The 55,983-nt window shown below is 73.9% G+C and carries 50 protein-coding genes and 1 pseudogene (2 of these 51 running past the window's edge); 28 read left to right on the top strand and 23 right to left on the bottom strand.

From position 1 onward, the window contains the following. On the bottom strand, nucleotides 1–100 hold the 5' end (the start) of the coding sequence (locus ACY0MR_RS34660) for a DUF3040 domain-containing protein (protein ID WP_404084712.1). It extends 209 nt beyond the left edge of the window; the window shows 100 of its 309 coding nt (coding positions 1–100); the start codon lies at nucleotides 98–100; the stop codon falls past the left edge of the window. A gap of 17 nt (nucleotides 101–117) precedes the next feature. Then, entirely contained in the window at nucleotides 118–381 is a 264-nt protein-coding gene (locus ACY0MR_RS34655) for a DUF6296 family protein (protein ID WP_388797899.1), read from the bottom strand. 236 nt (nucleotides 382–617) lie between these two features. Between ACY0MR_RS34655 and ACY0MR_RS34650 the strand changes: the two genes are divergently transcribed. The 4 genes from ACY0MR_RS34650 (at nucleotide 618) to ACY0MR_RS34635 (ending at nucleotide 5,136) form a co-directional block, all read left to right on the top strand. Continuing rightward, nucleotides 618–1,190, top strand: a complete 573-nt coding sequence (locus ACY0MR_RS34650) for an HPP family protein (RefSeq protein ID WP_473557526.1) — start codon at nucleotides 618–620, stop codon at nucleotides 1,188–1,190. A gap of 277 nt (nucleotides 1,191–1,467) precedes the next feature. Next, on the top strand, nucleotides 1,468–3,261 hold the full coding sequence (locus ACY0MR_RS34645; protein WP_473561974.1) for a bifunctional phosphatase PAP2/diacylglycerol kinase family protein: 1,794 nt from the start codon (nucleotides 1,468–1,470) through the stop codon (nucleotides 3,259–3,261). After that, nucleotides 3,261–4,214 carry a YihY/virulence factor BrkB family protein gene (locus ACY0MR_RS34640; protein WP_388797890.1) on the top strand — a complete coding sequence of 318 codons (954 nt, stop codon included), beginning with the start codon at nucleotides 3,261–3,263 and terminating at the stop codon, nucleotides 4,212–4,214. Before ACY0MR_RS34645 ends, ACY0MR_RS34640 begins: the two co-directional genes overlap by 1 nt. Before the next feature lie 64 nt (nucleotides 4,215–4,278). Next, on the top strand, nucleotides 4,279–5,136 hold the full coding sequence (locus ACY0MR_RS34635; RefSeq protein ID WP_473557523.1) for a phosphatase PAP2 family protein: 858 nt from the start codon (nucleotides 4,279–4,281) through the stop codon (nucleotides 5,134–5,136). 51 nt (nucleotides 5,137–5,187) lie between these two features. Here ACY0MR_RS34635 and ACY0MR_RS34630 read toward each other — a convergent pair whose 3' ends face one another. Next, complete coding sequence (locus ACY0MR_RS34630; RefSeq protein WP_473557521.1) at nucleotides 5,188–7,017, bottom strand: alkyl/aryl-sulfatase; 1,830 nt, start codon at nucleotides 7,015–7,017, stop codon at nucleotides 5,188–5,190. 315 nt (nucleotides 7,018–7,332) lie between these two features. Between ACY0MR_RS34630 and ACY0MR_RS34625 the strand changes: the two genes are divergently transcribed. Beyond that, nucleotides 7,333–8,742, top strand: coding sequence for a hypothetical protein (locus ACY0MR_RS34625; protein WP_473557519.1), 1,410 nt, complete (start codon nucleotides 7,333–7,335; stop codon nucleotides 8,740–8,742). 12 nt (nucleotides 8,743–8,754) lie between these two features. Here the strand turns inward: ACY0MR_RS34625 and ACY0MR_RS34620 are convergent, their stop codons facing one another. Then, nucleotides 8,755–9,408: a CatB-related O-acetyltransferase gene (locus tag ACY0MR_RS34620; RefSeq protein WP_392865636.1), complete on the bottom strand. Its 654-nt coding sequence runs from the start codon at nucleotides 9,406–9,408 to the stop codon at nucleotides 8,755–8,757. Nucleotides 9,409–9,601: 193 nt separating this feature from the next. Here ACY0MR_RS34620 and ACY0MR_RS34615 point away from each other — a divergent pair, with 193 nt between their 5' ends. After that, on the top strand, nucleotides 9,602–10,810 hold the full coding sequence (locus tag ACY0MR_RS34615) for a hypothetical protein (protein WP_404084722.1): 1,209 nt from the start codon (nucleotides 9,602–9,604) through the stop codon (nucleotides 10,808–10,810). 60 nt (nucleotides 10,811–10,870) lie between these two features. After that, entirely contained in the window at nucleotides 10,871–11,611 is a 741-nt protein-coding gene (locus ACY0MR_RS34610; RefSeq protein WP_473557515.1) for a class I SAM-dependent methyltransferase, read from the top strand. A gap of 98 nt (nucleotides 11,612–11,709) precedes the next feature. Here the strand turns inward: ACY0MR_RS34610 and ACY0MR_RS34605 are convergent, their stop codons facing one another. From ACY0MR_RS34605 to ACY0MR_RS34595, 3 genes are all read right to left on the bottom strand, one after another. After that, a complete protein-coding gene (locus ACY0MR_RS34605) occupies nucleotides 11,710–11,901 on the bottom strand; it encodes a ferredoxin (RefSeq protein ID WP_388797869.1) in 192 nt (63 codons plus the stop codon). A gap of 13 nt (nucleotides 11,902–11,914) precedes the next feature. Then, nucleotides 11,915–13,105, bottom strand: coding sequence for a cytochrome P450 (locus ACY0MR_RS34600; protein ID WP_473557513.1), 1,191 nt, complete (start codon nucleotides 13,103–13,105; stop codon nucleotides 11,915–11,917). A 280-nt stretch (nucleotides 13,106–13,385) separates the two neighbouring features. Further along, nucleotides 13,386–13,814 carry a VOC family protein gene (locus ACY0MR_RS34595; protein WP_392865644.1) on the bottom strand — a complete coding sequence of 143 codons (429 nt, stop codon included), beginning with the start codon at nucleotides 13,812–13,814 and terminating at the stop codon, nucleotides 13,386–13,388. Between the two features lie 489 nt (nucleotides 13,815–14,303). Between ACY0MR_RS34595 and ACY0MR_RS34590 the strand changes: the two genes are divergently transcribed. From ACY0MR_RS34590 to ACY0MR_RS34560, 7 genes are all read left to right on the top strand, one after another. After that, nucleotides 14,304–14,861, top strand: a complete 558-nt coding sequence (locus ACY0MR_RS34590) for a hypothetical protein (RefSeq protein ID WP_473557510.1) — start codon at nucleotides 14,304–14,306, stop codon at nucleotides 14,859–14,861. Between the two features lie 91 nt (nucleotides 14,862–14,952). Continuing rightward, complete coding sequence (locus ACY0MR_RS34585; RefSeq protein ID WP_473557508.1) at nucleotides 14,953–16,287, top strand: HEAT repeat domain-containing protein; 1,335 nt, start codon at nucleotides 14,953–14,955, stop codon at nucleotides 16,285–16,287. A gap of 270 nt (nucleotides 16,288–16,557) precedes the next feature. Then, nucleotides 16,558–18,162, top strand: coding sequence for a M4 family metallopeptidase (locus ACY0MR_RS34580; protein ID WP_388797855.1), 1,605 nt, complete (start codon nucleotides 16,558–16,560; stop codon nucleotides 18,160–18,162). A 299-nt stretch (nucleotides 18,163–18,461) separates the two neighbouring features. Next, nucleotides 18,462–19,415, top strand: coding sequence for an alpha/beta hydrolase (locus tag ACY0MR_RS34575; protein WP_473557505.1), 954 nt, complete (start codon nucleotides 18,462–18,464; stop codon nucleotides 19,413–19,415). Continuing rightward, nucleotides 19,408–20,574, top strand: coding sequence for an acyltransferase family protein (locus tag ACY0MR_RS34570; RefSeq protein ID WP_473557503.1), 1,167 nt, complete (start codon nucleotides 19,408–19,410; stop codon nucleotides 20,572–20,574). The genes ACY0MR_RS34575 and ACY0MR_RS34570 overlap by 8 nt, the downstream gene beginning before the upstream one ends. Nucleotide 20,575: 1 nt before the next feature. Then, nucleotides 20,576–21,898, top strand: coding sequence for a sensor histidine kinase (locus tag ACY0MR_RS34565; protein WP_473557500.1), 1,323 nt, complete (start codon nucleotides 20,576–20,578; stop codon nucleotides 21,896–21,898). After that, nucleotides 21,895–22,572: a response regulator transcription factor gene (locus tag ACY0MR_RS34560; RefSeq protein WP_361851094.1), complete on the top strand. Its 678-nt coding sequence runs from the start codon at nucleotides 21,895–21,897 to the stop codon at nucleotides 22,570–22,572. Before ACY0MR_RS34565 ends, ACY0MR_RS34560 begins: the two co-directional genes overlap by 4 nt. Before the next feature lie 82 nt (nucleotides 22,573–22,654). Here ACY0MR_RS34560 and ACY0MR_RS34555 read toward each other — a convergent pair whose 3' ends face one another. The 5 genes from ACY0MR_RS34555 to ACY0MR_RS34535 all read right to left on the bottom strand — a co-directional run bounded on the left by ACY0MR_RS34555 (nucleotide 22,655) and on the right by ACY0MR_RS34535 (nucleotide 26,689). Then, nucleotides 22,655–22,966 (bottom strand): hypothetical protein, encoded by a 312-nt coding sequence (locus tag ACY0MR_RS34555; protein WP_388797843.1) that lies wholly within the window; start codon nucleotides 22,964–22,966, stop codon nucleotides 22,655–22,657. A gap of 118 nt (nucleotides 22,967–23,084) precedes the next feature. Further along, nucleotides 23,085–23,603 carry a hypothetical protein gene (locus ACY0MR_RS34550; RefSeq protein ID WP_473557497.1) on the bottom strand — a complete coding sequence of 173 codons (519 nt, stop codon included), beginning with the start codon at nucleotides 23,601–23,603 and terminating at the stop codon, nucleotides 23,085–23,087. Next, complete coding sequence (locus ACY0MR_RS34545) at nucleotides 23,600–25,663, bottom strand: hypothetical protein (RefSeq protein ID WP_473557495.1); 2,064 nt, start codon at nucleotides 25,661–25,663, stop codon at nucleotides 23,600–23,602. Before ACY0MR_RS34545 ends, ACY0MR_RS34550 begins: the two co-directional genes overlap by 4 nt. Further along, nucleotides 25,663–26,106, bottom strand: coding sequence for a hypothetical protein (locus ACY0MR_RS34540; protein ID WP_473557492.1), 444 nt, complete (start codon nucleotides 26,104–26,106; stop codon nucleotides 25,663–25,665). The genes ACY0MR_RS34545 and ACY0MR_RS34540 overlap by 1 nt, the downstream gene beginning before the upstream one ends. 187 nt (nucleotides 26,107–26,293) lie before the next feature. Beyond that, a complete protein-coding gene (locus ACY0MR_RS34535; RefSeq protein WP_473557490.1) occupies nucleotides 26,294–26,689 on the bottom strand; it encodes a hypothetical protein in 396 nt (131 codons plus the stop codon). A gap of 261 nt (nucleotides 26,690–26,950) precedes the next feature. On the opposite strand from ACY0MR_RS34535, the pseudogene ACY0MR_RS34530 reads away from it, so the two are divergent. The 3 genes and pseudogenes from ACY0MR_RS34530 to ACY0MR_RS34520 all read left to right on the top strand — a co-directional run bounded on the left by ACY0MR_RS34530 (nucleotide 26,951) and on the right by ACY0MR_RS34520 (nucleotide 29,511). After that, nucleotides 26,951–27,475, top strand: a pseudogene (locus ACY0MR_RS34530) (AAA family ATPase). A gap of 149 nt (nucleotides 27,476–27,624) precedes the next feature. After that, entirely contained in the window at nucleotides 27,625–28,632 is a 1,008-nt protein-coding gene (locus tag ACY0MR_RS34525) for an ArsR/SmtB family transcription factor (protein WP_473557488.1), read from the top strand. 309 nt (nucleotides 28,633–28,941) lie between these two features. Next, nucleotides 28,942–29,511 carry an RICIN domain-containing protein gene (locus ACY0MR_RS34520; RefSeq protein WP_473557486.1) on the top strand — a complete coding sequence of 190 codons (570 nt, stop codon included), beginning with the start codon at nucleotides 28,942–28,944 and terminating at the stop codon, nucleotides 29,509–29,511. A 186-nt stretch (nucleotides 29,512–29,697) separates the two neighbouring features. Here the strand turns inward: ACY0MR_RS34520 and ACY0MR_RS34515 are convergent, their stop codons facing one another. Then, nucleotides 29,698–31,305: a S8 family peptidase gene (locus tag ACY0MR_RS34515; RefSeq protein WP_473557484.1), complete on the bottom strand. Its 1,608-nt coding sequence runs from the start codon at nucleotides 31,303–31,305 to the stop codon at nucleotides 29,698–29,700. A 673-nt stretch (nucleotides 31,306–31,978) separates the two neighbouring features. On the opposite strand from ACY0MR_RS34515, the gene ACY0MR_RS34510 reads away from it, so the two are divergent. Further along, nucleotides 31,979–34,942, top strand: a complete 2,964-nt coding sequence (locus ACY0MR_RS34510; RefSeq protein ID WP_473557482.1) for an AAA family ATPase — start codon at nucleotides 31,979–31,981, stop codon at nucleotides 34,940–34,942. Nucleotides 34,943–35,147: 205 nt separating this feature from the next. Then, nucleotides 35,148–37,583: a bifunctional serine/threonine-protein kinase/ABC transporter substrate-binding protein gene (locus tag ACY0MR_RS34505; RefSeq protein ID WP_473557479.1), complete on the top strand. Its 2,436-nt coding sequence runs from the start codon at nucleotides 35,148–35,150 to the stop codon at nucleotides 37,581–37,583. A 181-nt stretch (nucleotides 37,584–37,764) separates the two neighbouring features. Here the strand turns inward: ACY0MR_RS34505 and ACY0MR_RS34500 are convergent, their stop codons facing one another. The 4 genes from ACY0MR_RS34500 to ACY0MR_RS34485 all read right to left on the bottom strand — a co-directional run bounded on the left by ACY0MR_RS34500 (nucleotide 37,765) and on the right by ACY0MR_RS34485 (nucleotide 40,569). Then, entirely contained in the window at nucleotides 37,765–37,980 is a 216-nt protein-coding gene (locus ACY0MR_RS34500) for a DUF6243 family protein (RefSeq protein ID WP_361848221.1), read from the bottom strand. 402 nt (nucleotides 37,981–38,382) lie between these two features. Then, the gene (locus tag ACY0MR_RS34495) at nucleotides 38,383–38,577 is read right to left on the bottom strand and encodes a hypothetical protein (protein WP_388797813.1); all 195 of its coding nucleotides are present in this window, start codon (nucleotides 38,575–38,577) and stop codon (nucleotides 38,383–38,385) included. A 362-nt stretch (nucleotides 38,578–38,939) separates the two neighbouring features. After that, complete coding sequence (locus ACY0MR_RS34490) at nucleotides 38,940–39,875, bottom strand: virginiamycin B lyase family protein (RefSeq protein ID WP_451059644.1); 936 nt, start codon at nucleotides 39,873–39,875, stop codon at nucleotides 38,940–38,942. 163 nt (nucleotides 39,876–40,038) lie between these two features. Then, complete coding sequence (locus tag ACY0MR_RS34485; protein ID WP_473557476.1) at nucleotides 40,039–40,569, bottom strand: cytochrome b; 531 nt, start codon at nucleotides 40,567–40,569, stop codon at nucleotides 40,039–40,041. A 127-nt stretch (nucleotides 40,570–40,696) separates the two neighbouring features. Here ACY0MR_RS34485 and ACY0MR_RS34480 point away from each other — a divergent pair, with 127 nt between their 5' ends. Further along, nucleotides 40,697–42,661: an acyl-CoA dehydrogenase family protein gene (locus tag ACY0MR_RS34480; protein ID WP_403311180.1), complete on the top strand. Its 1,965-nt coding sequence runs from the start codon at nucleotides 40,697–40,699 to the stop codon at nucleotides 42,659–42,661. Nucleotides 42,662–42,706: 45 nt separating this feature from the next. Here ACY0MR_RS34480 and ACY0MR_RS34475 read toward each other — a convergent pair whose 3' ends face one another. Then, on the bottom strand, nucleotides 42,707–43,651 hold the full coding sequence (locus ACY0MR_RS34475) for a nucleoside hydrolase (RefSeq protein WP_473557473.1): 945 nt from the start codon (nucleotides 43,649–43,651) through the stop codon (nucleotides 42,707–42,709). A 229-nt stretch (nucleotides 43,652–43,880) separates the two neighbouring features. On the opposite strand from ACY0MR_RS34475, the gene ACY0MR_RS34470 reads away from it, so the two are divergent. The 3 genes from ACY0MR_RS34470 (at nucleotide 43,881) to ACY0MR_RS34460 (ending at nucleotide 48,177) form a co-directional block, all read left to right on the top strand. Next, nucleotides 43,881–45,575: an alkaline phosphatase D family protein gene (locus tag ACY0MR_RS34470; protein ID WP_404084753.1), complete on the top strand. Its 1,695-nt coding sequence runs from the start codon at nucleotides 43,881–43,883 to the stop codon at nucleotides 45,573–45,575. 374 nt (nucleotides 45,576–45,949) lie between these two features. Further along, nucleotides 45,950–47,338, top strand: coding sequence for a globin domain-containing protein (locus ACY0MR_RS34465; RefSeq protein ID WP_473557471.1), 1,389 nt, complete (start codon nucleotides 45,950–45,952; stop codon nucleotides 47,336–47,338). Between the two features lie 89 nt (nucleotides 47,339–47,427). After that, a complete protein-coding gene (locus tag ACY0MR_RS34460) occupies nucleotides 47,428–48,177 on the top strand; it encodes a pyridoxamine 5'-phosphate oxidase family protein (protein ID WP_392866024.1) in 750 nt (249 codons plus the stop codon). Between the two features lie 94 nt (nucleotides 48,178–48,271). Here the strand turns inward: ACY0MR_RS34460 and ACY0MR_RS34455 are convergent, their stop codons facing one another. Then, nucleotides 48,272–49,081 (bottom strand): hypothetical protein, encoded by an 810-nt coding sequence (locus ACY0MR_RS34455; RefSeq protein WP_473557468.1) that lies wholly within the window; start codon nucleotides 49,079–49,081, stop codon nucleotides 48,272–48,274. A gap of 200 nt (nucleotides 49,082–49,281) precedes the next feature. Between ACY0MR_RS34455 and ACY0MR_RS34450 the strand changes: the two genes are divergently transcribed. From ACY0MR_RS34450 to ACY0MR_RS34440, 3 genes are all read left to right on the top strand, one after another. Further along, nucleotides 49,282–50,154: an SUKH-3 domain-containing protein gene (locus tag ACY0MR_RS34450; protein ID WP_473557466.1), complete on the top strand. Its 873-nt coding sequence runs from the start codon at nucleotides 49,282–49,284 to the stop codon at nucleotides 50,152–50,154. A 484-nt stretch (nucleotides 50,155–50,638) separates the two neighbouring features. Then, a complete protein-coding gene (locus ACY0MR_RS34445) occupies nucleotides 50,639–51,913 on the top strand; it encodes an MFS transporter (RefSeq protein WP_473557464.1) in 1,275 nt (424 codons plus the stop codon). 242 nt (nucleotides 51,914–52,155) lie between these two features. Further along, nucleotides 52,156–52,461: a WhiB family transcriptional regulator gene (locus ACY0MR_RS34440; RefSeq protein WP_361848186.1), complete on the top strand. Its 306-nt coding sequence runs from the start codon at nucleotides 52,156–52,158 to the stop codon at nucleotides 52,459–52,461. Nucleotides 52,462–52,548: 87 nt separating this feature from the next. Here the strand turns inward: ACY0MR_RS34440 and ACY0MR_RS34435 are convergent, their stop codons facing one another. Further along, nucleotides 52,549–53,439 carry an oxygenase MpaB family protein gene (locus ACY0MR_RS34435; protein ID WP_473557460.1) on the bottom strand — a complete coding sequence of 297 codons (891 nt, stop codon included), beginning with the start codon at nucleotides 53,437–53,439 and terminating at the stop codon, nucleotides 52,549–52,551. Between the two features lie 301 nt (nucleotides 53,440–53,740). Between ACY0MR_RS34435 and ACY0MR_RS34430 the strand changes: the two genes are divergently transcribed. Then, nucleotides 53,741–54,025, top strand: coding sequence for an antibiotic biosynthesis monooxygenase family protein (locus tag ACY0MR_RS34430; RefSeq protein ID WP_473557458.1), 285 nt, complete (start codon nucleotides 53,741–53,743; stop codon nucleotides 54,023–54,025). 94 nt (nucleotides 54,026–54,119) lie between these two features. On the opposite strand, the gene ACY0MR_RS34425 is transcribed toward ACY0MR_RS34430, so the two are convergent. Beyond that, a complete protein-coding gene (locus ACY0MR_RS34425; RefSeq protein ID WP_473557455.1) occupies nucleotides 54,120–54,713 on the bottom strand; it encodes a TetR/AcrR family transcriptional regulator in 594 nt (197 codons plus the stop codon). Nucleotides 54,714–54,781: 68 nt separating this feature from the next. Between ACY0MR_RS34425 and ACY0MR_RS34420 the strand changes: the two genes are divergently transcribed. Further along, nucleotides 54,782–55,315, top strand: coding sequence for a GNAT family N-acetyltransferase (locus tag ACY0MR_RS34420; RefSeq protein ID WP_404084762.1), 534 nt, complete (start codon nucleotides 54,782–54,784; stop codon nucleotides 55,313–55,315). Nucleotides 55,316–55,346: 31 nt separating this feature from the next. On the opposite strand, the gene ACY0MR_RS34415 is transcribed toward ACY0MR_RS34420, so the two are convergent. Beyond that, nucleotides 55,347–55,838: a hypothetical protein gene (locus tag ACY0MR_RS34415; RefSeq protein ID WP_392865687.1), complete on the bottom strand. Its 492-nt coding sequence runs from the start codon at nucleotides 55,836–55,838 to the stop codon at nucleotides 55,347–55,349. A 90-nt stretch (nucleotides 55,839–55,928) separates the two neighbouring features. After that, a protein-coding gene (locus ACY0MR_RS34410; RefSeq protein WP_403311160.1) for a hypothetical protein crosses the window boundary here: on the bottom strand, nucleotides 55,929–55,983 show its final stretch. The gene runs 116 nt beyond the window's last position; only the last 55 of its 171 coding nucleotides appear in the window; its start codon lies beyond the right edge, outside the window — the gene reads right to left on this strand; it ends in the stop codon at nucleotides 55,929–55,931.

The following is a 55,983-nucleotide window of genomic DNA, read 5'->3' as shown; positions in this document are numbered from 1 at the left end:
TGGTCCGCAGTCGGCGCTCCAGGCGCCGGTCGTCGGAGAGGCCGCGCTCGATGGCGGCGAGGAGACTCCGCTCGCCGGGGGAGAGGTGGGGGCCGTCCATGGCTGCTCCCGTCCGCGTCAGGCCGGGGAAGGGGAGGGATCATCGGGATCCGGGTCCGGGACACGGCGGGCCAGGACGTTCTGCGCGGGCATCTGGTGCCCGCCCGAGGCGAGGACGCGGACCTCGTCCCGGTCGCTGATCTCCGCGCGGATGATGCCGCTGGGATCGGCGTAGACGGGATGGCCGCCGGGCCCCTTCACAGGGGTGCGCTCGACGAGGACGACGTCCTCGGCCGACGCCGTGTCGTCGGAGAACACCAGCTCGTACCGGAGTGGGCTCATTCAGCCTATTTTACGCGGTATGGCCTGATTCGCTTCTGCCGGGCGGGGTCCCCGCCGGACCCCACCCCCGGCCGAGCGGCCGAGAAGCCGCTGGTTAGAGTGGTGCGAGGGCTCCCAGCCGCACCAGGTCGGGCGCGGAACCGGGCCGACTGTCGACCACAGAGCCCGTGTGACCGACCGCCCCACGCCGTCTCGTACGGCGCTCCTGCCGCCTGCCCCGGAAACTTCCGCCTCGCATGAGTACCGACACCGCGCCGCCCGCCGATCCCGCCCTGGCCGACTCCCCCACCGTCCCGTCTGCCCGCCGCGCACCGCTGGCCCGGATGGCGGGCCGTGCGCCGGCCCGACCGACGCCCGCGGCCGCCGCCCACAACGTGAGCGCCGCCACGGCCGCCCTCCTCGCGCTCGTCGGGATCGGCGCCGTCCTCCACGAGCCCGTGCTCATCCCCCCGCTCGCCGCCAGCGCGGCGCTGGTGCACTGCGCCCCCGCGCTGCCGCTGGCACAGCCGCGGAGCGTGGTCGTCGGCCACATGCTCGGCGCCGCCGCGGGGTACGCCGTGGCCGTCGCGGGACACGGGAACGCGTGGGCCGCCGCCCTCGCCGCGGGGGTCACCCTGGCCCTGACGACGCTGGCCCGGACCCCGCACTCCCCCGCCTGCGCCACGGCGGTCATCATCGTGCTCCAGAGTCCCGCGCCGGGCCGGTTCGTCCCCCTGCTGTTCGGCGCCACCGTCCTGCTCGTCCTGACCGCGTACGCCGCGTCCCGGGTGCGACGCGGCGCCGCGAGGTATCCCGCCTACTGGTGGTGAGCGGGCCCCGGCCCGCCCGGGTGCGGTCCCTTCGGGCGTGGTGGGCCGTGGCCGGCCGGGGCGTGGACCGCGCGGGGCGCGCCCGTCCGTCGCCGTGGGGAGCGCGGCACGGGTGACCAGGCTCCCCGGGCTCTGCTCGGCTGCGACACGGGCGCTGCTCGGAATGCGCGGCATCATCCGGCCGCGACGGGCAAAGCGGTCTGGCATGACGACACAGACGGACGGGGCCGCGAGACCCTCGCGGCTTCTCATACTGGTCCCCGCACAGGTGAGCCTGATGGTGGGGCTGGGGCTGCTGCTGACCCGGACCTCCGTGGCCGATCTGGTCACTCCCGCCGAGGACCGGGTCAACCGCGCTCTCGCCGCCGGTCGGACGGCCCTCGGCGACACCCTGACGGGCGGGCTGTCGATGCTGGCGGGGACCCAGGCGATCATCGCCGTGGCCCTGCTCTGCGTCCTCGCGCTGCTCCTCCTGCCGTCCGGGCCCCGCTGGGCGGAGGCCCTGTTCCTGGGCGCCTCGGTGGCCCTGCAGTCGGCGATCTTCGTGGTCGTGACCCTCTTCGTCCAGCGGGACCGCCCGGATGTGCCGCACCTCGACGCGGCGCCGCCGACGTCGAGCTTCCCGTCCGGCCACGTCGGGGCCTCGACCGCCCTGTTCGGAGGCCTCGCCGTGCTGGCGCTGCGGCGCCTGCGGGGCCCGTGGCGGTACGTCGTCGTGACGTCGCTGGTGCTCGTACCTCCGCTGGTCGGTCTGTCGCGGCTCTACCGGGGCATGCACCATCCCACCGACGTCGCCGGCGGCCTGCTCAACGGCTCGCTGACGCTGCTCGTGGTCGGGTCGGTGCTCCTCGCCGGGCGCCGGTCCGAAACCGCGGACGACGGCGGCCGGCCCTCCTCCCCGGGCGCCTCCCCCTCGCTTCCCCCGGACGCTCCCGCGGCGGGCCTGGTCGTCGTCGTCCGCCATCCGCACGCCTGCGACCAGCCGCTCGCCGACCGCGTCCGCGCGGTCCTGGAATCCCACGGCCACCGCCGGCAGCAGTGGATCGACACCACCGCCGAGGGGCCGAGCGGCGACCTCGCCGAGGTCTGCGCCGCGCACCCCGCGTCCGGGCCCGCGCCGGACCGCGTCGACCTGGTCGTCGTCTGCGGCGGCGACGGCACCGTCCGGGCCTGCGCCGACGTGCTGGCCGGAACCGGGATCGCGCTCGCCGTCGTGCCCTGCGGCACCGGCAACCTGCTCGCCCGCAACCTGGGGCTCCCGCTGGATCCGGCGACGGCCCTGGCCGAGGCGCTGGACGGTGACTGCTTCGGCATCGACGTGGGACGCGTGAGCGGCGACGGAATCGAACCCGCGCGGTTCACGGTCATGGCGGGGGCCGGCTTCGACGCCGCCATGGTCCGCGACGCCTCGCCCGCCCTCAAGGCCCGGCTGGGCTGGCTCGCGTACCTCCTCGCGGCGGTCCGGCACCTCGGCGACCCCCGAACCCGGGTGACCCTCCGGGTGGACGGCGGTCCGCGCCGCCGCCACCGCGCCCGCATGGTCGTCGTCGGCAACGTCGGCACGCTGCAGGGAGGACTCGAACTGCTGCCGGGGGCCCGCGCCGACAGCGGACGCGTCGACGTCGTGCTGTTCGACCCGGAAGGCGCGGCCGGCTGGCTCGCCGCGACCGGACACCTCGTGTCCCGGGCCCTGCGCCCCCGCTCCGCAGCGTCCCGGCAGCGGACCGGACCGGCGGCCGACCCGGCCGTCTCCGGCCGCCGCACCGTGGCCGGTGGGGCCCTGACGTACTACAGCGGCCGGCACGTCGACATCCGGTTCGCCACGGCGCAGCCCCGTGAGATCGACGGGGACACCGTGGCCGACGGACGCCGGCTGGTCGTGGAGACGGAGCCGGACGCGCTGCGCGTACGGCTGCCGCGCGCTCCGGGTGCCACCGCGCGCCGGCCCGAAGCCGCCGCCCCGCGCCGCGTCGGCGGTGCCGTGCCCGCCCCCGCCGGGGCCCCGGACCGTCCCGTCCCGTCCGACGTCCTCGCGCCGCTCGCACCGCGGCAGACCCAGGCAGGTGCGTGATGGGCACCGCCACCCGCGTACCGCAGAGACGCGACGTCCGCGGCGAGGAGCTGTCCGGCGACGAGGCGTGGGCCGCGCTGCGCCGCTACGGGGGCTGGCGGCTGGCCCGGGACTCCTTCGTACGCTTCCGCTACGCCGACGGCTTCAGCCACTCCCGCGCCCTGGCCCTGCAGACCGTGCTGTCCATAGTGCCGCTGGCCATCGCCGCCATCGGTCTGTCGAGCGTCCTGCACACCGAGGACATCGGCCGTGTCGCCGAGCTGACGATCAGCCGGATCACCAGTGGTCCGAGCCGGCAGTTGGTCGGCGACGCGCTGCGCGAGAGCCGCCGGCACGCCGACGACGGCGGTCAGGCGGCCCTCTGGCTGGGGCTGCTGTTCTCCCTGATGAACGTGACGACCAGCCTGTGCCAGGTGGAGCGCGGTGCCAACCGGATCTACGGGAACGAGCGGGACCGGCCGTTCCTCCACAAGTACGTGCGGGGGCTGGTGATGGCGGCGCTCGCCGGGCTCCCCCTGGGGCTCAGCTTCGTCGTCACCGTCCTCGGCAGCGACCTCACCCACTCGTTCGCGGAGGTCTACCGTTTCGGGCCCGACACCGTGCGGGCCTGGGAGATCCTGCGCTGGCCCATCGGGATCATCCTGGCCATCCTGGCGACCAGCGCGATCTTCCGGCTGGCACCCCGCCGCGCCCAACCGGGCTACACCTGGCTGGCCTTCGGCGCCGTCGTCTATCTGATCCTGTGGCTCACGGCGACCTGGGCGCTGAGCCTGTACGTCGGTGCCAGCGGCTCGTTCACCACCGTCTACGGCCCTCTCAGCGCGATCGTCTCCCTGCTCCTGTGGTCCTACCTGACCTCGCTCGCCCTCTTCCTCGGCCTCTCCTTCGCCGCGCAGCTGGAGGCGACGCGCGCCGGCGTGAAGGAGCCGGTGGGCCGGGATCCCGGCGTCTGAGCACACCTCCCCCGGGAGCCGCTTCCGGCCGCTCCCCACGACACGTAAGGAAGTCTGCTTCCCCATGGCACAGCGCACCACGCGAGCCCCGAGGCCCGGCGTCCGGGCCCTGAACCCCCGTCACCTCGGTGCCGACGCGACCTTCGGGACGCGGCTCGTCCTGGCGGCGGTCGCCACCGCCGTGGTGGCCGTCCCGTTCGCGCTCGCCCTGGTGCTGGTCGAGTCGCAGTGGGCGCCGCTGCACCGGCTCGACCGGACCACCGCCGAGCGGCTGCACCAGACCGCCCTCGAACACCCGGGCTGGGTGCGGGTCCTGGAGTTCTTCTCCAGCTACGTGTGGGATCCGGTCACGATGCGTCTGCTCGTCGCCGCCGTGGTGGTGTGGCTGCTGACCCGCCGGGCGTGGCGACTCGCGGCCTGGGCGTCCGTCACGGCGGTGGGCGGCGGACTGATCGGGCTGCTGACGAAGCTCATGGTCGAACGGGCCCGCCCGCACCTGCCCGATCCGGTGTCCCACGCTCCCGGCTTCTCCTTCCCCTCCGGGCACGCGATGACCGCGACCACCTCCTGTGCCGTGCTCCTGCTGATCCTGATCCCCCTGGTGCCCCGGGCCTGGCGGCCTCTGCCGTGGGCTCTCGCGGTCGTCGCCGTCCTGGGCGTCGGCTACACGAGGATCGCGCTCGGCGTGCACTGGGTGAGCGACGTCTTCGGGGGCTGGCTGCTCGGCATCACCGTCGTCACGGCGACCACCCTGGTCTTCGAGGCCTGGCGGCTCGACACCGGACGCCGGCGCACGACGCCCGCGCAGGGCCTGGAACCGGAACTGTCGTCGGCCACGCCGGAACCGCCCCTGGACCTGCACCCCGTGCCGGCCCCGTCGGACGAGCCGCACGACCCGCCCCGGACCTCCCACTCCGGCTGAGACGCGGGCCCGGCGCCCGCGCCACCGTCCGGGCGGGTGCGCCCCGACGCCTCAGGGGGTGACGACGGGGAAGTTCGGATCGGGCGTCGTCACGTACGAGAGGAGGCGGTCCAGCAGTCCCGCGTCTCCCTCGGTCTCCACTCCCTCCAGCCCTCCGCCCGCGAGGACGTCGAGGAGCTGCCGCTTGGTCAGCGTCAGGACGAGACCGGCCGGCGTGCGCGGTGCGGTGGTCACCCGGTGGGTCAGCGCGCCGTGGCGGAGGGTGAGGCGGTGCCTGTGCCGCTCGTCGGCGGGATCGGTGACCAGGAGGTCGATCGTCAGGTCCTCGTCCCAGGCCCGGGGGCCGTCGATCCGGATGGCGAGGGAGTCGATCAGCATGGGCACCGTGAGGTTCATGATCATCTCGGGGTTGGCCAGATCGACGATCTCGGAACGCGGGCCCTCCCGGAGCTCCTTGGCTCCCGTGAGGTAGAAGTTGCGCCAGGTGGCGTTCTCGGCGCCGTGCCCGAGGCGCGTGTAGACGTCGGCGAGGGTCTCCCTGGCCTCCGTGTCCTCCGGATCGGCGAAGACCACGTGGTTGAGGAGGGTCGCCGCGAAGCGCAGGTCGCCCGCCGCGACGTACGAGCGGGCCTTGGCCAGGGCCTGGGCCGGTCCCCCGGCCACCTCCACGTATCTGCGGGCCAGTTCGACGGGCGGATGCTCCCAGAGGTGCGCCGGGTTGCCGTCGAACCAGCCGAGGTAGCGCTGGTAGACGGCCTTGCTGTTGTGGCTGACCGAACCGTAGTAGCCGCGGGCGTGCCAGGCCTTCTCCAGGGCGGGCGCGAGGCGGATCCGTTCGGCGATCTCGACGCCGGTGAGCCCCTCGTTGAGCATGCGGAGGGTCTGGTCGTGGAGGTACGCGTACACGTCCCGCTGCTCGTGGAGGAAGCGCACCACGTCGTCGTGACCCCAGGTCGGCCAGTGGTGCGAGGCGAACGCGACGTCGTAGCGGCCGTAGAAGTACTCGACGGCCTCGTCCAGGTACCGCGCCCAGATCCTGCTGTCCCGGACCAGGGCGCCGCGCAGGGTGAGCACGTTGTGGAGGGTGTGCGTGGCGTTCTCGGCCAGGCACAGCGCGCGCCGGTCGGGGAAGAGGAAGTTCATCTCGGCGGGCGCCTCGGTGCCGGGCGTGAGCTGGAAGAGGATGCGGACCCCGTCGACGGTCTCCTCCTGGCCGGTCCGGGTGACCTCGACGGTCGGCGGGACGAGGGTGAAGGTGCCGGTGGAGGTGCCCTGACCGAGGCCGACGCCGATCTGGCCGTCGGGCGACGGGGGCAGCATCACCCCGTACATGTAGCCGGCGCGCCGGCCCATCGCTCCCCCGGCGTACACGTTCTCGCTGACGGCGTGCTCCAGGAAGCCCGCCGGAGCGAGGACCGGGACGCCCTGCTCGGTGCCGTGCGGGAGGACCCCGCGCGCGCCGCCGAAGTGGTCGCCGTGCGAGTGGGTGTAGATCAGGCCCGTGACGGGCCGGTCGCCGCGGTGCGCCCGGTAGAGGGCGAGCGCGGCGGCCGCCGTCTCGGCGGAGATCAGCGGGTCGATGACGACGACTCCGCGGTCGCCTTCGACGAGGGTCATGTTGGAGAGGTCGAGGCCCCGCACCTGGTAGACGCCGTCGGTCACCTCGTACAGTCCCTGGCGGGCGCAGAGGCCGCTCTGACGCCAGAGGCTCGGGTGTGCGGTGTCCGGGCAGTCGGCGTTCAGGAACCCGTAGACGTCGTTGTCCCAGACGACCCGGCCGTCGGCGGCCGTGACCACGCCGGGGTCGAGGGGGGCGACGAAGCCGCGGTCCGCGTCCTCGACGTCCGTCGTGTCGTCGAAGGAGGGCAGGGTGTCGCTCATCCGCGCGTGCTCCGATCCGCCGTACCGCTTGCCTGTGCCGGATACCCGTGCCCGACGCCCGGGTGTCCGAACCGATCGCCTGTCCGAACCATCTGACCACCGGGCCGATGGGGCCGCATGTCGATCGGGGCGGGGGCCGGACGCCGACCGGGGCGGCGACCGTCGTCGTCGGCCGCTCGGGTTCCTCGCCCCCCTGTGGTGCAGACCGGGCCCGGACCAGGGAGTTCTCCGCGCAGCGGCTAGCATCCGTACGTTCGGGACGGCCGCGCGGCCTGCCCCGGGCGGTCCGTCGTAGCTCCGAGCGTGGGGAAGTCTGTGTCCGATCCGTTGGCCGGGGATCCGCGTACGGCCGCAGTCGCCGCGGGCGAGGGCATCACCCTCTCCGACAGCCACCAGAGGATCCTGCTGCGGGAGCTCGGGGCCGGTGAGGTCGTCCGGTCCGTCTACCACGACGGCTGGGGCTACGCCGTGCTCACCGGCGAGGGCCTCCTCCTCTTCCGCAACCTCCTCGCGCCGAAGGTGACCCGCGTGCCCGGGCCGCCGGTGATCCTGCGGAGCTCGTACGGCATGTTCGACGCGGTCGACGTCCTGGTGGGCGGAAGACCGCACAAGCTGCACGGTTCGAAGCTCGACCCGAAGGGCGAGCTGCTCGGAGCGGCGGGCGCCCTCCTGCCCTCGGACTCGCCCCTGCGTCCCCGCGGCCGGAAGCGGACCTCGACCTGGATACGGCGGCATCCGGTGTCGGTGGCCGTCGGCGTCGGCGTCGCGGCGGTGCTCGTCGCCGGGGTCGGCGGACCAGGTCAGCCGGACGCCGTGGCGCAGGGCGGGTCGGACCGCGCCCGGACCGTGCCAGACCTGCGCGGGATCTCCCTGGCCACGGCCGCCGCGACGGCGCGCCGCGGATCGTGGTGGGTGACGGCCGCCGACGCGTCGTCCGCGTACCGGCCGGTGACCGCCGCGCGGGCGGACTGGCGCGTCTGCTTCCAGACCCCCGGCGCCGGTGAGCCGACCCGCCCGGGCAGCAGGGCGCTGACGTTGTACGCGGTCCCTGAGGCGGAGCCGTGCCCCTCCGCTCTCGACGGGACCCGGCGCGTGGTGATGCCGGACCTCGTCGGCGAGCGGTTCGACGCCGCGTCACGTGCCCTCGCCGCGCTCGACCTCGACCGTGTGACGCGCTTCCACACGCACACGGGTCGGCGTCTGGACGACCGGCCGCGCCGGGACCTGGCGGACTGGCAGGTGTGCCGGCAGCAGCCGGAGGCGGGCATCGAGGTGCCCGTCACGACACAGGTCGACCTGTGGCTCCTGGGGCCGGGGCTCTCCTGCACGGCGCCGAGCCCGAAGCCCGAACCGAAGCCCGAGCCGCGGCCGAAGCCCGGTTCCGCGTCGGGTGCGCAGGGGGACGGGACTCCCGAGCCGCGGCCCCGACCGACCCGCGACCACGGTTCCGCTTCCGGCTCCGGATCGGGTAGCGGGTCGGGTTCTGGTTCGCGCGGCGGTGCGTCGGGGAGCGGCGGCGACGGTGGGGGCTCAGGCTCTTCCGGGAGCTCCGGCGGCTCCGGCGGTACCAGGGGGACGAGCGGTGGGTCCGGCGGCGGATCCGGCGTGGGATTCGGCCAGTTCTGCTCCCCCGTCGGTGCCACGGCGACCACCTCCGACGGGCGGCCGGCGAAGTGCTACATGGGCAAGGACGGCGCCGCCCGATGGGGGTACCACTCCGGCTGAGTCCCCCTGGAGTCAGCCCCGGTCGAGCTGGGCGGCCGCCTCCTCCAGGTCCGCGACCGTTCCCGACATGATCGCCCGTACGTGCCGGGTGACGTGTGCGACGGGCCAGTCCCACCAGGCCACGGCGAGGAGGCGGGCGACGTCCTCGGCGTCGTAGCGGGTCCGGATGAGCCGGGCGGGGTTGCCGCCGACGATGCCGTAGTCGGGGACGTCGGCGGTCACCACGGCCCCGGCGGCGACGATCGCACCGTGCCCGATGCGGACGCCGGGCATGACCGTCGCGCCGTGGCCGAACCACACGTCGTTCCCGACGACCGTGTCACCCCGGCCGGGCAGTCCGGTGATCAGGTCGAAGTGCTCCGCCCAGGAACCCCCCATGGTGGGGAACGGGAAGGTGGAGGGGCCGTCCATACGGTGGTTGGCGCCGTTCATGAGGAAGCGCGTGCCCGTGCCCAGGGCGCAGTACCTCCCGATGACGAGCCGCTCGGGGCCGTAGTGGTAGAGGACGTTGCGCGTCTCGAACGCGGTCGGGTCGTCCGGGTCGTCGTAGTACGAGAAGTCGCCGACGTCGATCAGCGGCGACTTCACCAACGGCTTGAGCAGGACCACGCGCGGGTGCTCGGGCATCGGGTGGAGCACGGTGGGATCAGCGGGAACAAGCGGCATCGCGGGGGCGGTTCCTCTCTGTCGTCGACCGTGCGCGACAGTTGTCGCGGCGTCGAGACGCCGGCACAGCGCCGTTCCCGACCGTACCCGGAGCGGAGGGCGGCCCGGCCGGGGCCCCCGCCGGACGGGCGTCCGCGCGGGCGTCGGAGGAGACGACCTGCTCAGCGAGTCGCCCGGCCCGTAGCATCCCAGGATGCGAAGCATCGAGGCCCTGGTACCGAAGGCCGGATTCGAGGACGCGGCGGGCCTTCGGGAGGTCGACGCGGGCGAACTCGCCCGGTACGCCGTGGATCCCCGGCAGCCGTGGTGGCGCCGCCGGTCGTGCGTGTCGGCGCTCACCGGCCGGGTGCCCGAGGCGTACGTCCCCGGCCTGATCGCGCGCGTCCAGGACCCCTCGGACACCGCCGAGGTGCGCAGGGCCCTCCTCGGCCTGCTCTCCGACCGGGCGGAGCTGCTGCCGTGGCTGCGGCACGCGGACCGTGCGGCCGATCCCGCGTACGGCATGGCCGCGGCCTTCCTCAAGGCGCGGGGCCTGCTCGGCGACCTGTCGGCGGCGCGCGAGCTGTCGACGCTGGCCGCCTCGCCCTGGCGGAACGCCCGTGACGCGGGCGACGCCGGCCTGGACGGACTCCTGGACCGGCACGGAGTCGACGTCGTCCTGGCCGAACTCGGCGAGGACCGCCCCGAGGACCGGGAGTTCCGCGTCCGGACGCGGTACCGCGCCGACGAGGACGTCCTGTACGCCCTCGCGGACCCGGACCGGCGGGTCGCCCACGTCGCCCACACGCTCGCCACCGACGCGGACCGGCTGAGGGCCTGGCTCGACGGGCCGCGGCCGACCGAGGCCAAGGTCTGGGCGGCCTGCGCGCTCCACCGGCTCACGGAGGACCGGGCCGAGGTACGGGCGGTGTACGAGCGGCTGGGGCGTCCCCGCGTGGAGGTCGAGGGACTGGACGAGGAGCTGCGCGGCGCCATCGTCCAGGAGTACGCCCCGGGGTGCGAGCGTCCGAGCGACCCGCGGTGGCGACTGGAGGCCGTCTGCGCCGAGCCGCCTCCCCGCCCCGACGTGGACGACCTGCTCCGACGGGCGACGGCGGCCCTCACGGCGGCCGGCCTGGAGCCGAAGCCGCCGGTCTCGTGCGGTGAGGAGCACCAGCAGGGGGACGGGACGTACCACGTGATCGAGGCCGACGGGCACCGGCTGCTGATCAGCACCCTCGGCCCGTTCGCGACCGCCGGGGAACGCCTTCCCGAAGCCGCGATGCGGGCTCTCGCGTCGGCGGGCCTGCGCTGGATCGACGACGCGACGGGAGCGATCCGGGTCACGGACCTGTGCGTCTACTCCTTCGGCGCGCGAGACCCCCTCACGGTGGAGGCGCTGCTCTTCGCCTGGCAGGACTAGGTCCGGCCGCCCTCCCCTATCCGGTTGACCGCCCCGGCGCGACGGTGCTGGAGTCGGCGCGTGGACAGCATCCCCGCCAACCGGCGGCTCTGGAACCGGATCAGCAGCTCCTACCAGCACGCGCACGACCCGCAGATCGGCGCCTCCCCCCGGCTGTGGGGCATGTACTCCGTGCCCGACGCGCGCCTGGGCGTCCTCGGTGACGTGGCCGGGAAGCGGGTGCTCGAACTCGGCTGCGGCGCCGGGCAGTGGTCCAGGTCGCTCGCGGCCGAGGGCGCCGCCGTGGTCGGGCTCGACCTGTCGGAGGCTCAGCTCGCCGCCGCGGCCGACGCGATGGGCGCGGCCCGTTACGCCCTGGTGCAGGGCGCCGCCGAACGGCTTCCCTTCGCCGACGCCGGCTTCGACCTGGTGTTCTGCGACTTCGGAGGGCTCAGCTGGGCGCCCCCGCACCTGGCCGTCCCGGAAGCGGCTCGCGTCCTGCGCCCCGGTGGACGGCTGGTCTTCAACGTGGCGAGCCCCTGGTTCGAGGCCTGCTACGACGAGGCGGCGGCCCGCGTGACCACGACGCTGCGGCAGGACTACTTCGGGCTCGGCGCCATCGGCGAGGGCGACGGCGCGACCAGCTATCAGCTCACCTACGGCGACTGGGTCCGGGTGCTGCGCGGCGCGGGTCTCGTCATCGACGACCTCGTCGAACCGCGCCCCGAGGTCGGGACACCCAACGGCTACAACGAGACCGACCCGCCCGACTGGGCGCACCGCTGGCCGGCGGAGCTGCTCTGGGTGACCCACAAGGCGTGAGCCCCGCCGTACCGCGGCGGCGGCCAGGAGCCCGCCCACCGGGCGCGAGCCCGGCAGGCGCGAGCCCGGCAGGCGCGAGCCCGTCTCCCGCCGTCCTCCTACGCCTCGACGCTGATCGCCCGGACCGGGCAGGCGCGGGCGGCCTCGCGGACCAGGGGCCCTCCGCCTCCCCCGTCCCGGCCCGGGACCACCTGCCCGAACCCGTCGTCGTCCTGGGTGAAGACGTCCGGGGAGGTCAGGGCGCACTGTCCGGCGCCGATACAGACGTCCCCGTCGATGGAGATGCGCATCCGCTGGGTCCTTTCACCACGTGACGGGGAGTTCGAGCATGCCCTGGATCGTGTCGCCCGGCTTGAACGGGACCTCCTGGGCGGGGTCCGCCAGCCGCAGCCCCGGCAGCCGGCGCAGCAGCGTCCCGAGCGCGATCTCCATCTCGGCGCGCGCCAGGTTCTGCCCGAGGCACTGGTGGATGCCGAAGCCGAAGGCCAGGTGGTGCCGCGCCGATCGCGTCCAGTCGAGGCTGTCGGGATCGGCGTAGGCGGCGCCGTCCCGGTTGATGACGGAGGTGGAGAACACCACGCCCTCGCCCGCGCGGATGAGCGTCCCCTCGACCTCGACGTCCTCGCGGGCGACCCGCAGCAGCCCGTCCGCGATCGACAGGAACCGCAGCAGCTCCTCGACGGCCGCGGGGACGAGACCGGGGTCGGCGCGGAGCTCGGCCAGCCTCTCGGGGTGCCGCAGCAGGGTGTACGTACCGAGGGAGATCATGTTCGCGGTGGTCTCGTGCCCGGCGATCAGCAGGATGGTGGCGAGCTGGACCAGCTCCTCGCGGTCGGGGCCGCCGGTCTCCCGCTGCCGTGCCACCAGGTCGTCGAGCACGCCCTCGCCGGGCGTGCGCCGTTTCCGTTCGATCAGATCGCCCAGATAGCCCTCCAGCCGCGCGAGCGCGTCCTCGGTGTCCGCGCCCGTCGGCCCCCGGAGCAGCCGAGCGGACTGCTTCTCGAAGAAGTCGTGGTCCTCGTACGGGACTCCGAGGAGGTCGCAGATCACGATCGAGGGCACCGGCAGTGCGAAGGCGCTCACCAGCTCGGCCGGCGGGCCCTCGGCCTCCATCGCGTCGAGGAGCCGGTCGACGGTCTCCTGGATCCGGGGGCGCAGCCGCTCGGCGCGCTTGAGGGTGAAGCTCGGGATCAGCATGCGGCGCTGGACGTTGTGCTCGGGGTCGTCCCAGCCGAGGAGCGCGGCGCGCCTGCGCCGGCGGAGGGCTGCCGCCCGCTCGGTCGTGAGCGGGAAGTCGGCGCGGGTGGAGTCGGTGGACAGGCGTGGGTCCGAGAGCAGGGTGCGGCCGGCCGCGTGCCCGCTGACCAGCCACACGGAGCGGCCGTCCCACAGGGTCACCCGCGACAGCGGGCGCTCCTCGCGCAACGGGTCGTAGGCGGTGGGCGGGTGGTAGGGGCAGGTCCGGTTCTGGGGGAACGCCACGGCTTCCGTCATGGGGGCCTCGCAAGGGGCGAATCGGCGGCTCGGAGATTGATGCCGTATCCACTACATGCCTCAGGCACCTATCTGGTCTACGCAGAGTTCGGCCAATCCACCGGAACGTGGTCATCCATTCGGCGGGGGTGTGACGTACGCGCCGTGCTCCGTCCCCGGATTCAGGGGGCCGGGTGTCGTTCCGTACGCGCGGAGGGCGTGTGTCCGCGCATGCGGCGGATCGGGTCCGCGGACCCGATCCGGGCGGCTGGGCCCTGGGCGGAGGGCGCCGTTCGAGGCGTCAGGAGACCTGGGGGGCCGGGTCGGAGACGACCGGCGCCATCGTGGTCAGGACGAAGGCGTGACCAGCGGGGTCGGTGTAGCGGCGTACGTCGGTGCGCCGGTCGGTCCGTGTGCCGTCGTGCTCGACGGCGATGGGCCGGGCACCGAGCGACACGACCTCGCGCTCCGCCTCGTCGAGGGCGTCAGGAGCGACGAAGATCTGCAGGTGGGCCTGCTGGGAGTCCTCGGGGCGCGGCCAACTCGGCGGCGCCTGGCCGAGGTCACGGCGGATGCCGAGCACCACTCCGTCGTGGCCCGAGATAAGCAGCAGGTCGTTGTCGCCTCCGGCGGGTCGGACGGTGGCGCCGAGGAGCTCCGCGTAGAAGCGCGCGAGGGGTTCGGGATCGGTGGAGTCGAGGACGAGAACGCTCGTCTTGAGAACAGGCATGCCCCTCGTCTGCCCCGCGGGACCACGGCCATACCCCTGGCCGGAACCTGTCCGAAAGTCGCGGGGCGACGGCGGGACGCCCGGCACGAGCCGGCCCGGGTGGCGTAGGGCGGTTCACCGAGCCGCGGGCCGGGGGCGGGACGCGCGGCGGCCCCCGGCTCCTGTGCCGGAGGGCCCGTTCGCCGGAGGAGCCTTGCCGGGGGCCCGGTCGTCCTCCCGCCGCCTGTAGCCGCGCTCACACCCAGTACCGCGCAGTGGGACGGGACTTGCTCCGCTCCCGCATCGCTCGACCGCCGGATCGTCGCGTGCGATCCACGGGCCGTCCATCGACAGCGCGCCGCATGCCCCGGCGACGCCGACGCGTATCCTCGGCGGGCCGCATCGCCGACGAACCCGCCACCCCGAACGCCCCCCGACGCCCAGGCCATCCCCGACGCCCTCACCGCCCACTCACCTCCGCCGAACCCTCCGCGCCCTCCTGGAGCCGCCATGCCGCTGCCGCCGTCCCCCGCTCGGCCGCTCACCCTGTTCCTGGCCACCGCCCTGGCGGCAGCCGGCCTGGCCGGCTGCTCCGCGCTGTCCCCGTTCCACACGTGTGACGACTCGGCCGCGCGCCTGAAGGGCTTGCGCTCCCAGTCGATCCTCGACTCCGTCCCGGACGGCACGACCACCCCCGAGGGATTCGACAGGGTCGACTCACGGTGCGTCGACGACACGGGCGATGCCTGGTTGTACGCGTCGCGGGTCTACCGCTTCCCGGGCTCGCGGCAGCACGTCGTCGACTTCTACCGGGCCACCGCCGGGGCCGACGGCTGGGAACTCCAGCACGACCCCTACGACCGGAGCACTCCGGAATCGACCGCGGGCCTGTGCTTCACCCGAGGCGGGGACGGTGAAGCCCTCCTGCTGACCGTGCAGTTCCTCACGGGCGACGACCTCCGGTTCGCCTACGGGCAGGACGCCGGGCCACAGTTCGACTCCGGAGCGGGATTCGAGATAGAGGTCGGCTCCGAGACGGACGGGGCGCCGACCGGCTGTTTCGGCTGACCGCCCGCGACCTGCCCACGGCCCCGGGCGGACACCCGCCACCGGCCTGGAATGCGCGAGCTCGAACAGCACGACGAAGGGAGCCCGGGCGATGGAGGGCGGAACGGCGGATGCCCGTGCGGTGGACGCCGGAGCGGCGGGTGGCGGCACGGTGGGCGGCAGCGTGACGCGCGGAGTGGCGACCGACGGCGGCGCGGCCGAGCACCCTCCTCCTCTGATCCGCGCCGTCCGGTCCGGAGACCTCGATCGGGTCAGGGTCCTCGCCATGGGGGACGTCGAGGCCGGAGTGATCGACGAGGCGTTCCGGCTGGCCGTCGCGGACCGCTCGGGAGCCCTCGCCCAGGTGTTGCTCCAGCACGGTGCGGATCCCAGCCGGTCGGCGCCGGACGACCTTCCGTCCCTGCGCGCCGCGGTGGACCGGGGCTTGCCCTCGCTGGTCGAGGCGCTCCTCGACAGCAGGATCCTCGGCAGATACGACCGGTCCGAACTCCTGGCCGCGCGCGACCTCGCGCGGGAATGGCACGAGACGGGGGCCGAAGCCGGACTGCGCGCCCGTACGGGCTCCCAGGAGGCCGCTGTCCGCACCCGGGTCGCGAACGACGAGTACGACAGCCTCGACGCGTACGTCCTCGCGGGCCGGACCGTTCACGACGGACACGCGGCGATCCTGACCCGGCTGGAGGAACTGCTGGGCGTTCGCGCCTCCTTCGAGGAGCTGACGGCCCGTGCGGTGGCGTACGACCAGGACCACCCCGCCTGGGGAAGCGCCACCATCCTGCTGGCCACCCGGCGTGACCGGCAGACGTGGGACGCCGCGGCGGCGCTGCGCGCGCATCCCGAGCCGTCCCACCGGCTGTTCGGCGCCGCGGTGCTGCGCCTGACGCATCTCTTCGACGATTCCGACGAGGACCCGTTCGCCGGCCCCGCCCTGGACGTCTTCATCGACTGGTCGGCCGAGGAGGCCGACCTCGATGTCCTCACCGAGGTGCTGAACGCGCTCGGCGAGCACAGCGGTCCCCGCATGGAAGCGGCCCTCCTCCCCTTCGCCGGGCATCCCGACGTCCGGATCCGGCGCATGGTGGCGCACGGGATCACCGCGGCGTTCGACGCACCCCGCTTCTCAGGCGAGGTCCGCGCGGCGCTGTCGGCGCTCATGGCGGACGCGGACGCGCTCGTACGGCGGGGCGCCTGCGCCACGGTCGCCGACGGCAGGGAGCGCGATCCCGCACTGGCGGACGCCATGGCGGTGCTGCTCGACGACGCGGACCGCCGGGTCCGGGTCATCGCCGTGTACGGGCTCGCCCGCCATGACGACGAGCGGTGCGTGGCCGGGGCGCGTCGCCTTACTCCGGCGCCGCCCGGCACGGGGCACGAGTACGAACTCGACGAGGTGTGGCGGTACGAGCGGCGTCGCGACCGCCTCTGATGCGCGTACGGCGACCGAGACGGCCCCTCCTACGGAGCATCCTCCGGAGGGGCTGCGCGCGGTCCGTCGTCCGGAGTCGGGAAGTCAGCCAACTGGCCGCATACCGGACAGAGCTCTTCGACCTTCGGACAACAGATGGTCAAATCCTTGTTGCATACCTGTCAAACGATCACTTTCGCTGGCACGCTCACAGCCGCACCACCACCCCCCACAACCCCCACGAGCACCATCACCCCCACACCCCCCACGCTTTTCAGCGAAGGAGCCCGCGTGACCCGCCAGCAGTCCTCGCACCGCCGTATCGCCACCACCGCCCTGATCGCCTCGGCCGCCATGGTCGTCGTCGGAGTCCAGACCGGATCCGCCAGCGCCGACGTCCAGCGCGAAGCCGGCGCCACCGCGCTCGTGCTCTCCGGCACCCAGCGCGCCGCCGCCGTCCGGGAGGCCCAGTCCGGGGCCGCCGCCACGGCCGCCGCCATCGGCCTCTCCGAGCAGGAGAAGCTCGTCGTCCGCGACGTCGTCAAGGACGCCGACGGCACCGTGCACACCCGGTACGAGCGCACCTACGAGGGCCTCCCCGTCCTCGGCGGCGACCTCGTCGTCCACCAGAAGAAGAACGGCGCCCGCGCCACCACCAAGGCGACCGCAGCCCGCATATCCGTGGCGAGCACCGCCGCCCCGATCACCGCCGCGGCCGCCGGCAGGACCGCCGCCGCCTCCTCCGACGCACGCTCCGCCGCCCCCGCCTCGTCCCGCAAGGTGATCTGGGCGGCCACCGGGAAGCCGAAGCTGGCCTGGGAGACGACCGTCACGGGCGTCCGGGCCGACGGCACGCCGAGCGAGCGCCACGTGATCACCGACGCGACCTCGGGCAAGGAGCTGTACGCCTACGAGGCCATCGAGACGGGCACCGGCAACACCCAGTACAGCGGGCAGGTCACGCTCGGCACGGCGCCCTCGTACACCCTGACGGACACCGCGCGCGGCGGCCACAAGACGTACGACCTGAAGGGGGGCACCACCGGCACCGGGACCCTCTTCACCAACGGCACGGACACCTGGGGCAACGGCCTCGCGACGAACCGGGAGACCGCCGCCGCGGACGCCCACTACGGCGCCGCCGTCACCTGGGACTTCTACAAGAACGAGCTCGGCCGCAACGGCATCCGCGGTGACGGCGTCGCCGCGTACTCCCGCGTCCACTACGGCAACGCGTACGTCAACGCCTTCTGGGACGACTCCTGCTTCTGCATGACGTACGGCGACGGAACGGGCAACACCAAGCCGCTGACCTCGCTCGACGTCGCCGGTCACGAGATGTCCCACGGCCTGACCGCCTCCACCGCCGGACTGAGGTACAGCAAGGAGTCGGGCGGCCTCAACGAGGCAACCTCCGACATCCTCGGCACCTCGGTCGAGTTCTACGCGGCCAACTCCACCGACGCCGGCGACTACCTCATCGGCGAGAAGATCGACATCCGCGGCAACGGAACCCCGCTCCGTTACATGGACAAGCCCAGCCGCGACGGCAACTCCGCCGACTACTGGTCCAGCAGCGTCGGCCGCCTCGACGTCCACTACTCCTCGGGCCCCGCCAACCACTTCTTCTTCCTGCTGTCCGAGGGCAGCGGCGCCAAGACGATCAACGGCGTCTCGTACAACTCCCCGACCAGCGACGGCTCCACCCTCACCGGCATCGGCCGCGCCAAGGCCTACAAGATCTGGTACAAGGCCCTGTCCACCTACATGACCTCCTCCACCACCTACGCCGGCGCCCGCACGGCCACCCTCTCCGCGGCCACCGACCTCTACGGCGCGGGCAGCGCCGAGTACACCGCGGTCGCCAAGGCCTGGACGGCGATCAACGTCAAGTGACCCCCGGGGGCGCCCGGCACGACCGGAGCCGGGCGCCCCTCCCCCGCGGATGGGGTGCCGATCCGGCAGGGCCGGCGTGCCTGACCGGTACGACAGCCCCTCGCCCCGCACCTGCCGACCCGGACGCGGCTCCCCGGCCGCCGGATTCGAAGAACCGAGGGTGCCGGCCGCACCCCGTACCCGTAGTACTCCAGAGCTACGCGACAAGTGTCCCTCCTGGTAGGACGTCGACCACCCCGCGTGATCCATAGGTTCGGCACCGGAATCGAGACATCCTCCGGTACGGAAGGACCACGCCCATGGCGTCCCGCCCGCTCAGCCGTCGGCTGCGTCACGCACTGCTCGCCGCCCTCGTCGCCGCCTCGGTGGCGGTGCCCACCGTCGGCGCGGCCGGTCCGGCCGCCGTGCCCGCGCCGATCCCCGCCCCGCTCCCGCGCCTCTCGCTCGCGACGCCCGCCGCGGTCGCCGCGCGGTACGAGGCCAACCGCTCCGCCGTCCGCGCCGCCGAGGCCACGGCAGACGCCCACGGCGACCACGGGCGTGCCGACACCCTGCGGGCCATGGCCGGCGAGGACCACCGACTCCTGTCCTTCGACGGCCGGGACGGCGGCCGCAGCGTCGAGGTGTTCGGCGACCTCGTCGGCGCCACCCGCATAGCCGTCCTCGTGCCCGGTTCGGACACCCGGCTCGACAGCCACCGCTTCCGGTCCGGCGCCGCAGCGCTCCAGCGCGAACTGGGCCGCGGCGGCGCCGTCCTGGCCTGGCTCGGCTACCGCACGCCCGCCACCCTCAGTGCCGCCGCGACCACCCCCGGCCGGGCGGAGGAGGCCGCCCCGCTCCTCGCCTCCTTCGTCCGCGAGCTGGCCGACGCCGCGCCCGGCGCGCGCCTGACGGTGCTGTGCCACTCGTACGGATCCGTCGTCTGCGCCGAGGCCGCGGACCGCCTGCCCGTCGCCGGCCTCGTGTTCTACGGCAGTCCGGGCACCGGCACCGACCGGGCGGCCGGCCTCCGTACCGCGGCCACCGTCTGGGCCGGCCGGGCCACGGGCGACTGGATCGCCCATGTCCCCCACGTCCGGGTGTCCCTGGCCTTCGGTGACGTCGGCTTCGGCACCGACCCCGTCGCCCCGGGGTTCGGCGCCCGGGTCTTCGACGCCGGCACCGGCGGCCACAGCGACTACCTCCGCCCCGGGTCCGCCCCCCTGCGGAACATGGCCCGGATCGTCGCGGGACGGGATCCGGCCGATGCGTGACCTCGTCCGCCGCGTCGACGCCGCCACCCCACCGGGCCGCGACCGCGCCCTCGACGCCCTGCGCGCCCTCGCCGTCCTCGGCGTGGTCCTCGGCCACTGGCTCGTCACGGCCCTCACCAGCGACAGCGGGACCTTCCGGGTCGTCAGTCCGCTGAGCCGGATGCCCGAGTTCACCCCGGTCTCCTGGGTGTTCCAGACGCTGGCCGTCTTCTTCCTGGTCGGCGGACGGGTCGCGGCGGCGGGCCTCGCCGGTTCCCTCGCACGCGGGACGGGCTACCGCACCTGGCTGGCCGTTCGCCTCGGGCGGCTGTTCCGGCCGGTCGCGGTCGTCCTCGCGGTGTGGTCCGCGGCCACGCTCGCCATGGTCCTGGGCGGGGTGCCGTGGGAGACCGTCCACACGCTCGGCAGACTCGTCCTGTCGCCGCTCTGGTTCCTCGGCGTCTTCGCGGCCCTCACGGCGGCGACGCCGCTGGTCGTCAAGGTGCACCCGCTGTGGCCGCTCGCCGTCGTCCTCCACGTCGACGTGATCCGGTTCGGCTTCGGCGGACCCGGGTGGCTCGGCTGGGCGAACGTGGCGGCCGGCTGGCTCGTCCCCTACTGCCTGGGTACCCTGTGGGCCCGCGGCGGCGTCCGGGAACGATCCGCGGGCCGCGTCCTGCTGGTCACGGGCGTGCCCGCCACCGTCCTCCTGGTCGCGCTCGCCGGCTACCCGGCGTCGATGGTCGGCGTGCCCGGGGCGGCCGTCTCCAACCTCGCCCCGCCGACGCTCGCCGCCGTCGCCTTCGGCCTCGCGCAGTGCGGGGCGGCGCTGCTGCTCGTCGGCCCGCTGCGCAGGAGCCTGCGCCGACCGGCCCTCTGGGCGGCCGTCGCCCTCGTCAACCTCGGCGCCATGACGGTCTTCCTGTGGCACCAGACCGCGATGATGGCCGTGACCCTGCTGGGCCGCCTCGCCGGCGACCTGACCGGACACGGACCGCTGCCCGGTCTGCACACCGTCCCCGACGGTCACTCCTGGGTGCTCGCACGGATGGGCTGGGTGCCCGTGTTCGGGCTCGCGCTGCTCGTGTGCGTCGCCGTGTTCCGTGCGTACGAGACGGGCGGGCGCCGTCCGTCCCGGTCGCGGCGACCCGCCGCGAGGAAGCAGGTGCAGCGTGCATAGGGTGGACCCGATCGACAGGGGGGAACCGGTGGGGGACGGTTACGGGCGGGCGCTGGCCGGCGCCCTGCGCAGGGCGCCGGGCACGCTGCGCCGCGGGCTGTGGACGACGGCGCGCGACCCGCTGCCCCGGCAGACCTGGTTCGGCTGGCTGCCGCACGGGCACCTCGTGCTGCTCGCCCTCGTCTGCGCCGCGGCCAACCTGGCCGAGTACGACCGGGCGATGACCGTCCTCACCCCTCCGGTCCAACTCCTCGTGCTCGTCCAGGCCGCCGCGCTCGTCCTCGCCCTGAGCCGGCCGGTGCCGGCCTGGTGGCTGTCCACGCTCAGCCTCGTGCTGACCACCGAGGTCGCCGACGCGACCGTCGGCCCCGACATGCTGTGGCCCTGGAGCGTCTGGGGCATCGTCGTGCACACCTTCGTGGTGCTGCTCCTCGCGCTGCGCGTCCCCCCGCTCGTCACCGGCGTCACGCTCCTGCTCACCGTGCTCGCCGGGCTGGGCCGGGCGGCGGTGCCCTCCGGCCTCGTGCACAACGAGGAGGTGGCGGGCGGCGCGCTCGCCTTCGCGATCGCGGCGGTGGTCGGCGCGTCCCTGCGGCTGAGCCGGGTGGCCCGGAGCAAGCTGGTCGAGCAGGAGGTCCTGACCGCCGAGGAACGGGCCATGCGCACCGTCCTGGAGGAGCGCGGGCGGATCGCCCGCGAACTCCACGACGTCGTCGCCCACCACATGTCCGTCATCTCCATCCAGGCCCAGGTGGCCCCGCACCTCGTCGAGAACCCGTCGGAGGAGCTGCGGGAGAATCTGGCGGGCATCCGCCAGAACGCCGTCGAGGCGCTGACCGAACTGCGCCGCGTCCTCGGCGTCCTGCGCGCGGAGGACCCGGCGGCCGACTCCGTACGGCACACCCCGCAGCCCACCCTGGACCGGCTCGACGAGCTCCTCGACAACGTCCGCGCCGCCGGCCTGTCCGTGGACGTCGCGACGAGCGGGGAGCGCCGTCGGCTCTCGCCGGGCGTCGAGCTGTCCGCGTACCGCATCGTCCAGGAGGCGCTCAGCAACGCCATGCGGCACGCGCCCGGAGCGCCGGTGCGGGTGGAGACCGGCTACCGGGCCGGGGGGCTCACGCTCCGGATCGCCAACGCCCGGGCCGCGCGGCCCGTCGACATCGTCCCCGGCCCGTTGTCGCCGGGGCTCGGACACGGCCTGCTCGGCATGCGGGAGCGCACCGCCATGCTGGGCGGCGAGCTGGCCGCGGGGCCGACCGCCGACGGCGGTTACGAGGTCACCGCCACCCTTCCCCTCGACTCCCCCAAGGACGGCACATGACCGACGGCACCATCCGGGTCCTCATCGCGGACGACCAGATGATGGTCAGACAGGGGTTCACGGTGCTGCTCGACGCCGAACCCGGCATCCAGGTCGTCGGACAGGCCGTGGACGGCGCCGACGCGGTCGCCAAGGTCGCGGAACTCTCCCCCGACGTGGTCCTGATGGACATCCGCATGCCCGGCACCGGGGGCATCGAGGCCACGCGCATCCTCACCTCGGCCGGGGGCTCCGCGGTGAAGGTCCTCGTGCTGACCACCTTCGACCTCGACGAGTACGTCTACGAGGCGCTGCGCGCCGGGGCCTCGGGATTCCTCCTGAAGGACGCCTCCGCCGACGAACTCGCGGAGGCGGTACGGGTGGTGGCGAGGGGTGACGCACTGCTCGCCCCCGACCTCACGAAACGGCTGATCGCGGAGTTCTCCCGGCTCTCGGTTCCCCCGCGGAGCCCGCAGAAGGACCGGGTGGGAGCCCTGACGGAACGGGAGACCGAGGTCCTGGCCCTGGTCGCCCAGGGCCTGTCGAACGGCGAGATAGCGACCCGTCTCGTCGTCGCCGAGCAGACGGTGAAGACCCATGTGAGCCGCATCCTGGTGAAACTGGGCCTGCGCGACCGCACCCAGGCCGCCGTCTTCGCCTTCGACACCGGCCTCGTCCGCCCGGCGGGGCACTGAACACGGGACGCCGCCGGGGGCTGCGCGTGTCAGATGGCCGCGCGCAGGCCGCCGGACGGGCCGGGGCGTGGTGGGGGGAGGTTCACAGGGCGTCTCCCCAGCCGAAGGTGATGTTGTACGCGCGCTGCAGGGCGTGGCGGCCGTGGTCCCCGTCGGCGTAGGTCCAGGCGAGCGCCGCCGCGAACCAGAGCAGGAAGACTCCGCCCACGACGGCGACGGCGGCCGGCTTGCCGAACCAGGCGAGGACGAGCAGGACCACGGCCACGGCGGCCGCGCCGATGTGGGCGCCCCGTGAGTCGAGGCGCGCGGCCTTGCGTGCCCGTCTGCGTGCGGCACGTTCCGCGGCGAAGCGCTCCTCGCGCACGGACTGCGGTTCGTTCACGTCGAAAGTCATCCGGTCCCCCTGGCCCCGACGCTACACGGATCCGCGCCGTACCGGCCCGGGGCCCCCTCCGCTCGTACGGCGAAGGCGGCCTCCTACCGGGTGCGGCGCCTCCGCCGTGCCGGTCGCTTCAGCCCGTGCAGTCCGCCGCCTTCTGCGCGGCGGGCAGGTACGCGGTCATGAGGCGGATCAGGGCCTGCCGGCGCTCGGCGGCGTCGTCCTTCCCGGGGTAGAAGCGCTCGGCGCGGGCCACGAAGACGTGTTCCGCGCCCTCGACCTCGCACCTCGCCGCGGCCGCGACGATCGTGTCGGTGCTCCGTGCCTCGTCGCCGATGCCCACCTTCTCGCCCCGCGGCATCTGCCAGTCCCACGTCGCCGTGTAGTCCTCGGTCGGGGGCGCGAGACGGCCTTCGACGGTGAGGATGCGGCTGCCGTCCACGGAGACGTCGCAGCGGCGCGTCTCCGCGTTCGCGTGCGATGCGCTCGTCGTCAGCTTCTGCCCCGGCAGGAGGACGGGTTCGAGCGCGTCGGGATCGACGGGGACGTCGCACAGCTCGGCCGGTGTCGCGTACTCCCCCTGCACCTCGGTGCACCCGGCCGCGGTCAGTGCCGCGAGCACGGCCAGGGCGGCGAGCGGGCGGCGCCTCACTGGTCACCCGCCAGGCCCTTGGCGCGGCTGTTCCCGTTCAGAGCGGCGAGGTTGATCTCGTTCTCCAGTGTGTAGGCGTTGTTGGCGTGGCCGGGGTTGGCCTTGGCCCACTCCTGCGAGAGGGCGCGCAGCTGGTTCTCCCGGAAGTCGAACGTCTTGCCGTTCTGCTCCTGGATCCCCTTGTTGATCCGCTCCTGCTCGTCGAGCTGCCACTGGTAGGCGAGGGCGTCGACCCCGCGCTGGGCGGCGTCCCCGAGGACCGGGATGAAGTTCGCCGCTCCGCCGAAGCCGTGGTAGAGCCACTTGGCCTCCCAGGACGGGTCGGCCTTGTCGGTCTTCAGCGCCTGGTAGCGGGCCTCCTCCAGGAAGCCGACGGTCGCGCCGCCGCGCTGCAGCGTCTCCTTGGGGTCGCTCGGGTGGTCGCTGTGGATGTCGGCGAGGATCTCGCGGTTCATGGCCTCGTTGAGCATGCCGTAGGCGTTCTGGTCGCGGGAGATCTGCTTGGTGACCTCGAGGAGTGGGGAGCGGTCCAGCTGCCTGGGGTCCTGGTCGTCGTCCGAGAGCGAGCTGGCCGAGTGGTGGACGACGTCGCTGTGCCGGGAGAGGACCTTCGCCATGTCGTCGCGCATCTCCGACGGGAAGTCGTCGCCGCGCCCGGCGAGCATGTCGAGCGAGCGGTCCAGGACCTTCCGGTGCTCCGGCGTCAGGTCGACCTGGGGCGCCGTCGGATCGTGGGGGTTCATCCCGGTGGCGGCCGCGGCGAGCGCGGCGCCGGTCGCGTCGAGCGCGGAGTTGCCGTCCTTGGTGTCCAGCGGTGTGTCGTCGAAGGTCTGCCGGTCGCCGAGGACGTACTTCGCGTTGTCGTCGGGCTGTGTGGCGTTGAAGAACTCGGTGGCCGCGTCGGGACTGGCCGCCAGGGCCGTCATGAACCCGGTCATCGGGTCGCGGCCGAAGTCCTCGCCGATGAAGTTCATCTTCGGCATCGGCGGCGCGCCGGCGTTCCAGTAGGTGGCGGGCAGCCTCATCTTCTTCTCGGTCTCGACCAGGGCGTTGCCGTAGTCGTTGAGGAAGCGGTTGTCCCAGTCTCCGGTCCGCATCAGATTGCTCATCAGCTGGTAGCCGTACACCTGGCTGCCGCGCGTCTGCACCCGCTCCTCGCCGAGCTTCACCATGTCGTTCTCCCACGACCGCATGGCGGGGCTGTCGGACCGGGTCGCACCGGCCAGGACGAGGGACAGGTTCTGCTGGAGGTCGCCCAGCTCCTTGAGCCGCGCCCGCTGGAGGGTGCCGCCGTCGGAGGGGTCGGACAGGTCGGCCCAGAAGTCGAGGACGCCCCGCGGGCCCAGGACGGTCGCGAGCTTCTCCTGGAAGAGCCGGTCGTCCTTGTAGGCGGCGAGGTCCTTGTTGAGCCGGTCGAACTCCTCGGGGGTGAGGTCGTCCCCCTTGTTCTTGAGGAGGTGCGCGATCCGCTCCGCGTCCTTCATCGCGTCGGCGGCGCGGTCGCGGTTGTAGTAGGCGGCGTCGGAGAAGCCGTACGGGGTCTGGCTGACCAGCATGGTCAGGGCCTGTGCCGCGGTGCTGTCGCTCTCGGTCGCCTGCTCCAGGATCCTCTGGACCTGGTCCCGCAGGGCGTTGACGTCGGCCTGGGTGTGTTCGGGCACCTCGTGCCCCTTGGCCGCGCGGTCGGGGTGGATGTTCATGGTGACGGTGAAGCCGCCGTCGCCGGTGCCGACCACCGTCAGGTTCCGGGAGAGCCCCTGCTCCACGGCTGTGTTCAGCTGTTCCTTGTAGCCGACGAGTTCGCCGTGGGTGTCCTTGAGGATGTTGGCGATGCTGGTGGCCTGGGTGGCGGCGTCGGCGAACTCCTTGGCGGTCTTGCCGATGAACTCCTTGGTGACGGTGGCGTTCACCCCCTGCCAGTCGGCCTTCGCCGCCTTCCCCCCGAGGTCGTCCCGGGCGTCGGACTCCAGCTCCCAGAGCTTCCTGCCCATGGCCTCCCAGTCGCCGGCGGCCGTGCCGAGCTTCGTGAAGTCGCCGAACCTGAGTGCGTCGAGATCCATCAGTGCCGCGCCCTCTCCTCGAAGCCCGCGTCGAGCTGTTCGAACTTGAACCGGGTGGCGATCCAGTGCTCGTCGTCGGCGTGGGTCCTCTTCGAGTACTCGAGGTGGTTGGAGATGTGACCGCAGGCGTCGAGCAAGGTGTTCACCTGCTCGTTCCACTTCTCGGCGAGCGTGGTCAGCGCCGGGCCGAGCGCGAAGTCCTGCTTCATCGCGGTGCCGGCGTCCTGCGTGCTGGACTTGGCGTGGTCGCCGTCGGTGTCCAGCCGCTGGCGGAGCTTGAAGGCCGCGTCGCCGACGGCCGCGAGGTCGGACTGCTCGACCCTGAGGTTGCCGCCCTGCCCCGCTCCCCCGCCGCCTCCGCCGTCCAGCTGGTTCAGACGCGTCGCCGTCTGCCCCTCCTGTGCCGCCGTCTTGATGCCGGCCCACTCGTCGTCGAACGACAAATCGACACCCCCGTGTCTGATCGGAAAGAGCAGGCCCGGCGCGTCACACCGCCCGTACGGCTCGGGGCAGGTGCGACCTCGGGGCCGGGCCGACCGCTCCCGTCCGCGGGCGGCCGCACCCGGGATCAGCCTTGCCGATCATGGTCGGGGGGTTCCATAGGTGCTGACACCCATCTTTCGCGCGGTCCTACGGCGTCAGCCGCCGGTACGCGGCGCGTGCGTGCACGAGACGGGCCAGGACGGTTCCGGCGGTCGCGGCGGCGAGCAGGCAGGCGATGCGCGCGATGTCGTACGAGGTCTCCCAGGTGATCTCGCCGATGGGTGCGGTGGCGAATCCGTTCAGGGCGAGCCAGCAGAGCAGCGCCGTGCCCGGTGCGGCGGCGAGACGGGCTCCGGTGCTCACCAGGGCCACGACGACGGAGATCGCCAGGAGGTCGACGGTGGGGTCCGAGTGGCCGTCGAGGAAGTTGAACGCGGTGACGAGCGCGAGGGCGACGACGGAGGTCACGGCCCACACCGAGGGGGTCGCCACAGCACTGGGCACCGGCCGGATGCCCGAGCTGATCGGCTTCCATTCGAGCATGCTTCGTCTCCTCCACCTCACCCCGCCGTTGGGGCACCCGGAAATCATGCCTCACCGGGGAGGGAGCCGAGACCGGGCGGCCCGTGCCCGATTCCGGGGACGACCGCGCCCGATTCAGGGGCGGCCGGACCCGGTCCCCCGGCGTCGGAGCCGATTCCGCGGCTCGCACCCGGTGCCGGCCGGGTCCGGTCACCCGGTGCCTACCGCTCGATTCCGGCGGCCGCGCCTTCCCGCGTCGCCCGCGGCGCTAACGTCCCGTCCATGATCGTATGGCTGAACGGAACCCACGGCGCCGGCAAGACGACCACCAGCGCGCTGGTGCAGCAGCTGATTCCGGACTCACGGGTGTTCGACGCCGAGAAGGTCGGCGAGACGCTCATGGACATCACGCCCGGACTGCCCGCGACGGACAACTTCCAGCACTGACCGCCGTGGCGGCCCCTCGTGGTCGAGACCGCACGGCGCGTCCTCGACTACACCGGCGGCACCCTGGTGGTTCCCATGACGGTCCTGGTGGAGGAGTACTGGAGGGAGATCAGCGCGGGCCTCGCCGCGCACGCCGTACCGGTCCGGCACTTCGTGCTCCACGCGGACCGGGAGACCCTTCGCGGACGCATCGCGGGCGACACCGTCGTCGGACCCGACTCGCCGTTCCGGCTCCAGTACCTGGAGCCCTACGCCGAGGCGGCCCGCACCTGGCTGCACGCCGAGGCCGAGGTCGTGGACACCACGCACCTCACGCCCGCCCAGGCCGCCCGGTGCATCGCCGACGCCGTGAGGGAGTGAGCGGACGCCGTCCGGGGCCCTGGGGCGACCCGTCGGCTCGACGCCCCGGCGGGGGCAGTGCGGCGTCTGGCCTGTTTGGCCGTTGTGCGGGTCTCGGCCCGCGCCCGAGACTGATGTGTGCGAACGGGAACGCGGGAACGGCATGTCCGGTGAAACGGATCCACTTCACGGACCAGGACCTGATGCGGGTCCGGGTCGCCGGGGGCATCGGGGCGGCGGCGGAGACGCTCGACAGCCTCAGACTGCTGCACGGCCGTGGCGTCGGGCTCGGCTTCCGCCGCTGGCAGGTCGCGGTCCGCGGGCGCGTGGACGAGCGGGCGCGTCCCCTTCTCGCGCTGCTGCCCTCGCTGGGGCCGCAGGTGGACGTGTGGAGCCTGGCCGGGGATTCGATGTCCATCGAGGAGGCGGTGGACCGTCTGCTCGGTGCCCCTCGGGACCTGCTCCGCGTCGAGTTCGAGAACGTCCGCTTCCGGCGCGCGGACCGCGTCTGGGCCCGGAACCTGGTGGACGGCGACCGTGAGGCCTGGCTCCAGGTCACCGCGGCCCTCCGGGCCTGCCACGGCGTGACGGTGGCCCCGTACGGGGGCGGGGTGCGCGCGCATCTCGCCGCAGTCCGTGGTGCGTATGCGAACGCGATGGCCGAAGGCGGTGTCGAACGTCTGCTGGAGCAGGTGTGCGGACCGCTGCTGCGCTGGAGGCCCCCGGTCCTCGAACTGGAGCATCCGCGGGACGCGGACATCCGGCTCGACGGGCGCGGGCTCGTCATCGCCCCCACGGTGTTCTCCTCCGGGGGCGCGGAGCTGATGGTGCCCGTGCTCGATCCGGCCGCGCCGCCCGTCCTCGCCGTACCCACCGTGTCCGACGCCCTGGTGGGCGGCACGCTGTGGGACGGCGGCGGCGACGCGTCCGCCGGCCAGGCGCTGGAGGACCTGCTGGGGCGGACACGGGCGGCGATCCTGGAGTCGGTGGCCGTCGGTCGCAGCACCACGGATCTGGCGCGTCGGCTGGGCATCGCGCCGGCGACGGTGAGCCACCACACGTCCGTGCTCCGCAACGCCGGCCTGGTCACCACCCGGCGGGAGGGCAAGGCGGTCCTGCACACCGTGACCTCGATGGGCATGGCCCTGCTGGAGCCGGGCTCGCGCCCCGTGCGGTGACCGGTCGTCCGCGGCCCGGCACCGCGACGGACCGCGGCGGACGGCGGCGCACGGCGGCCGACCGCGACGCACGACGGCGGCGGCGGACGGCGGACGGCGGACGGCGGACGGCGGACGGCGGCGGATGACGTCGGTGGGCCGCTCCGATGCTTTCGACGGGGCTCGAATACATGGCCCCTCCACCTTTCGCGTCCCTACGGTGAGCCGCGTCAACGGGCCACGCCACGAGTCGACCGGCGTGCCGCAGAGCCCGGTTGACGAGGAGCCGCCGGCGTCACTCGCGGCGGCATGACGAGAGGACGAAGAGAGATGCGTTCGCATTCCTTCCACCAGGGGGCCCTCGCGCTGCTCACGGCGGCCGGATTCCTCGCCGTGGGCACCGGTACGGTGTCGGCGCAGCCCTTGGCCCGGCCGGCCGCTCACGCGCCGTCGTCCGCCACGGCCGAGGTCGTACGGGCCACGGGTCCGTCGTCCGGGGCCCTCGGGGCGACGGGTTCGTCGGCCGGGGTCCCGGGGGCGACCGACGTGGTCCAGACGTTCGCGAACATGGCCACGGGGTCCTGCCTGGACGACAGCCACCAGTTCGGCCTGCGCGGCTACGGCTGCAACGGCGGCGTCTACCAGAAGTGGAACGTGCACGTGTGGGGTGACGCCACCCGTCAGCTGCGGAACCTCGCGACCAACGAGTGCCTGTTCGACGACGGCTACACGCTGGACACACGGGCCTGCAACTCCTCGCGCGAGCAGAGCTGGTTCGCGCACAAGAGCGGCGACCGGGTGACGTTCGAGAGCCAGGCCACGGGCGAGTGCCTGGACGACAGCCAGTTCGGGCTGCGGACGATCCCGTGCTCGTACAACCGCAACCAGACCTGGCGCTGAGCCGGGGCGGTCCGGCGGGCCTCCACCGGCGCCCGCGTCCGCCGTCCGCAAGCACGTCGGGCGACCGGCGGCCACACCGGTGACCGGCGAGCACGCCCGTGACCGGCCGTCTCCCCGGCGGAACACGCCGGGGAGAGGGCCGGTCTCAGCTGCGGTGACCGCGTGTCGGCGCGGGCGGGGATCCGGTCAGAACTGCAGCGACCAGGCGTTGATGTAGCCGGTGTCGTTGACCCAGTTGTCGCTGGCGCGGAGCTTCCAGGAGCCGTTGGCCGCCTCGCCGGAGGCGTTGACGGTGAAGGTGCCCTGGATGTTGTCGGCGCTGTCGGAGGAGTTGTAGTCCTTCAGGAGGAACGCGGTGCCGTCGGGGGCGACCAGTTCGAGCCGCACGTCGCCGCGGTAGGTGTGGCGCACGTCGACGGTGACGGACAGGTTCGAGGGGGCGTTGCCGGTGACCCCGGAGACCGCGACGGGAGACTCCACCGTGGCGTTGTCACGGATCTGGTAGTCGTCGGTGTTCTCGAACTTCTTCCCGCCGGGCGGCGGGGTGGTGTCACCGGTACCGGTGTACAGGAGCTTGTTCGGGGAGCCGGTGCGGGCGTCGGTGACCTTGTCCGGGGTGGCGTCGGCGACGAGCCTGTCGCGGACCTGGGCCGGGGTCCAGGTGGGGTTGGCGGCGAGCAGCAGGGCCGCCGCGCCCGCGACGTGCGGGGCCGCCATGGAGGTGCCGCTCATCGTCTGGGATGCGGTGTCACCGGAGTTGGACGAGGAGACGATGCTGTCACCGGGGGCGAAGACGTCCAGGCAGGAGCCGTAGTTGGAACCCTGGCCGTTGGACCAGCCGGTGGCCCGGGCGTCGCGGCTGTTGGTGGCGCCGACGGTGATGGCCGACGGGGTGGAGGACGGGGAGTAGGAGCAGGAGTCGGCGTTGTTGTTGCCGGCCGCGACGACCCAGGTGACCCCCGAGGATATGGAGGCCGCCACGGCGTCGTTCACCGACTGGGTCTTGCCGCCGCCGATGCTCATGTTGGCCACGGCCGGCTTGACGGCGTTCTTGGTGACCCAGTCGATGCCGGCGAGGACCGGGGCCCAGGTGTCGCCCGAGGTGCCCTGACAGTTCAGCACGCGGACGCCGATCAGCTTGACGCCCTTGGCGACGCCGTAGGAGGCGCCCCCGACGGTGCCCGCGACGTGGGTGCCGTGGCCCTGGCAGTCGGAGGCGTTGGAGTCGTTGTCGATGAAGTCGTAGCCGCTGACGGCGCGGTTGCCGAAGTCGCGGTGGCTCATGCGGATGCCGGTGTCCACGATGTACGCGTTCACGTTGGCCGCGGTGGTCCCGTAGGTGTAGCTCTTGTCGACGGGCAGGTTGCGCTGGTCGACGCGGTCCAGGCCCCACGAGGGCGGCGAGGGCTGCGTGTCGACCGCGTACGCCACCGCGTCGGCCTCCACCCGGGCCACGGTGGGGTCGGCGGCCAGTTCCCGTGCCTCGCTCTCCGTCATCCGCACCGCGAACCCGCGCAGGGCGGCGGTGTACGTGTAGCGCAGACTGCCCGCGTGCCGCTGGGCCAGCGCCTTCGCGGAGGCGGGTACGTCGGCCCGGGCGACGGAGTCCTTGAAGGTGACGATGTAGGAGCCCTGGACGGCGCCGGGGCGGTCCGCGCCGACGATGCGGCCTTCGCCGCCGCCGGGCGGCGTCGGGGCCGCCGTCGCGGCGGTGGCCGCGGAGGCCACGGCGAGCAGGGCGGCACTGGTACTGATGGCGAGCAGGCGCCGGAGGGCGCGAGCGTCGAACTCCATGAGTGCTTCCTTCGTGGGAGGTGTCCGGACCCGGCTGGGCGTCCGGAGGGCGGCATCCGTCACGCCGGTGGGTCCGGGCGCGCTCCGTCGAGGGGTGGGGAGGGCGCGCCCGGAGGTGGCCGCCGCACGGCCGGGACGTCGATCCTGGTCGGGATCATGACAATCCGCGGTCGGCGGCGGTGGTACGGGCGCCTCTGATGGCGGCGCCCGGGCGACGGGACGGGGTGACGTGTCGCACGGAGCGGGCTCCGCGCCGCACTGGTCCGGCCGCGCCGTTCGGCTGGGTGGGGTGCTGCCACCCCGTGCCGCCGCCGGTTGGGGACCGGGGTGGACGGGGCCGGTGCGACCGGACCGCCCAGAGCTTCGGCCACCGGGAGGGAGCCCAGCAATCCGTAGCGCTACCCAAAGAGTGGCGGGGGCGAGTCCGAGGAGCGGCGGGGGCGACGCCGACGCGTGACGGCCGGCGGCGACGCGGCCGGTCCGTGGAATTCCGTGGGTAGCCACCCCCTATTGCGACGGCGGCCCCGCTGCGGGTAGACCACGTCCAGCGAGACCCACCTGCCCGGCGGGCGGCTCGGCGGCCCCGGTCGGGGCGCGCGCGGAGACCGGTTCGACGGGGCCGCCACGACCTTCGACGCGGCCTCCGGGTGCGTGGCCGGCGAAAGGCGGAGCCGTGGAGAGACGTCCCATCGACACCCCACACGGCGAAGCACGGCCCGAGGGCGGCGGGTTCGTCGGACGCGGGCAGGAGGCACGACGGCTGCGGGAGGCCCTGCGCACGGGGCGGAGCATCGTGGTCGTCCGGGGTGACGCCGGGTCGGGGACGTCGCGGCTCGTCGACGAGGTGCTCGGCGCGGCGGAGTTCGCGGAGTGGACGCAGCTGCGCGGGACGTGCTCGGACGACGCGGCCCCGGTGCCGTTCGAGGCGGTGACCTCGGCGCTTGCCGGACTGCCGTACCGGCCGGGCCCTCCGGACCCGTTGCCGTCGGTCGCCGGGGTCGTGGGGCTCCTCGTCCCCGAGCTGGTCGACCGGCTGCCGCGGCCGCCCGTGTCCGCGACGGATCCGGAGGTACGGCGGGGGCTGCTGCCCCGCGCGGTGAGGGCCCTGCTCGCCTCGCTGGGCGACGCCGTGCTGGTCCTGGAGGACGTCCACCACGCCGACCCGGCCACCCTCGGGCTGCTCGGCCACCTGACGCACGCGATGCCGCCCGGACTGCGGCTGGTCGTCACCGAGGACGCGGCCCCGGGGCTCCCGGTCCTCGGCGTCCGCGCCGCGGGAGGAGCGCACTGCGAGGAGATCCGCGTCCGCCCCTGGACGGCGGCGGACACCGAGGAGTTCGTCCGCCGTTGGGCGGCCCGGCGGTCATCGGTGCGCGCCGAGGAGCTGCCGGAGCTCGCGGCCGTGGTGCACGAGCTCTCCGGCGGCCTGCCCGGAGCCGTCGGGGCCCTCCTCGGCGACGCGGCCGGACTGCCGGGCGCGGACGCGCCCGAGGCCGCGGACCACGGCGGGATCCTGGACGCCGTACGGGAGGCGGGGGTACCCGGGCGCGTGGGCCGGGAGTTCGCCCGGCGGTGCGCGCCGCTCACGGAGGACGCGCGGCGGATCGTCGCCGCGGCGGCCGTCCTCGACCGGCCCGTCGGCCTCGACGTCCTCGCCGACGTGGCGGAGTGCGCACCGGAACGGGCGGAGGCGGCCGTCGACGCGTGCGTACGGCGGTCGGTGCTGCGGACGCAGGGGCCGCTCCTGTCCTTCCGGAGTCCGCTGGAACGTCGGGCCGCGCTCGCCCGGGTACCCGGGCCCCGCGCGGCGCGGCTCAGCCTGCGCGCGGCCCGGGCCCTGCACCGCGGCGGAGACGGGCCGCTGCCGCTGGTCGACCTCGCCCGGCTGTACGCGGCGGCCGGACGCGTCCAGGACGGTCTGCGGTGCCTGGTGGCCGCCGCCGACCGCGCGGCCGCCACCGGCGACTACGCCACCGCCACCCGTCTCTACACCCGGGCCGTCGCGGAGGACCCGGGCGCGGCGGGGCGGGTGCGGGCCGCCGCGAAACTGGCCCGCACCGCGCAACTGGCCCGCGCCGGCGCGCAGGTGGTCGCCGCCGTGCGCACCGTCCTCGACGAGGACGATCCGCCGCCGCGGCTGCGCGGTGAGATCCGGCTCCACCTGAGCGTGGTCCTGCGCAACCAGAGCGGGGGAGCGCTGGACAGCCTCGAAGAGGTCGCCCGCGCCATCCCCGACCTGGAGGCGTCCGATCCGCAGACCGCCGCACGGGCCATGGCGGTCGCCGCCATCCCCTCCATCCAGGGCTGGCCCCTCGACCGGCACCGGCACTGGCTGGACCGCGGCGACGCGCTCGCGGAGCAGGTGACCGACCCCGTCGCCCGGGCCGCCGTCGCGGCCAACCGGGCCACCGCGCTGATGCTCGTGGGCGACCCGCGCGCCTGGCGCGCCGCCGAGGCGCTGCGCGGCCCGGCCGCGTCCGCGATGGAGACCGCGCACCACGCCCGGGGCTGGACCAACCTGGCGCACGCCGCCAGCGCCCTCGGATACGGCACGCGCGGACGGGACTTCCTCGACCGGGCCGTCGCCCGGCTCGCCGACTCCAGCAGCCCCTACCTGGAAGGGCTCGTCGAGACCGCCCACCTGGTGCTCGCCTGGCACGGCGGCGACTGGGACGGGCTGCACACGGCCGCCGACCGCACCACCCGGCAGCTCCAGGAGATCCCCGACCTCACCTCCGAGGCCATGCTGGTACGGGGACTGGTCGCGCTGCACGCCCTCGGCGACGTCCCCCGGGCCCGCCACGACCTGGCCCGGGCCGCCCGTACCGCCTGCTACGACACCGGCTTCATCCTCACCGCGTCGGCCGCCGCCACGGCCCGCATCCATCTGGAGGCGGGGCGCCCCGAGCAGGCGTGCGAGGCCGTGGAGGACGTCCTGAGCCGGATCGAACGGACCCGGGGCTGGGTGTGGGCCGGCGAGGTGCTGCCCGTCGCGGTGGAGGCCCTGCGGGAGAGCGGCCGTGACGCGAGGGCCCGGCAGCTCGTCGCCGACTTCGCCGCCGGGTCCGCGACCGCCGACGCACCCGCGGCGCGGGCGGCCCTGGCCGTGTGCAGGGCGCTGCTCGCGGAGGCGGCGGACGGTCCGGACGAGGCGGTCGGCCTGCTGGCGGACGCGGAGGCGCGGTGGCGGCGGCTCGGCCGCCCGCTCGACGCGGCCCGCGCGGCGGAGGCCAGGGGGCGGTGCCTGCTGGGCCTGCACGGGGAGGCGGCGGCCCGGGAGGTGCAGGACGTGGTCGAGGTCTACCGACGGCTGGGCGCCCGCTGGGACGTCGCCCGCTGCCGACGTCTGCTGCGGCGCCACGCCATCGTCACCACGCACCGCCGGGGCCGGCTCGGCTACGGCGACCGGTTGTCGCCGCGCGAGGAGGAGGTGGCCCGCCTCGTGGTCCGCGGGCGCGCCAACCGGGACATCGCGGAGAGCCTGGTGCTGTCCACCCGCACCGTCGAGCACCACGTGGCGCGCATCATGCGGAAGCAGAACGCCTCGTCGAGGGCCGACATCGCGCTCCCGTCGGCGGGGGAGACGGATCCGGTGCCGAGTCCCGTTCCCCCGCACGGCGGCGGCGTCGGCAGGTGACCGCGCGGGCGGAGAGACCATGGGCCTCCCGCGGCGGGACCGCCCCGACATGGCCGAGTCCGCACTCCCCGGTCCGGCGGTCCCCCGCCCGCGCCGGTTCGCGCCACCCGCCTGCCTCCGTACCCGTCGGCGCCTCCGTCACCAGGAGTCCGGTCAAGCTGTCTTTCCGTCACCTGAACGGCCCACCAGGACCTAGAGTGTGCGCGTGACCGAGCACAACCACGAACTCATCGCAGGCCGGTACCAACTGGTCGAACTCATCGGCCAGGGCGGCATGGGCCGGGTGTGGCGTGGCCTCGACCAGCAGCTCTTCGGACGCGAGGTCGCCGTCAAGGAGATCCTCTTCCCGCCCGGCATGAGCGACGACGACCGTGCGGCGCTGCTCCGCCGGTTCACCGGCGAGGCCCGCGCGGCGGTCACTCTCAGCCACCCGGGCGTCATCACCGTCCATGACGTCGTGGAGCACCGGGGCGCCCCGGTCATCGTCATGGAGCTGGTGCGGGGCAGGTCGCTGGCCGCCGCGATCCGCAGCGAGGGCCGGCTGCCCGTACGGCGGGTGGCCGAGATCGGCGCGGCCGTCCTGGACGCGCTGGCCGAGGCGCACACGGCCCGGATCGTGCACCGCGACATCAAGCCGGACAACGTGCTGCTGGCCAAGGACCGTGTCGTCCTCACCGACTTCGGCATCGCCCACCTCGCCGACGCCACGACCAAGCTGAGCCACAGCGGAATGGTCATCGGCACGCCGCAGTACATGCCCCCGGAGCAGCTGGACGGCAAGCGCCCGACCGCGGCCAACGACCTGTGGGCGCTCGGCGCCACCCTGTACCACGCCGTCGAGGGGCACCCGCCGTTCGAGGCGGAAGGCCTCCACGCCCTCGCGGTGGCCGTGTTCACGCGTCCGCACCGGCCGGCCGTCCACGCCGGCCCGCTGGCCCCCGTACTGGACGCCCTCCTCACCAAGGACCCGGCCGAGCGGGTGGGCGCCGCGGAGGCGGCCGAGATGCTGGGGGCCGTACTGGCGGGCGCCGCGCCGGGCACGGACGTGTCGCTCGGAGACGGCCCGGCCGGGGCGCCGGAGCAGGACGGCGGGCGCGGTCCGGTGTCCGATCCGCGGTCGGCACCGGCACCGGACGCGGTGGCGGGGCGTTCCCCCGCAGAGGAGCAGGCGTCCGCACCGACGATGCCGAAGCGGCTGCCCTCGTCGACGCCGTCCGTGCCGACCCCCACGGTCGCCGACTCCGCCGGGTCCGCCGCCGGACCGGCGCCCCGGCCCGCCCCGGAGCGGCCGAAGGCTCCGCCGGTCCCCGTGCCGACGGACGGGCCGTCGCTGACCGTCGGCACGACGGCACGGCCGGAGGACGGGGTCCGGGCGGCCGCGGGACGGCGGAGCCTCACCCGGCGGGCCACGGTCCTGGGCACGTCCCTCGCCGTGCTCGCGGCGGGCTCCCTCCTGACCTGGTCCCTCACCCGTGACGACGACACACCGGGCGGCGGGACGGGCGGCAGCGGTCCGGCCGCCTCCTCCGTCACGGTGCGGATCGGCGTGGACGCGCCGCTCAGCGGCGGGCTCGCGGCGATGGGCGCCGGGGTCAGGAACTCCGCCGAACTGGCGGTCAGGACGGCCAACGAGAACGGCCACGTCCCCGGTGTGACCTTCGAGATCACCGCCGTCGACGACGCGGCCGACCCCGCCAAGGGCGCGGCCAACGCCGCCCGGCTGGTCGACGACGACCAGTTGGTCGGGGTCGTCGGGCCGGTCAACTCGGGGGTCGCGGCCACCCTGGTGCCGGCCCTGTCGCGCGCGGGCGTCGTCAACGTGTCGCCGGCCAACACCAACCCGGCCCTCACCCTGGGCACCGGCTGGGCCTCGGGCAACCGCGCCCGTCCGTACCCCACGTACTTCCGCACGATCGGGACGGACGTCGACCAGGGGCCGTTCGCCGCCCGTCACCTGCACGGCACCGGGAAGACCAAGGTGTACGTGGTCGACGACGCGAGCGCCCACGGGACCACGCTCACCTCCGGCTTCACGGCGGAGTGGCGGAAGCTCGGCGGGACGGTCGTCGGCACCGAGCAGGTGGATCCGGCGGAGCGCGACTTCGCGGGACTCGCCCTCAGAGTGCGGTCGTCGGGGGCCGAAGCCGTGTACTTCGGCGGGTTCTACGACGCCGCGGCGCCCCTGTCCCGGCAGCTCCGGCAGGCCGGGGTGACGGCGCCCCTGATGGGCGGGGACGGCATCTTCGACCAGCAGTACCTCACGGACAACCCGCAGGCCGACGGTGACCTCGCGACCCAGATCGGCACCCCCGCCACGGAGTCGGCGGCCGGACGCGACTACCTCGACCGCTACCGGAGGGCGGGCTACTCCCAGCCGCCCGGCTGGTACGGCCCCTACGCCTACGACGCGACCTGGGCCGTCATCGAGGCGGTGAAGGCCGTCGCCGCGAACGGCGCGGGAAAGCTCGCCGCCGACACCAGGAAGGAGCTGCCACGGGCCGTCGGCCGCCTCTCCTTCAGCGGGGTCACCGGCCCCGTGGCCTTCGACGGGTCCGGCGACGCCGTCAACCGGCCGCTGACCGTGTACCGGGCGGACGGCGGCAGCTGGAAGGCCGTGACGACCGGCCCCGCCGCCTCCTGAGGAAGCCCCCGGAGTACGGCGACGGGGCCGGCACGACGACGGGGCGAGAACGACGAAGGGCCCGGACCGCGCCGTGCGCTCCGGGCCCTGCCCTCTGCGATGCCACCCCGTGGAGGCGGCGCAGTCGGCCCGCGCCGACGCCGCCGGCCCGTGCCGGAGCAATCAGCCGGGGCCGACGCCGTCAGCTCGCGGCGGTGTCGCCGGACGTCTGCTCGGCCTCCTCGGCGGCGCGCGCCTTCTCCCGCATCTTGCGCACCAGCTCCGCCTTCTGGTCGGCGGCGACCCGGCGGTCGAGGTTGCGGTGCGGACCGTTGTTCTGCCGCTCGGAGCGGGACAGCTTCTTGCGCTGGCCGCCGCCTTGGCCCACGGGGTTGTTGATGTTCTTGCTGTCGGTCACGGGGTCTCCCGTTGGTGAGGTCAGGTGGTCTGCGGATGCGCCGGTGGAGGGACGGACCGCGGCGTCGGAGGACGTGAGGAGGGACCCGTCACGTTCTCGCCCGTGTATCGCCGTCCGGAAACCCCTGGCCATGACGTTACCCGGTCCCACCGGCGCCGCCGCAATCGCGCCCTCGGCCGCCCCAGCGCGCTCTCGCCCCCTGTCTTCCCGCTCCCGCGCAGGTGCTCGCCTGACGCACGGACCCGCGTGCGGCGGGCGGCCGCGGGGGTGCGTGGCGGCCGCCGGTCGAGTCCCGTCCGTAACCCTGGAGTAGAGGTCGACGGTCTGTGGTCCGTGTGTCGACCTGACCTTCACGGCGCGGCTGCCCGGGCCGCCTCCGTCCACGGGCCGCCGCGTGCCGCGTCAGGAACGGGACCAGGGGCGGCGGCGGGTGGAGTGGTGGGAGCCGCCGGCTCCGACGCCCGAGAGGTGCAGGGCCAGTGCGATGAGACCGAGGAGCATCACGTTGGCCGAGGTGAAGACGTCGTTGGTGCCGATGTCCGCGGCGTTGATCAGGAACGAGACGAAGAACAGGACGGCGGCTGCTATGCCGAGCATGGCGGGGCTCCTTTCGAGAGGTGTCGTCCGTATGCCCCCGCGCCTCCGCGGCACACCGGGGTGAACGGCGCGGCCGCCGGGCGCCGTTCGCCCGGCGGCCGGGGGCCGCGATGGGCGCCTTGACCGACCGCCCGCCCCGAGGGTCCGGCCACTCCGGGAGCGGGCGGGTCCGGGGTCCGGCACTCCGAAACCCGATCACTCCGGGACCCGATCACTCCGGGACCCGGCCGCTCCGGGACCCGGCCGCTCCCGAACCCGGCCGCTCCGGGACCCGGCCGCTCCCGAACCCGGCCGCTCCGAGACCCGGCCGCTCCGGGATCCGGTGGCGTCGGCGACGGGTCTCGGGTGCCGACCGCGGTGTCTCAGGGACGGGTGCCCCTGGGCAGGAGGACCAGGCCGGTCGGCGTGTTCAGGCCGGTGGCCGGGAGGGTCGTCTGCCCGCCGCCCGTCTCCCGGACCCGGACCACCCGGTTGTTGAAGCCGTCCGCGACGTACAGGCCGCCGCAGCCGTCCAGCGCGAGGCCCAGGGGGTCGCTGAGTCCGTCGACGGCGACGGTGGTCTGACCGCCGCCCGCCGCGATCCTCACCACCCGGTTGTTCCCGCTGTCCGACACGTACAGGTCCCCGGCGGCGCCGAGCGCCAGGCCGGTCGGCTGGGAGAGGCCGACCGTGGGCACCGTCGACTGTCCGCTGCCGTCGGCGGCCACCCTCACGACCCGGTCGTTGACGAAGTCGGAGACGTACAGGTTCCCGGCGGCGTCCAGCGCGAGACCCCAGGGGTGCAGCAGCCCGTCGGTCGGTACGGTCGTCTGGACGCCGCCCGCCGACACCTTCACGACCCGGTCGTTGAAGCTGTCGGCGACGTAGAGGGTTCCGGCCGGGTCGAGGGCGAGCCCCAGCGGGCGCGACAGGCCGTCGGTGGGAACGGTGGACTGGGCGCCGTCGGCCGCCCTCACCACGACGCGGTTGTTCCCGGTGTCCGCCACGTAGAGGCGGCCCGCCGCGTCCGCGGCCATGCCCGTCGGCCGGACGAGACCGTCGAAGGGGACGGTCGCCTGCCCGCCGCCGCTCGTGGGCAGGGAGACGACCCTGTTGTCGCCGTAGTCGGACACGTACAGGGGCCCGTGCGCCGAGGGCCGGACGTCGTCCGGCGGGGTCGCGACCGCCGGGGTCGGGGAAAGCGCGCACAGCGCGACGAGACCGACCGCGGCGGCGAGTCGGCGGACCCACCGGTGTCTCGTACGACCCTGCGGGGGCGCGGCCGCCACCGTTGCGGACCGGGCCGGGGTACCTGGCATGACTCTCCCTCGGGTGCGAGCGGCCGGCCCAGCGCCGAACCTCCCCCGACCCTAGGAAGGGGCCCCCACCCGTCCGGGAAACACGCCGCCCACCGGCCCGCGGGCCACTCCAACGCCCCGGGAACCCGCCGTCGTCGACGACCGGGACCCGTACGCCACGGTGTCAGAGCATGCGGCGAAGCAGGCCGTCCCGGTCGAGGAGCTGGTGCTTGAGGACGAGTCCGACGTGGACGGCGATCGCGGTGAGCAGGAGCACCTGTGCGGTGACGTGCACCCACAGCAGGTCGTCGTCGTCCGAGGCGAGCAGGACCAGGCCGGTGACGGGGACGACGAAGGTGAGCGCGTAGAGCAGTACTTCCGTGGAGTGGGCAAGCCGGCGCTCGGTCCTCGTGAGAGTGGGGGCCCAGGGCGGCAGACCGGTGTGGCGGCGCCACAGCAGTCGCGCCACCCCCAGGAGGATGACGGCGGCGCCCAGCAGGACGTGGGTCGTCAGCAGGGCGTCGTCGCCGAAGGCCTCGTACCCTCCGCCACGGCCCCGCCCCCGGCCGGACTCGCCCCCGCGGCCCCGACCGCGCCCGCGCCCGGACTCCGAGGCGTCCAGGGCCCAGCCCACGACGAACTGTGCGCCGAGCGCGGCGGCGGCGGCCCAGTGGAGGGCCTTCGTGAGGGGCCGATAGCCGGCGTTCCTGTCCATGCCCCCATCACAGCCCACCGCGCCCCCGCCGCACCGCTGCCACGCGCCACTCCCCGGGCGTCCCTCCCCCAGCCCTGCGACCCCGTCGCGCCTGGTTGATCCTTTCGCGGCGGGGTAGCCAAGCCCCATGGCTCTCGACAACACCTCCACCACCACCGTGCCCGGATACGTCCAGCCCGAGATCGACGTCCGGGCGCTCTCCGCCGTTCTGGACGGCGAGTACGCCGGGATCCGCGGCCTCGTACGGACCAACCTGTCCCGTTACGCCTCCGTCCTCGAAGACGCCGAGGAACTCGGCATCGACGCGTTCCGCGAACGGGTGCGGGAGGTCGTGGTCGAGATGGCCGCGACGGGGCAGACCGGCATGGGGTTCCCGGCCGCCTACGGCGGTGGCGGCGACGTCGGCGCCTCGATCGCCGCGTTCGAGACGCTGGCCTTCGGCGATCTCTCGGTCCTGGTGAAGGTCGGCGTGCAGTTCGGCCTGTTCGGCGGCGCGATCCTGCACCTCGGCACCGAGCGCCACCACGACGCCTATCTGCCCCGGCTGATCACGGGCGAACTGATGGGCTCCTTCGCGATGACGGAGACGGGGCACGGCTCCAACGTCCAGGCCCTCGGCACGGTCGCCCGGTACGACGCCGAGCGCCGGGAGTTCGTCATCACCACGCCCGGCGACGAGGCGCGCAAGGACTACATCGGCAACGCGGCCCGGCACGCCGAGCTGGCGGTCGTCTTCGCGCAGCTGGAGGTGGCCGGGGAGTCCCACGGCGTGCACGCCTTCGTCGTGCCCGTCCGGGTCGGCGGCGAGCCCGCGCCGGGCGTCCGCATCGAGGACGACGGCCGCAAGATGGGGCTCAACGGTGTGGACAACGGCCGGATCCGGTTCGACGACGTGCGGGTGCCGCGCGAGGCGCTCCTCAACCGGTTCGCCGACGTCAGCCCGGAGGGCGTCTACGAGAGCTCGATCGACAACCCCCACCGGCGCTTCTTCACGATGCTCGGCACGCTGGTGCAGGGCCGGGTCAGCGTCGGCGGCGCCGGCATCGGCGTCTCCAAGGTCGCCCTGGCGGTCGCCACCAAGTACGCCGTGCGGCGGCGGCAGTTCTCCGCGGCCGCGGACGCCGAGGAGCAGGTGCTGCTCGACTACGGCCTGCACCAGCGCCGCCTGCTGCCGCTGATCGCCCGGACGTACGCGCTGCACTTCGCCCAGGACGTGGTCCGCTCACAGCTGCACGACGTCTTCTCCGGCGTCACGGACGACCCCGAGGAGCGGCGCCGGCTCGAATCCCGCGCGGCCGGGCTGAAGGCGCTCGCGACCTGGCACGCCACCGGGGTCGTCCAGGAGTGCCGCGAGGCCTGCGGCGGCGCCGGATACCTGGCGGTCAACCGGTTCGCCGCGCTCAAGGCCGACAGCGACGTCTTCACCACCTTCGAGGGCGACAACCACGTCCTCCTGCAGCTCGTCGCCAAGGGGCTGCTCACCGATCAGGCGAGCGCGTTCGAGGACCTCGACCAGGCGGGCATGGTCCGCTTCGTCACCGGCCTCGCCGTCGAGACCCTCCTGGAGCGGGCCTCCGTCCACAAGCTGCTCGAACGCGTACGCGACCTGCTGCCCGGCGACGACGCGTGGGACCGGGAGGCCGGTCTGCTCGACTCCGACTACCAGCTCGCCATGGTCCGCTTCCGGGAGGAGCACATGCTGGCCGGCCTGGCCCGCCGGATCAAGAGCGGGACCGACCAGAAGCGCGACCCGGGCACGGTCTTCTCCCAGGTGCAGGACCACGTCGTCGCGCTCGCCCGCGCCCACGTGGAGCGGCTGGTGACGGAGGCGTTCGTCGAGAAGGTGCGCGCGATGCCCGAGGGCGGCGAGAAGGCCGCGCTGGCCCTGCTGTGCGACCTGTTCGCCCTGTCGACGATCGAGGCGGACCGGGCCTGGTTCATGGAGCACGGCCGGCTGACCGTGCAGCGCTCGAAGGCGATCAGCCGCGAGGTGAACGACCTGTGCCGCAAGGTCCGGCCGCTCGCGGTCGACCTGGTCGACGCCTGGGGCATCCCGCCCGAGATGCTGCGCGCCCCGGACCTCGTGGGCTGACGGGGCGGGCCGGGCGGTGCCGCTCCCGCGGTGCCGCCGTCCGGTTCACCCGCCGCCGAGGACGCGGACGGCCTCCACGATCAGGTTCCAGAAGCCTTCCGCGTCGACCTCCATGCCCACCTCGACGTCGGCGGGGGCTCCGGTCACCCCGTGCAGGTCCACCACCGTCGCACCACGGGTGTGGGTGCCGGTCAGCTCCACCGTGACCGCGGCGCGTACGAGGCTCACCAGCGACGGGTCGATCAGGTGGGCGACGGTGAGCGGATCGTGCAGCGGGGGCGCGTCGAATCCGTAGACCTCGCGGTAGGTGGAGACGAAGTAGGTGAGCAGGTCGACGCAGAGCCCGCTGAGCGGGGTGCCGAGCGCGGCGATCCGGTCGACGACCTCGGGGGTGGCCCGCACCTGGTGGGTGGCGTTGAGACCGAACATCGTCACCGGCACCCCGCTGCGGAGGACGATGTCCGCGGCCTCGGGGTCGCACAGGATGTTGAACTCGGCGGCGGGCGTGGTGTTGCCGCGGTCCGTCGAGCCGCCCATCAGCACGATCCGGTCGATCCGGGACGCGAGCTCGGGGTGGGCGAGGAGGAGCACGGCGATGTTGGTGAGCGGGCCGGTCGGCACGAGCGTCACCGGGACCGGATGCGCGAGCAGCGTGTCCCGGACGAGGGCGAGCGCGCCCCGCGGGTCCTCCGGTACCTCCGGCTCGCCCGTTCCGAAGCCGGGACCGTCCAGGCCGGAGTCTCCGTGGATGTTCCCCGCGGTCCGGGGCGGCCCGTGGAGCGGTCGGGCCCGGCCCGCGGCGATCGGCACGCCGCGGATCCCGGCCACCGAGCACACCCGGCGGGCGTTGAGCGTGGTCTTCTCCACGGTCTGGTTGCCCGCGACGGTTGTGATGGCGAGCAGCTCGACGGCGGGGTGCGCGGCCGCCAGGAGAATGGTGAAGGCGTCGTCGTGACCGGGATCGCAGTCGAGGATCACGGGGATGGGCATGGTGTCACCGTCCCATACGGGGGCAGTCGCGCGAAGGGGGCGCGGCCGACGCGAAGGAGCGCCTCCGGACGGCGGCCGCGCGGGCGGCGGCCGGGAGCGGGGCTCCGGCGCGGTGCCGGGCTCCGCGCGTACGACGGCCCGGCGTCGCCCCGGATCCTGGCACGCCGTCCTTGAGTACCGTACGAAGACGTCGTTCTGTACCGCGAGAACCACCGGAAGGGGATGCGTGATGGCCGGTCTGAGGCTGGGCCCGCTCCTGCGGCACGTGGACTGGGAGTCGGGCACGAGCGCGACCGTGTGGGTCGAGACCGACCGGGCCTGCACGGCGGAGGTCCGGTGCCCGGGCGGCGCCGGCGGCTCGGCCGCCACGTTCCGCGTCAACGGCCACCACTACGCGCTGGTCGTGGTCACCGGGCTCGCCCCGGGGTCCGCGACGACCTACGAGGTGCTGCTCGACGGCGAGCGGGTCTGGCCCCTCGCGGACTCGGTCCAGCCGCCCAGCACCATCCACACTCCGGCGGTTCCCGCGACGGGCGCGGTGGTGGCCTTCGGCTCGTGCCGGTGGGCGGCGCCCGCCGAGGGCCATGAGGATCCGGTGGGCCCCGACGTCCTCGACACCCTCTCCGCCCGGCTCGCCGCCGACCCGGAGTCCGGACGTCCCGACGTGCTCGTCCTCCTCGGGGACCAGGTGTACGCGGACGAGACGTCCGCCGAGACCCGCGCCTGGATCGCCCGGCACCGGGCGAGCGCCGGAACGGGCGCCTCGGCCCCGCCGGACCAGGTCGCCGACTACGAGGAGTACACCCGGCTGTACGACGAGTCCTGGGGCGACCCCGAACTGCGCTGGCTGCTGTCGACCGTGCCCAGCTGCATGGTCTTCGACGATCACGACGTCATCGACGACTGGAACACGAGCGCCGCCTGGGTCGCCGAGATGCGGGAGACACCCTGGTGGCACGAGCGGATCACCGGCGGCCTGATGTCGTACTGGGTCTACCAGCACCTCGGGAACCTCTCCCCCGCCGAGCTGGCCGAGGACGAGCTGTACGCGGCGGTGCTGGCGGCCGACGACGGAACGGCCGTTCTGCGCGCCTTCGCGGAACGGGCCGACGCCGACCCGGCCGCGGTGCGCTGGAGCTACCGCAGGGACTTCGGCCGGACCAGGCTGCTGATGGTCGACACCCGGGCCGCTCGGGTCCTGGAGGAGCAGCACCGGGCGATGCTGGACGCGGAGGAGGCGGCCTGGCTGCGGGAGCAGGCCTTCGACGACCTGGACGGTGTCGACCACCTCCTGGTGGGGACCTCGCTGCCGTGGCTCCTGCCGCCGATGGTGCACTTCGCGGAGGGCTGGCACGCGGCGCTCTGCCGGGGTGAGCGCGGACCGCGCTGGGCACGCTTCGGCGAGTGGCTGCGCCGGCGGGCGGACCTGGAGCACTGGGCGGCGTTCACCGCGTCGTTCGCGAGGCTGACGGACACGCTCGCCGAGGTGGGGAGGGCGGAGGCGGCCCCGGCGACGGTGAGCGTGCTCTCGGGGGACGTGCACCACGCGTACGTGGCGGAGCCCGTCTGGACCTCCGGTCCCCCGGTGCGCTCCCGTGTCTACCAGTTCACGTGCTCGCCGCTGCACAACTCGGTGCCCGCGCCCATGAGGGTCGCGTTCCGGTTCGGCTGGAGCGGGTTCGCCAGGCAGATCGGCCACCTCCTCGCCCGTCACGGGCGCGTCGCGAGGCCGACGATCCGGTGGGAGCGCGACGGCGGGCCGTGGTTCGGCAACCAGTTGATGACGCTGACCCTGCGCGGCCGTACCGCGCGGCTGCGGTTGGAGCAGGCGTCGGCGGGCGCGAAGCGCGGGCGGCGCGGTACCGACCGGGCGGGAGCGCGGCTCACGGGGGTACTCGACCGGCCGCTGACCGAGGGAAGTTGACCGTCCCCGAGCCGTGGGCGAGGGCGGCCCGGCCCTCCCGGGGCGAGCCGGGCCGCGAGCCGTGGACGATCTGCGACCGAGATGTGGAGAAGTTCGGGACACGGCGTGAGTCTTCCGTCGGCGAATTCACCGTCACCACTGTTCCACAAACGGTTGAAACCACTTGCGACTCATTAGTAACCAGCCCCTGAACAGCACAAATGCCTTTCGCCGGGCTCCCTTCCCGGGAATCCGCGGAATTCCGAGGGCCGGGGTATGGTCGGCCCCGTTCACCCGTACGCGTATTCGTCGAACGTCGTGAGCGAAGGAAATCGGGGCACATGCAGACCCCGAGGGCGAAGACCGACCACAGACGTTCGAGGCGAGGCAGACCGATGGAAGTTCCGACCACCCCGTCGGCCGGCGGGTACGGCTCCGATGCCGCTGCCGGCGGCCAGGACGGAGGATGGTTCGGACGGGGCCCGTCGGGGGCGCAGGGAACCCGGAGCCCCGGGAACCCGGAGACCGACCGGACCGCGGGGACGCCCGGGCACCCGGCCGAACGCCCGACGGCCCCGGCGCCGCCGCGTACCGCCGCCCCCGCCCCGGCCCCTGCGGCGACCCCCGCGTCGACACCGGCATCCGCATCGGCATCGGCTCCGTCCGCGACGGACCTGCTGCGCCGCACGATGGCGGAGATCGAGCCGATCGCCGACAAGGTGACCTCGTACTTCTACGCCCTCCTCTTCCTGCGCCACCCCGGCCTGCGGGACCTCTTCCCCGCCGCGATGGACGCCCAGCGCGACCGGCTGTTCAAGGCCCTGCTCACCGCCGCGACCCACGCCGACGACCCCGTCACCCTCACCACGTACCTGACCCACCTCGGCCGCGGGCACCGGAAGTACGGCACCCTCCCCGAGCACTATCCGGCCGTCGGCGAGGCCCTGATCGGCGCCCTCTCCCGGCACGCCCCGGAGACATGGGGACCGAGAACCGAGGCCGCGTGGGTCGGCGCCTACACCACGATCTCCCAGATCATGATCGACGCGGCGACCGAGGACGAGCTCCGCGCCCCCGCCTGGTGGCAGGCGGAGGTGGTCGCCCACGTCATGCGGACGAAGGACATCGCGATCGTCACGGTCCGCCCCGACGGGCCGTACCCCTTCCTCGCCGGGCAGTACACGGCCCTGGAGACCCCCTGGTGGCCGCGGGTCTGGCGGCACTACTCCTTCGCCTCCGCGCCCCGCTCCGACGGACTGCTGTCCTTCCACGTGAAGGCCGTGCCGGCGGGCTGGGTCTCCAACGCCCTCGTCCACCGGGCGCGCCCCGGCGACGTCGTCCGACTCGGTCCTCCCGCCGGTTCCATGACCGTGGACCACACGAGCGACAGCGGCCTGCTGTGCCTCGGCGGCGGCACCGGGATAGCGCCCATCAAGGCGCTGGTGGAGGACGTCGCGCAGCACGGGCGGCGCCGTTCCGTCGACGTGTTCTACGGCGCCCGCAGGAACCAGGGCCTCTACGACATCGACACGATGCTCCGGCTGCAGCAGTCGCACCCCTGGCTGTCGGTGCGCCCCGTCGTCGACGACGGGCCCGTCGGCCTCCTGTCGGGCGGCATCCCCGAGGCCGTGCGCGAGTTCGGCCCGTGGCACACCTACGACGCGTACCTCTCCGGCCCGCCCGGAATGATCCGCCGCAGCGTCGACACCCTCGTGGGCATCGGGGTGCCCACCCACCGCATACGGCACGACTCCATCGAAGAACTGGTCGGGGCAACGACGTGACACCCTCCGAACACGCCGCTCAGCAGGAACTGACGACCCTGCGGACCACCCGCCCGGGCAGTGACGGCGAACATCTCGTCCAGCAGCGCATGGGCACCACGGACCGCGCGGACCGCTTCTACGCCGACCAGGTCCTCGACCGGCTGAACCCGCGGATGCGCGAGTTCGTGAACCGGCAGGAGATGTTCTTCCTGGCCACCGCCGACCGGCACGGCGCCTGCGACAACACCTTCCGCGCGGGGCCCCCCGGCTTCCTCCACGTCCTGGACGAGGCGACGCTCGCCTACCCCGAGTACCGGGGCAACGGCGTCCACGCGAGCCTGGGCAACATCGAGGAGAACCCGCAGGTCGGGATCCTCATGGTCGACTTCCTCCGGGACCGCATCGGGCTCCACGTCAACGGCACCGCGCGAGGTCTGACGGACGACGAGATCCGCCGCGAACACCCCTGGCTGCCGGTCGAGGAGGTACCGGGCCGGCGGGCGCTGGTGTGGGTGGTCATCACCGTCGAGGAGGCGTACATCCACTGCGCGAAGCACATCCCCCACCTCCAGAAGGCCCCCGCACGCGGCCAGGGCCGCTCGTGGGGCACGGACGACGTCAAGCGCAAGGGCGGCGACTTCTTCGGCGCGGCCCTCGAAGCACCGGAACGCGGCCCGTACCTGCCCCCGCCCCGCCCGGACGCGGACGCGGCGACCTGGCGCGCGGAGGCGGAACGGGTCCTGGCCAGGGCGGAACGGTACGGCCACGGCTCACCGGCACGCGTCACCGCCGGGACGGAGTCGCCGACGGGGGCGACGCCGTTCAGGGGCTGGTTCAGCAGGAGCGGTTCGGTCTGAGCCCCGACCGGGGCGTGCGCCGGCGGGAGTGAGTCGCTTCGCGGAGCACAGCGGCTGAGGCATGTCGCCGAAGGTCCGGCTTCGGCGACGCCCGTCAGCCGGAGGCCGATTCCGCGTGGCGGGTCTGCATCGCCGCGATCACCCGCTCTCGGGCCAGCTGCCGGGCCTGCTTGAGTTTCCAGTCCGCCAGGAACAACGGCGCGAACCAGATCCATCCCCACACGCTGAAGGAGACCGTCCCGGTCATCACGAGTGTCTTGTTGGTGGCGAAGACCAGCACGAACGCGATGACGTACGCGGCCACCCGGTGCCGGATCAGGAGCCGCAGCGGCGCCTGCCACGGGCCGGCCAGCAGTTCCAGCGCGGCGGCGACCTCCGCGGCCTTCAGGTCCTCGGGGTGAGCGGGCTCCTGGCCGCCCCGCTGCAGGGCCTCGGCGACGCCGACGCTCTGGGACGTCTGCGCCGCCCGCTCGGCACGCACGACATCCGCTCGCTCCCGAACGTCGTCCCAGTACCCCCGCCCCGCCCAGTCGAGCGCGGCCTCCACCTGGGCCGCTTCGGGCGAACCCTCGGGGGCCAGGCTCGCGATCCGCTCCTTGAGGCCACTCACCCGCGCGACCCGGCCGGGATACGTCCATCCGTCGGCCCGCAGACACAGTTCCAGGTAGGAGACGAGCAGCCCGAGGTCGTCCGGCCAGCGCGCGAGCCCGCTCCGGTAGGCCCTCTCCGCCTCGGTGTCGTGGTCGTCCTCGTCCTCCGCGGCGTGGGCGAGGCCGAGCCACCGGTAGAGCACCGGATCCGGCCCGAGTTCCTCGAGACCCGCCTCGGCCGTCTTCCGGGCCTCCGCGAACCCTCCCACCGCGAACAGTTCTCGGCAGCGGTCGGCGTACTCGTCGTGCGTCATGTTTCCCCACCCCAGTCGATCAGGAGGTCTACTTTCAGCCACACGAACCCCCTGGTCAAGGGACTGTCGCGGGAGCGCGGTGCGCGCACCTCACACCCCTTCGGCCGGCACCCGCCAACGTCCCGTTCGCGCGGTGCGTCCCCTTGCGCCGTCCCACAACCTTGTTGACGGACGCGGCACACGTGTCACATCGTCTGCCCATGGGATCCGAGAAACCCGAAGGCGTGATGCGCGGTCACACGGAAGCCTGGGCGGAGCTGCTGGAGGCACATCGCCCTCACTCGGCCGAGGGACAGGGGGCCGCTCCCTCCCTCGGGTCGTTGCTCCGGGCAGCCAGGTGCGAACCGTTCCTCGGCGCGATGCATCCGTGGATCTCGATGCGGCAGCTGAGTCTGTCGGCGTCGGACAGCTGGGAGGACTGGGGACACGAGCCGCTGCCTGCGCTGTTCGCCCGGCCGGACACCTACGCGGTCGTGAGCCGCTCGGATCGTGGCGGCCCTGTCACCTTCGAGACGGCCGATCCCGCCGAGGCGGTCGCGTACGCGGCTGGACTGATCCGTGAGCGGGCGGGGTCGCCGCGCGAGCGGCCGTACGTCCGGACGACAGAGGTGGACGATGTGCTGCGTCGTGCCGGCTGGCATCCGGGACGCAGCATCGACACGACGGTGTGGCGGGAACAGCTGGAAGCGGACGGCTTTCGTCTGCACACTGCCGCCGAGGGATTCCTGCGCGAGTTCGGTGGACTGACGGTCGGCAGTCACGGATCCGGGATCACCAGGGCACGCGAGGCGTTCGATCTCGACCCGCTGCTCGCGCTGGGCGAGAGCGAGAGATTCGCCGAGTACGGCGAGGAGACGCGCCGCTGCCTCTGTCCCGTGGGGGAACTCGGGCACGGTCATGCGTTCCTGGGGCTGGACGAGCGGGGTGAACTCTACGCGCTGACGGGTCGACCGGCCCGGTTCGGCCGGATGCCCGAGGCTCTGGAGAACCTCGTCCTCGGGGTGATGCCGGTCCGCAGGCTTGACGTCGATCCTCGCGGCGGCAGGAGCCCGGGGTCGTACGGCCAGGGGTGAGGAGCGGCGTGGCGTGCCGCGCGTCGGTGTCCGAGGTGGCACGCCACAAGGAAGGACGGCCCCCGAGGGGTCGTCTGGTGACGAGACGCGAGCGTGTCCCCGCCGCCGCGAGCTCCGCACGCTCGCGTCGTGTCCCTCTCCCTCACAGACTCACGACGAACGGCCGGACGACCAACCGGCACAGGACGTACGGCGGGACCGCCGCCCGGCCCAGGACGAACGGCCCGCACCACCACCCGGTGCGGGCCGTTCCACCATCCAAGGGTCCGTCGGAAGGGGTGTCCGACCGACCCTGCCTATCCTGAGCGGTCCCACGCGCTCACTCCCCACCTGCCCTCGATGCCACCGTCCACACCCCCCGATCTCGCATCGCACGCACCCCCGCACCGCGGGGAACGGTCGCGTCGTTTAGCTGCCAGCTTCCTGCGCGCGACGCCTGTTGGATCGATTCCGTACGGCACACCCTCACCCCAGGACGGAATCCATGACCTCGACGCGCCTCGCCACCGCACCCGACACCGGCGGAAGCGGACCGCCCGGTCGCGCCCCGGCCGGCGGGTGGCCGGCCGTCGTCGCGGTCATGCTCGGGATCTTCCTGATCGTCACCACGGAGATCCTGCCGATCGGTCTGCTGACCCGGATCGGTGCCGGATTCGCCGTGTCCGACGGAACGGCGGGGCTCATGATGGCCATGCCCGGTCTCCTCGCGGCCCTCTCCGCACCCGTGGTCACGACGGCGTTCGCGGGCGTCGACCGCCGTCTGATGCTGTGCGTGTTCCTGCTGTTGCTGGCGCTGGCGAACGTCATGGCCGCCGTGGCGCCGGGGTACTGGCTCGTGCTGGTCTCCCGGATCGTCGTCGGCGTGGTCATCGGCGGCTTCTGGTCCATCAGCGCCGGCCTGGCCGAGCGTCTCGTACCCGCCGGGTCCGTCGGCCGGGCGACGGCGGTGATCTTCTCGGCCGTTCCGCTCGGCTCCGTCCTCGGAGTCCCGGCAGGAACCCTCGTCGGTGATCTCGTCGGCTGGCGGACGGCCTTCGCCCTGACGGGTGTTCTCAGTTTCGCCGTCCTCGTGCTGCTCGCCCTGGTGATGCCGCCGCTGCCGCCCCTCAAGGCGACCCGCCCGGACGTGCTCCGCGCCCTGCTGAAGGGCGTCCACACCCGGTTCGCCCTGCTCGTGACGTTCCTGATCGTCCTGGCGCACTTCGGGACGTACACCTACGTCACGCCGTTCCTGGAACGGACCACCGGCGTCGGGGCCGGGACGGTCACCCTCTTCCTGCTGGTCTACGGGGCGGCCGGAGTCGTCGGCAACTTCCTGGGCGGTGCGTACGTCGTCCGCCGTCCCCGGCTCGTACTCGCCCTGGCCGGTGTGCTCATCGCGGCCGGCACCCTGCTGCTTCCCGTCCTGGGGAACCGGCCCGCCGGCGCCCTGGTCCTGCTCGTCGTGTGGGGCGTCGGCTACGGGGCCGTGCCCGTCTGCTCCCAGACGTGGTTCGCGAAGGCGGCACCGCAGGCTCCCGAGGCGGCGTCCGTGCTCTTCACCGCTTCCTTCCAGGCGACCATCGCGCTGGGCGCGTGGCTCGCGGGCGGCGTCGTCGACCGCACCTCGCCCGCCGCGGTCATGACGCTCGGGGGTGTCGTCGCCGCGGTCACGGTCCTGGTGGTCCGGCTCCACTTCGTACGCCGGGACACCTGGCCGGAGCCCGTCGGCCAGGACGGCGACGCGCCGGTACGCGTACGGGAGGCGCCCGGAGGATGACGGTCCTCCCTCCCCCGGGCGACACGTCGGCGCGGGCGGGCCCCTCCGGCGGCCCCAAGGCGGCGGGATCGGCGCCCTGTTGGCCGGATGCCTGTGGGAGGTGGCCGGGGTCCGTCTGCGCTTGTCACTCGAAAGGGGGAAGCGCGGGGCGAGCTGTAGACCGCTGGCACATGCCTCCGTAGCGTCCCTGCTCTGTCAGCGCCGCCCACCGAAGAGGCGGTGCGGGGTCGGGGCGGGGGAACATGGACGAGCGCTGGATGGTGTCGGCGTTGTGCCGGACGGTGGACGCGGACGAACTGTTCGTCGAGGGAGCGGCGCAGAACCGGGCGAAGGCGCTGTGCACCGGCTGCCCGGTGAAGGCCGAGTGTCTGGCGCACGCGCTGGACCGCCGGATCGAGCACGGTGTCTGGGGCGGGATGACGGAACGGGAGCGTCGGGCGCTGCTGAAGCGCCGGCCCACGGTGGAGTCCTGGGCGCGGCTCCTGGACGCGGCCAGGCGGCAGCGCGGCGCGGGGGCGGCTGCGGCGTCGAGTCGCGCCTCCGCGTGACCGGAAGGAGCCCGGCCGCGGGACCACCGGTGGGAAACCGGGTCCGCCCGGCCTGAGGGGCACGGCCCTGCCGCGGGGGACCGCGCGTCAGCGGGGCGGGGTGGGCGACGTGCGGGGTGGCAGGGAGCCCATCGCCCAGCGGATGGACCCGGTCAGCGCCTGGCCGGAGAGTCGTACGAGGCCGTCCGGCAGATACGGGGCCGTGTGGAGATCCAGCAGCGAGCGGGCCCACGGCGGCAGGAGCCGGACCGCGTTCGAGGCCAGGACCGCGTACGGGCCCCGGGCCGGCCACGGCAGCGGGGGTTCCCGCAGGACGAAGCGGGCCGCGTCACGGGCCTGCGGCGTGGCGCGCAGCGCGGGGCGGTAGCTCGCCAGTCGGACGGCGAGCGCGGCGCGGTCGCACGGCGGATCGGGGACGCCGAGGGCGCGGGCGACCCGCGCGGCGTCGGCGATGTACCCGTCGCACCCGGCGCCGTCCAGCGGGTGGGATCCGAACCGCTGGTGCGCGCGCAGAAAGCTGTCCACCTCGGCGACGTGCACCCAGCACAGCAGGTGGGGGTCGGCCGCGTGGTAGGGCTCGCCGGTCGGGGTGGTCCCCCTGATGCCCTCGTGCACGGCGCGGACGCGGTCCACGGCCCGCTGGGCGTCCTCGGCCGTGCCGTACGTCGTGTACGCGAGGAAGGTGCTGGTCCGCTGGAGGCGTCCCCAGGGGTCGCCCCGGAAGCCGGAGTGTCCGGCCACCGCGGCCATGGCCCGCGGGTGCAGGGACTGCAGGAGGAGCGCGCTCAGCCCTCCGATGAACATGGAAGCGTCGCCGTGGACGGTACGGATGGGCCGCTCGGGCCCGAACCAGCGAGGGCCGGGGGCACCGTGGATGCGGGCCCGGTTCGCCGGCCCGGTGGGCCCGGCGACATGGCTGAACAGGCTGGTCCCGATCCGCTCCCGCAGCCCGGGCCCCGACCTCTCCGACGTGTTCACCCCTCCATCCTCGCGCGCACCCACCGGAAGGGCAGGCCCGCGTGGGCCGAACGACCGCCGCGAGTCGACGCTCCGGGGGCTCGTCGCGCATGCGCGGTACGCCGGTGGACCCGGCAGCGGGACAGGAGAGCGCGAGGCAGACCAGGGCCGCACAGGACCCGCGGCCCCTCCGCGTCTGGGCAACCCCGCCACGGGGCGGCCGTGCGCTATCCAGGGCATGTCCGGGCGCGACCCGCGCGGAAGGCACTCGACGCGGGTATGTCGCTTCGCGCACACCCCCGAGAACACGAGGAGTCCGGCCGTGTACGCAGTGATGAGACGCTACGAAGGAGTGACCGACGCCGCCGAGGCGGGGCGGCGGGTGGACGAGGGGTTCGTTCCCCTGGTGCGTCGCGTCCCCGGATTCGTGGCGTACTACTGGGTGGACGCCGGGGACGGAGTGATGGTCTCCACCAGCGTCTTCGAGGACCGGGCCGGGGCCGAGGCATCGGTCAGGGCGGCCGCGGACTTCGTACGGGAGAACCTCGCGCCCCTTCTCCCCCACGCCCCTCAGGTGACAGCGGGCCCGGTGGTGGCCGCGGGATAGCGGCCGCGGTGCCGACGTCCCGGGGTGGGCTGCTCCGCGCGGCCCCCCGCGAAGGCGTCGCCCCCGCGCGTACCCCTGCCCTGGCTCCCGGCCGTCAGCCGCTCTCCTCCTCGGCGCGCAGCAGGGCGAGCTGGTGCGCGAGAGCCGCGTCGAGGCGTCGCTCGTCGTCCGTGGCGAGGAGGTCGAGGAGGGCTCCGCGGAGGACGGCCAGGGCCAGGGTGCGGCGGACGGCTCCGGCCTCGCTGTCCCGTTCCGACGGTGGCTGGAAGCCGGCCAGGACGCCGAGCCAGTCCTCGACCGTCGCGCGGGCGAAACCGGCCCACGGCCCGTGGGGCCGGGTGAGGGAGCGCGCGTACGCCTCGGCCCACAGGCGCAGCAGCGGCCGGTGCTCCTCGGCGGCGAGCCAGGTCCAGATCCGTTCGACGGCCGATGCCAGCCCGGCGGGGTGGTCGGGACGACCGGCCGGTTTCAGGAGGGCCAGTTCGTCGGCGCGGGCCCGGGCCAGCAGCGCGCGTACCAGGCCGTCCTTGCTGTCGAAGAGGTAGAGCAGGACCCGGGGACTGGAGCCGATGGCCTCGGCGAGCGGCCGGAGCGACAGGTCGGCGAGGCCGTGGGCGAGTGCGTACCGGTACGCCGCTTCCAGGAGCTCGTTCTGTCGGGCGGAGGGGGTTGGCGCTTCCGGAGTCATGCGGCTAGCCTAACTGAAACGACTGTTTCAGTGAAGGTCGATCGATCACGGGGGTCGGGAGAGAGCTCATGCCGGAGCAAGAGAAGAACCAGCGGGCCGTGATCCGTCGCGCCGACCGTCCCGGGGACCTGGGCTGGGCGGTGATGGCCCACGGCGAGGCGTACGAGGCGCAGTTCGGCTGGAACGTCGAGTTCGAGGCCCTGGTCGCCGGGATCGTCGCCGGCTACGGCTCCGGGCACGATCCGGCCCGCGAGGCCGGCTGGATCGCCGAGGTCGACGGCCGCCGCGTCGGCTGCGTCTTCCTCGTCGCGGGCGACCGGCCGGACGTGGCCAGGCTCCGGATCCTGCTCGTGACCCCCGAGGGCCGGGGCATGCGCCTCGGCACACGGCTGGTCGAGGAGTGCCTCGCCTTCGCGCGCGCGGCCGGGTACGAGCAGGTGACGCTCTGGACCAACGACGTCCTGACGGCGGCACGGAGGATCTACCGGGGCTTCGGCTTCGCCCTCGTCGACGAGGAGCCCCACCACAGTTTCGGCCGCGACCTCGTCGGTCAGAACTGGACGCTCGACCTGTCCGCCGCGACCGGAGACGCCGCCGCCTGACCGACGGCCGCCGTGTGCCGCTGCCGGCTGCTCACATCGGGACGCCGGCCGCTAGGCCGTACGTCCGCAGGGGGTCGAGGTGCAGCTCGTAGGGGCCCATGCAGTCCGCGGCCAGGGTGGCCACCCGGGCACCGCACGCGCACGACATGTTGCGGCCTCCGGTGCCCAGCGGGCCGCAGCAGCCGTGGTGGACTCCCAGGGACCCGGACAGCCGCAGGGTCGGCACGTCCTCCGGATGGACGATCACCGAGTCCCGGGGACCGGCGGGCACCGTGCCCGTCAGGTCGGGCGGCATGAGCAGCGCGCGACCGGCCCGCACCGCGGTGGCGCCTGCCTCCGCCGTCGTGAACGGGGCGCCCCAGGGTTCCGGGTCGACGGCGTAGCAGCCGCGCGGAACGGTCGACGGCGCGAGCCGGTTCCCGCCGCGGTCCTTCTCGTGCGTGGAGACGTCCGGGACGTCGGGCAGCCGGCGGAGGTCCGGGGTGAGTGCGGTGCCGCACTTCGCGCAGAGGAAGACCGTCATGCGGTCCGTTGTATCCCACCGGCCGAGCCGGTCGCGACCGGGTTTCCTCCCAGGTCAGGGGCCCTCTCCGGGAGATCTCCGGGAGATCCCTCACCGACTGAGGGAGTCCAGGAGGTCCAGGAGCAGCGACATCCCGAAGACGGCG

The organism is Streptomyces sp. JN8 (assembly GCF_055808075.1).
This window is presented reverse-complemented; position numbering and strand designations above follow the sequence as displayed.

Bases quoted from the DNA above. Each gene is read 5' to 3' on its own strand.
- ACY0MR_RS34595 (WP_392865644.1), bottom strand. From the start codon at position 13,814: ATGCCTGTTCTCAAGACGAGCGTTCTCGTCCTCGACTCCACCGATCCC.
- ACY0MR_RS34415 (WP_392865687.1), bottom strand. From the start codon at position 55,838: ATGACGGTCTTCCTCTGCGCGAAGTGCGGCACCGCACTCACCCCGGAC.
- ACY0MR_RS34455 (WP_473557468.1), bottom strand. From the start codon at position 49,081: ATGACGCACGACGAGTACGCCGACCGCTGCCGAGAACTGTTCGCGGTG.
- ACY0MR_RS34520 (WP_473557486.1), top strand. From the start codon at position 28,942: ATGCGTTCGCATTCCTTCCACCAGGGGGCCCTCGCGCTGCTCACGGCG.
- ACY0MR_RS34570 (WP_473557503.1), top strand. From the start codon at position 19,408: ATGCGTGACCTCGTCCGCCGCGTCGACGCCGCCACCCCACCGGGCCGC.
- ACY0MR_RS34425 (WP_473557455.1), bottom strand. From the start codon at position 54,713: ATGACTCCGGAAGCGCCAACCCCCTCCGCCCGACAGAACGAGCTCCTG.
- ACY0MR_RS34590 (WP_473557510.1), top strand. From the start codon at position 14,304: ATGCCGCTGCCGCCGTCCCCCGCTCGGCCGCTCACCCTGTTCCTGGCC.
- ACY0MR_RS34485 (WP_473557476.1), bottom strand. From the start codon at position 40,569: ATGGACAGGAACGCCGGCTATCGGCCCCTCACGAAGGCCCTCCACTGG.
- ACY0MR_RS34535 (WP_473557490.1), bottom strand. From the start codon at position 26,689: ATGCTCGAATGGAAGCCGATCAGCTCGGGCATCCGGCCGGTGCCCAGT.
- ACY0MR_RS34640 (WP_388797890.1), top strand. From the start codon at position 3,261: ATGGGCACCGCCACCCGCGTACCGCAGAGACGCGACGTCCGCGGCGAG.
- ACY0MR_RS34460 (WP_392866024.1), top strand. From the start codon at position 47,428: ATGGGCACCACGGACCGCGCGGACCGCTTCTACGCCGACCAGGTCCTC.
- ACY0MR_RS34585 (WP_473557508.1), top strand. From the start codon at position 14,953: ATGGAGGGCGGAACGGCGGATGCCCGTGCGGTGGACGCCGGAGCGGCG.
- ACY0MR_RS34630 (WP_473557521.1), bottom strand. From the start codon at position 7,017: ATGAGCGACACCCTGCCCTCCTTCGACGACACGACGGACGTCGAGGAC.
- ACY0MR_RS34490 (WP_451059644.1), bottom strand. From the start codon at position 39,875: ATGCCAGGTACCCCGGCCCGGTCCGCAACGGTGGCGGCCGCGCCCCCG.
- ACY0MR_RS34495 (WP_388797813.1), bottom strand. From the start codon at position 38,577: ATGCTCGGCATAGCAGCCGCCGTCCTGTTCTTCGTCTCGTTCCTGATC.
- ACY0MR_RS34605 (WP_388797869.1), bottom strand. From the start codon at position 11,901: ATGCGCATCTCCATCGACGGGGACGTCTGTATCGGCGCCGGACAGTGC.
- ACY0MR_RS34620 (WP_392865636.1), bottom strand. From the start codon at position 9,408: ATGCCGCTTGTTCCCGCTGATCCCACCGTGCTCCACCCGATGCCCGAG.
- ACY0MR_RS34470 (WP_404084753.1), top strand. From the start codon at position 43,881: ATGGCCGGTCTGAGGCTGGGCCCGCTCCTGCGGCACGTGGACTGGGAG.
- ACY0MR_RS34555 (WP_388797843.1), bottom strand. From the start codon at position 22,966: ATGACTTTCGACGTGAACGAACCGCAGTCCGTGCGCGAGGAGCGCTTC.
- ACY0MR_RS34445 (WP_473557464.1), top strand. From the start codon at position 50,639: ATGACCTCGACGCGCCTCGCCACCGCACCCGACACCGGCGGAAGCGGA.
- ACY0MR_RS34615 (WP_404084722.1), top strand. From the start codon at position 9,602: ATGCGAAGCATCGAGGCCCTGGTACCGAAGGCCGGATTCGAGGACGCG.
- ACY0MR_RS34600 (WP_473557513.1), bottom strand. From the start codon at position 13,105: ATGACGGAAGCCGTGGCGTTCCCCCAGAACCGGACCTGCCCCTACCAC.
- ACY0MR_RS34635 (WP_473557523.1), top strand. From the start codon at position 4,279: ATGGCACAGCGCACCACGCGAGCCCCGAGGCCCGGCGTCCGGGCCCTG.
- ACY0MR_RS34450 (WP_473557466.1), top strand. From the start codon at position 49,282: ATGGGATCCGAGAAACCCGAAGGCGTGATGCGCGGTCACACGGAAGCC.
- ACY0MR_RS34475 (WP_473557473.1), bottom strand. From the start codon at position 43,651: ATGCCCATCCCCGTGATCCTCGACTGCGATCCCGGTCACGACGACGCC.
- ACY0MR_RS34515 (WP_473557484.1), bottom strand. From the start codon at position 31,305: ATGGAGTTCGACGCTCGCGCCCTCCGGCGCCTGCTCGCCATCAGTACC.
- ACY0MR_RS34655 (WP_388797899.1), bottom strand. From the start codon at position 381: ATGAGCCCACTCCGGTACGAGCTGGTGTTCTCCGACGACACGGCGTCG.
- ACY0MR_RS34440 (WP_361848186.1), top strand. From the start codon at position 52,156: ATGGACGAGCGCTGGATGGTGTCGGCGTTGTGCCGGACGGTGGACGCG.
- ACY0MR_RS34480 (WP_403311180.1), top strand. From the start codon at position 40,697: ATGGCTCTCGACAACACCTCCACCACCACCGTGCCCGGATACGTCCAG.
- ACY0MR_RS34575 (WP_473557505.1), top strand. From the start codon at position 18,462: ATGGCGTCCCGCCCGCTCAGCCGTCGGCTGCGTCACGCACTGCTCGCC.
- ACY0MR_RS34465 (WP_473557471.1), top strand. From the start codon at position 45,950: ATGGAAGTTCCGACCACCCCGTCGGCCGGCGGGTACGGCTCCGATGCC.
- ACY0MR_RS34645 (WP_473561974.1), top strand. From the start codon at position 1,468: ATGGTGGGGCTGGGGCTGCTGCTGACCCGGACCTCCGTGGCCGATCTG.
- ACY0MR_RS34650 (WP_473557526.1), top strand. From the start codon at position 618: ATGAGTACCGACACCGCGCCGCCCGCCGATCCCGCCCTGGCCGACTCC.
- ACY0MR_RS34560 (WP_361851094.1), top strand. From the start codon at position 21,895: ATGACCGACGGCACCATCCGGGTCCTCATCGCGGACGACCAGATGATG.
- ACY0MR_RS34420 (WP_404084762.1), top strand. From the start codon at position 54,782: ATGCCGGAGCAAGAGAAGAACCAGCGGGCCGTGATCCGTCGCGCCGAC.
- ACY0MR_RS34545 (WP_473557495.1), bottom strand. From the start codon at position 25,663: ATGGATCTCGACGCACTCAGGTTCGGCGACTTCACGAAGCTCGGCACG.